Below are 57,671 nucleotides of genomic sequence, written 5' to 3'. Positions count from 1 at the left end.
CCGGACAAAAACTGGCACAATTGTACAATTTTTGCGCAAGATCGCGAATAAATTCATTCCGTGCTTGACTGTATCATCAAATTAATGTTTTCTGTCTGCAAACGCTGCTCCACATCACACATTTTAATGAATCTTGTAACATGTGATGGGAGTTTTGCTAAGGTAGTTCCTGAGCGTTTTACCCAATACCGCGCCTGCGCTTCGATACTCTTACTTTAAGAACAGCGTAGGCCTCAAGTTTCCCTGGTGTTGGCGCAGTATTCGCGCACCCCGGCCTCGGTCGGGGTCATTTTTTTTGGGCCTTTGCCACCCATTCCCGCAGTACCGCAACGTCGTTACGCCACTCGTGTTTCAGCTCGTCAATCCACTCCTGCACATTGTCCCACCACGCCGGCAGCTCAGGGCTTTGGATCTGTTTCGCCAGCTGCTGTAAATGAACCAGACCAACCGATCCCGCCGCGCCTTTGATCTTGTGCCCTTCTTCCGCAATGCCTTTTTGATCGCGCGCGGTCATGTTCAAATCCAATACTTCCAGATAACCTGGCATCATCTTTTCAAACATTTCCAGACTCTGCACAATCAGCTGTGGCCCAACCAGCTCGATATACTGCTCCAGCATGGTAATATCCAGCAGCACGGGTGCGTCAGAGTGAGAAGGTTCCGCCGGCTCGTTCTCCTGCTCCTGGTAGTCCCAGTATTTCTGGATAATGGCGGTCAGCGCCGGTACCGCCAGCGGTTTACTCAGCACGTCGTCCATGCCCGCATCCAGATACTCTTTTTTATCTTTAAGCACGTTAGCGGTCAGCGCCACCAGCGGCGGCAGCTGTTGATGGCCGTGGCGCCGATGGATTTCCCTCGCCACGTCAAGACCGGTCATATCCGGCAGCTGAATATCCAGCAGCACCAGGTCAAACTCTTCGGGATCGAACATCGTCAGCGCTTCTGCGCCCGTCATGGCCACTTCCACGCTGTTACCCAGCTTCTCCAGCACCGAACGCGCTACGACCACGTTCAGCTCAATATCCTCAACCAGCAGGACGTGCAGCGCCGGTAGCGGCATGTCGTCCGCTGGCTGCTCGGCCTCATGCTGCGTTACGACGCGCGGCGCATTAACCGTCAGCGTAAAGCAGGAGCCCTTACCGGGCGCGCTGCGCACGCTGATATCCCCGCCCATGCTCTGCGCCAGTCGACGCGAAACCGCCAGCCCAATGCCGGTGCCGGTCGCCGGTTTACCGCCATGCTGATCTTTCACCTGATAATACATGGCAAAGATTTTGTCCTGCTCGTCCTGCGGGATCCCCATGCCGGAATCTTCCACTTCAAAACGCAGACAGTCTTCGCCCTGATAGGCCACCCGCACGATAATGCTGCCCTGCTGGGTAAATTTCACCGCGTTGCCGATCAGGTTCCACAGGATCTGACGCAGCCGCGTGCCGTCGGTGATAATTTTATGCGGTAAAGGCGGATGGGCGTCGAGCACGAACTTCAGCCCTTTCGGCTGGGCCAGCAGGCCGGAGAGATTCTCCAAATCCGCCAGGAAGCCGGTAAAATCAACCGGCTGGTTATCCAGCTGCACCTTGCGGCGCTCGATCTTATCCATTTCGATAACGTCATTGAAAATATTGCCCAGCGTGATGGCCGAGACGTGGATGGTTTTCAGGTATTTCAACTGTTCCGGGTTAAGCTCGGTATCCAGCAGGATGCGGCTTAGCCCGACGATGCCGTTAAGCGGCGTACGAAGCTCGTGGCTGATCGTAGAGATAAAAGTGGTCTTTTCCCTGCTCGCGTTCTCTAAAGCGTCCTGGTAGCGTTTACGCTCGGTTATATCGCGTCCAAAGCCCATCAGCCCGCTGCGTTTGCCAACGCGGTCGTAATAAGGCACTTTACGGATCTCAAAGCAGGCCTTGCGTCCATCGGGATACTGCAGCCACTGCTCGTAGGTCAGCGAGACGTTATGGCGAAACACCTTCTCGTCCGTTTCCAGCACTTTGGTCGCGGCGTCACGATCGTAGACATCGTGCGGCGTCAGGCCGATAAGCTGCTTCTCGCTTTTGCCCGTCAGCAGCTCCATGGCCCGGTTGCAGCCGGAAAACTGCTGATCGATATTGCGGTAGAACACCAGATCGGGTGAGGCATCCAGAAACGAACGCAGGAAAGAAGACTGCTGCTCCAGCTCAATTTGCGCCTGCTCACGCCTGGTCATCTCCTCCGTCAGTTTGTCCATCACCTGCAGGCGCGCTTTTTCCGCCTTGATACGATCGGCGATCTCCTGATTGAGCTGGGTAATGTTCTCCTTCATCTGCTGGTTTAGCTCCAGATCGCGATGGCGCATCTCTTCCAGCTTATCCACCAGGCGCGCCAGGCGCTGCCGCGACTCCTCCAGCTGCTCGACCACTACCGACAGGAAATAGACGGCCCACGGCGTTATCAGCAACCCGAAAAAGACCGAGCGAACCATATCAATGCTTTCTACATGTCCGCGCAGCACCATCGTGACCGCCATCTGCACGATCATCGCCAGCACTACCAGCGCCGAAGCCAGCAGCAAAGAAAAGCGTACCAGCCCCAGCTTCACCATTAAATCGACGTAGTACTGGGCTAACAGACGAATTTGTTTCATAAAAGGTCCCTTCGAGAGCAGTACCGTCAATCATACCGCAAAAGCTTAAAAGACAAAGGTAACGGCTCCCTGCGCAGACTGCACCGCTTCGGTGCAGTCTGAAAGCAAAGCCACGATTGACGTCCCGCGCCTGTCAAAAAAACAGGTCATTATCGTCTTATGCCATCCGCCAGGCCTGCCGCCGTTTAACCCCGAAGAAGCATGGCCGTCTGGCGAACGCCGCCGCTGTTGGTTGAGGGTAAGCGTGACCGCGCCCCGCGCGGTCATTGACTTTCGTTGCCAACAGACTTTGTAACAGCGGTACAGGGTATACGCCGTTGAGCGCCATCGGTACGCGAAAAGTGATGTTTAACCTGTGCATAGCCCGTTTTGCCTTAAGTGCATCATCCGTTTTTGAAATTCATAGCGATAAGCGCCTGCCGCCGCGCTTTCGCCCGAAAAGCAATGAATAAAAATTCACATTAAACGTGAATGCAATCAAAACCAGCCTGATTAATTTTACTAATGATGCCTGGAGGTTTAATTCAAATAAGCATCCCTGTTAAAAACAGCCAGTTTCAATAATTAAGGCCACTTTCTTAGCATTTTCTGCTGGCAATACCCCCAGCACCAGCATGGTGCAGAGATTTGCGGCCTGCACTACAGTGAGACAGTTCACACTTCCCGGGGGATAAATGACAAAACTATACATAGAAAAAATAGCAATAAAACATTATAAAACAAAAACATGCTTAACATACACACCCACAAAGCCTCCCTAAGCGCGCTATTTGACCTGAGTACGCTTTCCCGATAAGTTGGAATTTCGCTGGAAGCGTTCCTGACGGGCCAGTGTCTCGGCATATCTATGCAGCAAGAAGACTCCCCAGGCTTTCTCCTCTCAGAGACCCGGAAAATGATGAGCAGCTCCCTTCAGCCTGGCCTGAAGAGAACATGCCCGGCGCACAGTCGCCCACTTAAAAGCAGTCAGGAAAAAACGATACAGAGCCAGGGGAGTCCTCTCCATTGCATTCTGTGCCTGAAATAACGTAGGTAATGTCAAAGAAGTCAGGAGGTCTGCCATGTCCAATCCAAAAGCGTTTCCCTATGGTCTGTATGACCCATCGAAAGAAAACGACAGCTGCGGCGTCGGTTTCATTACCCGTAAGGACGGCGAGCAGACCCATGAGATTCTTCAGATGGCGCACAGCGCGCTCTGCACCGTGCCGCATCGCGGCGGCATGTCTGCCGAGGGCGTAGGCGACGGCGCGGGTGTTAACGTTGATATTTCCCTGCACTTTTTCCGCAAAATTACCGGGATGCCGCTCAATTCCGGCCGCTTTGGCGTCGGCAACTTTTTCGTGCCGAAAGACGATGCGCTCCGCGCCAACGCCGAAGGGCTGGTAGAAGAGACGCTGGCCGCACACGGGCTGGAGGTGATCCTCAAGCGCGAGCTACCGCTGGATACCAGCGTATTGCGTCCCGCCGCCCTTCAGTTCCAGCTGCCTATCATACAGTGGATTTTTAACGCGCCTGCCGAGGTGGCAGACCAGAATGCCTTTGAAAAACGCATCTATCGCGCCCTGCTGGCTATCGAAGCGCGCGCCTTTACCGAAAGTGAATTCGGCGGGCTTTACCCACTTTCTCTTTCGTCGCGTACTCAGGTGTTCAAAGCGCGCCTGAACTCCAACGAAGTGATCCCCTATTTCAAGGATCTGACCGATCCGGATCACCAGGTGCGCGGCCTGTTTTTCCATACCCGTTTTTCGACCAATACCGATCCACATACCACAATGGCTCAGCCGTTCCGCCTGATGGCGCATAACGGCGAACTGAACACCGACCGTAAAAACCGCATCGCCGAAGCCGCGCTGGCGCTGGCTCGCGGCAAGAAGATCGTCCGCCCGAAGGGGCAGTCCGACAGTTCGCGTCTGGATCAAAGCATCCACAGCCGCCTGATGGAAGATAACCTCGATTTAATCAACGCCGTGGTTTCAATGATGCCGCCCGCGTGGGAAAACGACGATACGCTGTCGCCGGAAGTGCGCGCCATGCTGGAGTATTTCTCACTGTACGAAGAGAAAAACGACGGCCCGGCCGCGCTGATTTTCGGCAACGGTGACGTCATCGGCGCGCGTCTGGATCGCCTTGGCCTGCGCCCGCTGCGCTCGGTGGAAACCGCCGAGTATATCGGCGCAATGTCGGAAGCCGGTCAGATCGCCTTCCCACCAGAGAGCGTGCTGCGTCGTGGCCGTATCGAAGCGGGCGGGATGCTTTATTACGATCACAGCGAAAAACGCAGCTACACCACGCTGGAGGCGCTGGAAAAACTGGCGGCGGAAAAAGACTATCCGACGCTGCTGGCGCAGGCGCGCGTAACGCTGAAAGACCTGCCGGTGGTGCCTGCGGAAATTCAGGGATCGCCTTTACGCTACAGCGGCGACCTGAAAACCTATCAGCGCTTTGTGGCCTACTACTACAACCAGGAAAGTTTCAAGTTCATGATGGATCCGATGCTGGCGACCGGCGCGGAGAAAATCTCCGCCATGGGCTACGGCAACGCCATCAACGGGCTTTCCGATCATGAAGGCGGCATGGCGCACTACTTCTCGCAGCGTTTTGCGCAGGTAACCAACCCGCCGCTGGACTCCATCCGCGAAGTGGACGGCATGACGCTGCGCGTCGCGCTGGGCGCCAAGCCGCACCTGGGCCGCAGCAAAGGGCGGCAGATTATCGTGCCGACGCCGATCCTGACGCATCTGGATATGCTGCAGCTGCGCGAGCAGGACGTGGCGCCATACGCCCGTTTCGACATGCTTTATCGTCCGGTCGTGGGCAGCGATGCGCAAAGCCGCGCCGATAACGCCGCCGCGCTGGAACAGGCCATTGACGATCTGGCGCAGCAGGTGGTGGATTTCGCCCGCGAACAGGGCGGGATCGCGGTGCTGACCGACCGTCATATCTCAAGCGAGCGCGCCGCCATACCGATGCTGCTGGTCGTTTCCGCCATTAACCAGCGTCTGGTACAGGAAGGCCTGCGTCTGGACGTATCGCTGGTGGTCGAAAGCGGACAGAGCATCTCTTCGCACCATATCGCCGCCGCGCTGGGCTTTGGCGCATCTGCTATCTATCCACTTGGCGTACAAATGCGCGCCGAAGAGAAATATGGCGAAGGCGAAGAAGGCAATAAGGCCTTTAAGCGCTATGCCAAAGCGGCAGAAAAAGCGCTGATGAAAACCATGGGTAAGGTTGGCCTTTGTACGGTTGAAAGCTACAGCTGCGGTGAATTCTTCGAACCTAACTTCCTGGATACGGAAGATCGGGTGCTGAAGAAATATTTCCCGAATATCAAAACGCCGGTCGGCGGCGCGGGCTTCGCTACTATCGCGCAAATGGCCGTGGACTGGCACCAGAGCGCGCTGAGAATTCAGGGCGAATCAGAGGTGCCGCTGCTGGGCCTGTTTAAAGAGCGTGCCGAAGGCGCGGGTCACTCTTACGGCACTATCGCGGTGCGAACGTTTATCGATATGACGGAGCAGCCGCTGCGCTTTGTCGACAAGCCGCGTGAAGAAGATGAGTTTATTCGTCTGCTGACGCTGGCCCGTCTGGATAACGCTTTTAGCATCAAGCCGGAGTCCTTTGCCGACAGCAGCTTTAAGCGGATCCCGAATGCGACCATCGACAGCTTTACCATTACGCAGGACTACCGTGAATTCTCCAGCCAGATGCAGGAAGAGCGTAAACGCCGTCCGGCGGCGCTGCGCGATATCCTGACGTTCCCGGCGGATCTGACCCACGTGGACAGCGAAGCAGAATTTTCCCGCAAGCTGGGCCGCTATTCACTGATCAATAACGGGTTTGCCGTGCGCGGCCTGCTGTGCGAAGCCACCGACGGCAGCGAAGGTCGCTTCACGCTGCGGCTTTCCGACACCATCAAGGGGCTGAAAACCGAGGTGGAACGTCTTTCCGCCCTGCTGGGCGCGCTGAAAGGCCGTTTCGCCGACGAGATTGCCAGCGGCGAAGTCACGGCGAACGGACTGCATATTATTGCCAGCGGCAAAGCGGCGGACTATCTGTCGCGTATGTTTACCACGTCGCCTTCGCTGCCGTTAAGCGAAGTGCAGCCGGCAAGCGAAATCACCCGCACCTTCGCTTCCGGCGCCATGAGCCACGGCGCGCTGGTGGCCCCGGCCCATGAGGCGGTGGCGCACGGTACCAATATGGTCGGCGGCATGAGCAACTGCGGCGAAGGCGGCGAACACTATTCGCGTCACGGCACTATCCGCGCCTCGCGCATCAAGCAGCTGGCCTCCGGTCGTTTCGGCGTCTGGGCGGCCTATCTGGCGGATCCGATGCTGGAAGAGCTGGAAATCAAAATCGGCCAGGGCGCCAAGCCCGGCGAAGGCGGCCAGCTGCCTGCGGCCAAAGTCACCGTAGAGATCGCGGCGGCGCGCGGCGGCACGCCTGGCGTGGAGCTGGTTTCGCCGCCGCCGCACCATGACACCTATTCCATTGAGGATTTGGCGCAGCTGATCCACGACTGTAAAGCGGCGCGCGTGCGCGTCATCGTCAAGCTGGTGTCGTCTGAGGGCATCGGCACCATCGCCGTCGGCGTGGCGAAAGCGGGCGCGGACGTGATTAACGTGGCGGGCAATACCGGCGGCACCGGCGCGGCTTCGGTCACCAGCCTGAAATATACCGGCCGCGTGGCGGAAATCGGCATTGCGGAAGTGCATCAGGCGCTGTGTGCCAACGGCCTGCGTGACAAAGTGCTGCTGCGCAGCTCCGGCGCGCAGCAAACCGGCAGCGACGTGGTGAAATCCGCGCTGTTGGGCAGCGACAGCTTCGAATTCGGCACCACGGCGCTGATGATGCTGAAGTGCGTAATGGCGAAAAACTGCAACGTGAAGTGCCCGGCCGGTCTGACCACCAACGCCGAAGCCTTTGACGGCGATCCTCGCCAGCTGGCGCAGTATTTTATGAACGTGGCGCATGAAGTGCGTGAGATCCTGGCGCGTCTGGGCCTGCGCTCGCTGCGCGAAGCGCGCGGCCGTTCCGATCTGCTGCACCTGATGGATCACCCGCTTGAAGTCGGCAAGCTGGATCTGCGCGCCATGCTCACCGTGGTGCCGGAAATCAAAATCATGCAGCCGGTCTATCTGGAAAAAGATTATGAGCTGGACGATAACTGGATCGCGCAGGTCGAAAACGCGCTGGCAACGGCAAGCGTTATCGAACTGGGCAACGGCATCACATTGAACAACCGCAATAAGAGCGTCGGCGGCCAGCTGGCTATCGATATCGAACGCCTGCTGAACCACAAGCTGAGCAAAGCGGAACTGGCGGCGATGCCTGCCGCACTGGCCGACGATCGGGGTCGCCACTACCTGGCGCCGGAAACGGTGAAGATCGCCACGTCCGGCTCGGCCGGGCAGTCCTACGGCGTATTCTGCAACGACGGCATGCAGCTGCGCCATCGCGGTACCTGTAACGACGGCGTGGGCAAAGGCCAGTGCGGCGGCGAAATCGTGGTGATGTCGCCGGGCGGCGGCTCGCAGGACGCGGAAGGCAACGTATTAATCGGCAACTTCGCGCTGTTTGGCGCCACCGGCGGCCGACTGTTCGTCCAGGGCCAGGCGGGCGACCGTTTTGCCGTGCGTAACTCCGGCGCCACGGCAGTGGTCGAAGGCGTGGGTGATTTCTGCTGCGAATATATGACCAACGGCGCGGTGCTGAACCTGGGCACCTTCGGCACCGGCTTCGGCAACGGCATGAGCGGCGGCTTCGCTTATCAGTACGACCCGTACCGCAAGCTGGCGAGCCATGCGGCAGGCGACTCCGTGCTGTTCGGCTCTATCACGGATAACGATGAGATGGCCAGAACGCATAAAGATGCGGTGCTGACCATGCTGCGCTGGCATCTTGCGGCGACCGGTTCACCGCGTGCGGCCTGGCTGCTGGCGCACTGGGAAACCGAATGCCAGCACTTTGTCTACGTTATGCCGCGTTCGCTGCTGCTTTATCAGGACGGCAAGGAGATCCTCAAGGCAAAAGCACGTAAGGATCTGCTGGAAGAGCTGTCTACCGCGATGGCCGCCCACCAGGTAGCGAAGTTTAAAGCCGCCTGGCGCAACAAATCCGCTATCGCCAACGGCGCGGTGCCTGCTTACGGCGCGACCGATACGCCGGAGATGTTTGTCCTGCTGAACAACTATACCGTGCTCAGCTTTGCGCAGCAGCTCGCGCTTTCACGCCTGCCGAAAGGCACCTCGGTGAATAACGTCGCCGTGGAAAAAGCGGTACGCAACCTGCTGATGACGGAAGATTTCGCGCTGGTCAGCAAGCTACAGCGTCATGCGCGCTCGGCGATTGAAAATTACAGCGATGACGAGCTGGCGTGTCTGATCGCCGCCAAACGCATGGCGGATTACAAAGCGGCGCTGACGCAGCGCAACATCCGCTCGATGGATAGCCTGGCAACCTATGGCTGGATTATCTATCAGGATGCGCGCAACCGCGAAGTGCTGGGAGGACTGCCGGACTTTGAGGAGCTGTTCGCCCGCGCCGCGCTGCCGGAGATTGCTGCTGCCGTCGGGAAACTCTCCTGACGACCGGCTCCTGTTTATATGACGGATCGAGTAAAGAAAACAGATGAAAATTCCTTACATTCCTGAAGACGCGCCGTTTAACGGCGAGCAGAAATACTGGCTGGCGGGTTTCCTTGCCGGATTACATTCACGCCTGCTGGTACTGGAAGAGCGTCCGCAGGCCGACAGCGGCACCGGCGCGGCCACCACCACGCAGCTGCATATCCTGTTCGGCTCGCAAACCGGCAACGCGGAAGCGCTGGCGCAGAGCGCGGCGAAAGCCGCCCGCGACAGCGGGCTGGTGCCGGTGGTTCAGGCGCTGGGCGAGGTGGACATTGAGATTTTCGCCTCCATGCGGCACGTGCTGGTGATCACCTCGACCTATGGCGAAGGCGAAATGCCGGATAACGCCCAGCTGTTCTGGCAGGCGATCTCCGCCAGCACCGCGCCGCGTCTTGAGCAGATGAACTTCGCCGTGCTGGCTATTGGCGATACCGGTTATGACGGCTTCTGCCAGGCGGGTAAATTTATTGATATGCGCCTGGAGCAGCTGGGCGCGAAGCGTCTTTACGATCGTATTGACTGCGATATTGACTATGAAGAGCCTTCGCAGCAGTGGCTGACCGCCTCTATGCCCCAGTTTGCCGCCAGCGCGGGCAGCAGCGGCAAAGCGCTGGAAAACCGTCCCGAAGCGCCGGTTATTCCGGGCAGCAATAAACAGAATCCTTATGCGGCAGCACTGGTGACCAACCGACGCCTGTCGGGGCCGGATTCTGATAAAGATATCCGCCACTATGAGTTCGATCTCACCGATAGCGGCCTGAAATATGAAGCGGGCGATGCGCTGGGCGTTATCCCGGTTAACGACCCGACGCTGGTTAGCCTGCTGCTGGCGCAGCTGAAGGCGGACTACGATACACCGGTATCAGGCTATGACCGCAGCCTGGGCGATCTGCTGACCTATCAGTTTGAAATTTCCGAACCTTCACGCAAGCTGATTGAGTGGGTAGGCCAGAACACCACCAACCAGGAGCTGCGTCACGTGCTGCAGCATGATGATAAAGATGCAATGGGCGTCTGGCTGTGGGGCAAAGATTCGCTGGATCTGCTGCAGCTGGAGCTGGCGCGCACCATCGGCATTCCTGAGTTTGTGGCGCTGCTGCGTCCGTTGCAGCATCGCGCCTATTCCATCTCGTCCAGCTCGAAGGCGCATCCAAACCAGGTGCATCTGACTATCGCTTCCGTGCGCTATCACAGTGCGGGTCGCGCGCGCAGCGGCGTCTGTTCTACCTATCTGGCGGAACGCGTGGGTCGCGGCGAGAAACCGTCGATCTTTATTTCGCCTAACAAAGCTTTTCGCGTTCCCGCAGACGGCAATACGCCGCTGATTATGGTCGGCCCCGGCACCGGCATCGCGCCCTTCCGCGCTTTTTTGCAGGAGCGCGAGGCAACCGGCGCTAAAGGTAAAAACTGGCTGTTCTTCGGCGACCAGCGCCTTGAGCATGACTTTATCTATCGCGACGAGCTGCTGAACTGGCAGGAAAAAGGCGTGTTGAACCGTCTGGATTTGGCCTTTTCACGCGATCAGGCAAAAAAAATCTACGTACAGAACCGTATGATGGAACAGGGCGCGGAGCTGTACGCGTGGCTACAGGAAGGCGCCTGTTTTTACGTCTGCGGCGATGCGTCACGAATGGCTAAAGATGTGGATAAGGCGCTGTACGAGGTTGTTGCCCAGTTCGGCGGCCTGTCGGCAGAGCGCGCGGCGGACTATATCGATCAGCTGAAGAAAGAGAAACGCTACCTGCGCGACGTCTATTGATCTTCACTGCTGGCTGGGCAGCCGCTCAGCCAGCAGTTTCTTTCTGCTCTTCCGCAAGATATCTCACTACGGCAGCGGGATTACCTGCTGCTGCAGCGTATGGTTCTTAATACGCTCAATCGCCGCATATCGCCTCACCGTGACGCCCGGCCCAAAAGTCACCCGATCTTCGACCGTCACATTCTGCCAGGCAATAATGACGGTTCCCAGCAGCACGCGGCCGACACCGATAATAATTTTCCCCCGCCTCAAAGCCGTTACGCTTTATCGCCGTCAGCTTTACCTGCCCGCAGTGAAGGGCCGGCCGGTCCAGCGATTCCAGCCAGGCGCCCTTGCCCAGCGAAATGCAGCGGGACGAATCCGCCCGATCGATAGAGTCTTTGTGGTACGTTTTATCTTTTATCCGGGTGAGCGTAATCGCAGGCTCGCCGGAAAAACTCAGGCCGTTAGCCACTAAGCCCAGTGTTTAAAAGCGCACTGCCAGAGCTGGTCTTTTTGGTGGATTTTCTTAACGGCTATGTCTGAATCGTTTTTATGGTCGGCAATCTGTTTTTGATGCGGGCAATGTACCGAATATATTTCCCGGCCAACGCTGAACTGCTTATTTTGTATAAACAGCCGCACGCCTGGATCGACATCTTCACCGCCTCAGCCATTAAAATCATCATCGAACAGCCCGGCTTTTATCAGCGCCCGACGCGGCATCGCAACATGGTATGCCCAGAGAATATCAAAGGGTGCAGGCCAGGAAGAAATATTATAGCCCGGCTCCTTACGCTGCTGCCGAATATCTTCTGCGTTCATCTCGTTAAGAAATTCACCGAGGCGCCAACGTCCTCTGTCCGAATAAAAGCAGTCAGATCGGCCAGCATAGCGTCGGGTATTTCAAAGCCGTACACAAACTCCCGGCGTACGGCGTTTTCGAGCAATGCTGGGGGCTTTCCCAGCGCGTCCTGCCGCAACATCACCTGTAGCCTCTTATTCAGCAAAGCTTCTCGGTTACAGGTGGGTATAGCTACGCTTACGGCTATTGCCATTCGCTGTATTCCTTAGCGCGCCACAAATTACCCGCGACATATCAGACGAAAAAAGATGATAATTACTATCGCGCCTTAATTAAATATAACTAACGAAGGGTGCCTGGTTTTATTTTTTTATAATAGCTAACCACGTTAAATGCAGCTCAACGCAGAAATAAAAGAGAAAATTATTTGCAGAAATAATCGTATTTTACTAGCTGAATAAAGTTTTATCAGAGATAAGAAAATAAAACAATTACGGCGAGAGATCTTATTTACTGGCGGGCAGACATAAAAAAACCGGCCCTGTTCGGGGCCGGTTTCGCTGTTACGTCTACTTCACCACGCGCAGCGCCGGGCGTCCGCCGCGCGGCGGCGGCTCGTCATTGCCGTCATCGTCCTGACCACTGTCGTCAGGGCGATCGCCGTCAATAACCGACATCACCGTTTCCGGTGATCCATCCTGCTCCGTAGCCGGGTTATATTCACCCGCCTCTTCGTAGGCCGGTTCAGGCTCGAACATCGTGCCCGCGCCGTTTTCACGCGCGTAAATAGCCATCACGGCCGCCAGCGGCACCGAAACCTGACGCGGGACGCCGCCAAAGCGCGCGTTAAACGTCACCTCGTCGTTACCCAGCTCCAGATTGCCTACGGCACGAGGCGCAATGTTCAGCACGATTTGACCGTCGCGCGCATACTCCAGCGGCACCAGCACGCCGGGAAGGTTGATATCCACGACCAGATGAGGCGTCAGCTGATTGTCCAGCAGCCACTCGTAAAAGGCTCGCAGCAGATAGGGACGACGTGCGGTAAGTTGTGACATTTCCATATCAGCCCCGCGTATGCAGGCGCATTTCCCGTTCGGCTTCCGTCAGAGAGGCCAGGAAGGAATCACGTTCAAATACGCGCGTCATATAGCCTTTCAGCTCTTTCGAGCCGGCGCCGATCAGCTCGATACCCATCTGCGGCAGACGCCACAGCAGCGGCGCCAGGTAGCAGTCTACCAGGCTGAATTCTTCGCTCATAAAGAAAGGCGTACGAGAGAACAGCGGCGCTATCGCCAGCAGCTCTTCGCGCAGCTGTTTGCGCGCGGCTTCCGCTTCCTGCGCCGTGCCGTTTTCCACTTTACGCATCAGGCTGTACCAGTCCTGCTCGACGCGATGCATCATCAGACGGCTTTCGCCACGCGCAACCGGGTAGACAGGCATCAGCGGCGGATGCGGGAAACGCTCATCAAGGTATTCCATGATGATGCGGGATTCATACAGCGTCAGTTCACGATCGACTAACGTAGGAACGGTACGGTACGGATTGAGGTCAATCAGATCCTGGGGCAGGCTATCCATTTCTACCTGCTCGATCTCTACGCTGACACCCTTCTCCGCCAGCACAATACGCACCTGATGGCTAAAAATGTCAGTCGGACCAGAAAACAGCGTCATTACCGAACGTTTGTTGGCAGCGACAGCCATGTAAACCTCCAAGTTTATCCAGAAAATTACTGCGCAAGCCCGCCACACGGCGACCAGACGGCTAAATTGCCCCGGCTAACCCGGACGACGCTTCGTCTGTGCAGCCGCCCGGCTAATAGGCACAAAGTGTCACTCAGTTTACCAGATTTTAGCCAGCTTGTGGGGCAGGAATATGGATTTGACGGGAAAATGACAGAGCCCGTCGCGTTTTTACGAGCCAGGCCGAAAATCGGGCAAGAAAAAACCCGGTGCAGGCACCGGGTTTTTCGATAATCGATTCTGCAAGCGCAGAATAAATTAACGCTTGGAGAACTGTGGACGACGACGTGCTTTACGCAGACCGACTTTCTTACGTTCAACCTGACGGGCATCACGGGTAACGAAGCCTGCTTTACGCAGTTCGCCACGCAGTGACTCGTCATATTCCATCAGCGCGCGGGTGATACCGTGACGGATCGCACCAGCCTGACCAGAAATACCACCACCTTTAACGGTGACGTACAGATCGAATTTACCGACCAGGTCCAGCAGTTCCAGCGGCTGGCGAACTACCATGCGGGCAGTTTCGCGACCGAAGTACTGTTCCAGAGAACGCTGGTTGATTACGATGTTACCACTGCCCGGCTTGATAAATACGCGAGCGGTAGAGCTTTTGCGGCGACCAGTGCCGTAGTTTTGATTCTCAGCCATTGCCTGTAATCCCGATTAAATGTCAAGAACTTGCGGTTGCTGTGCCGCATGGTTGTGCTCGTTGCCCGCGTAAACTTTCAGTTTACGGTACATAGCACGACCCAGCGGGCCCTTTGGCAGCATGCCTTTAACCGCGATTTCAATCACACGCTCAGGACGGCGAGCAATCATCTCTTCGAAGGTCGCTTGCTTGATACCACCGATGTGGCCAGTGTGATGATAGTAAATCTTATCGGTACGCTTGTTGCCGGTTACAGCAACTTTGTCAGCGTTCAGAACGATAATGTAATCACCGGTATCTACGTGCGGAGTATATTCCGCTTTATGCTTACCGCGCAGACGACGAGCCAGCTCAGTCGCTAAACGACCTAAAGTTTTGCCCGTTGCGTCAACAACATACCAGTCACGTTGGACGGATTCTGGTTTAGCTGTAAAAGTTTTCATCTAAAAGCTTACCCAAATTAAGTTACACGTTGGTGAAATCCCAAACGCTTGAATAAACGGTTGAGGCTCACACGACCATCTCGACCAGCAAGCCCACCCCTTCGGATAGAGTTACTGGAACACAAAGAGTTTTGGGAAAAAAACCTTTGCTGTAACGTGGGGTCGCAAGATTATAGAGAAGTCGCCCGCAAAGCGCGACCCCTTTTTACAATTAAATGCGTCCCGACGCCGGGAAATTTAACGATTCATGGCAGGTGCGGCAGTCGGAGATACTCTTCGCTTTGCATCTCCTGCAGCCGTGAAACGCAGCGCTGATATTCAAACTTCAGCCGCGCGCCCTGATAGATTTCGTACAGCGTAGCCTCCGCCGAGACGACCAGCTTAACATGCCGTTCGTAAAACTCATCCACCAACGCTAAAAAACGTCGCGCCTGGTCTTCGGTTTTATAGATCATCACCGGCACGTTAAACAGCAGCACGCTGTGAAAACGGCGCGACAGTTCGATGTAGTCGTGCTGGCTGCGCCCTTCGCCGCACAGCGTCAGGAAATCCATCGCCACCACGCCTTCCGCCACGCCCAGCGTCGGCATCTTACGATGGTTGATCTCCAGTACGGGCTTATCGCTGCGATCGCTGCCGGCCAGCGCGACAAACATGCGGTCCATCTCTTTCGTGGTCGCCTCATTGAGCGGCATCATCCACAGATGGGCAGACGTCAGCGTACGCAGACGATAGTCGATGCCTGCATCCACATTCATCACGTCACAGTGCTGTTTTATCATCTCTATGGCAGGCAGAAAGCGTGCCCGCTGCAGGCCGTTGCGATACAGATCGTCCGGCGGAATGTTAGAGGTGGCGACCAGCGTAATCCCTCTGGCGAACAGCGCCTCCATCAGCGTGCCCAGCAGCATGGCGTCAGTGATATCGGAAACGAAGAACTCATCGAAACAGAGCAGATCCGTTTCGCTTTTAAAGCGGTCAGCCACGATCTGTAAAGGATCGCTCTGGCCCTGAAGGCCCGTCAGCTCTTCATGCACGCGCAGCATAAAGCGATGGAAGTGCAGCCGCTGCTTGCGTTCGCCAGGAATTGCCTGAAAAAACATGTCCATCAGCCAGGTTTTGCCCCGGCCGACGCCGCCCCACATATAGAGGCCGCGAACAGGCGTCTGCGGCTCGCTTTTGCCTTTTCCCATGAGCTTATTCAGCCGGCCAAACAGCCCTTTGGTGGGAGCGGCAGAGGCGGGTTCGCGCCGGCTCAGCGCCTGATAAATCCCATCCAGACGGGTAACGGCTTCACGTTGAATATCATCAGGTTGATACTCGCCGTTTTCCAGCGCCCGTTGGTAAAGCGCAAGAGGAGACTTCGTTTGCATAGATTCCCATTCCCTGAATTATTCGGTGCGTCAGGTGATTGATTGTCGAAAAAAAGGCCGTTCTACACTAAGCGATGCAGCCGCAGGATTCCACTTCCATGAGATTAGCGGTTATAGTGGCTGTTAACGGACTGGCATAAGGCCAGAGGTTTTTACGGAACGATGAAGACAACACGGGAGTTATTATGACCTGGGAATACGCGCTTATTGGCCTGGTAGCGGGAGTAATTATCGGTGCGCTGGCGATGCGTTTTGGTAACAAGAAACTGCGCGAGCAGCGCAGCCAGCAGTACGAACTGGAAAAAACCAAAGCCGAACTGGCTGATTATCGCGAAGAGCTGACCAGCCACTTCGCGCAGAGCGCCGAGCTGCTGGATAATATGGCGCGCGACTACCGCCAGCTTTATCAGCATATGGCGAAAGGTTCTAACGATCTGCTGCCGAACCTGCCGGGCGAAAAAAATCCGTTTGCTTATCAGCTGACCGAATCGGAAGCGGATAACGATCAGGTGCCGGTGCAGATGCCGCGTGATTACCCTGACAGCGCTACCGGCCTGCTGCGCGGCGAGCGTACGGCGCACGAGAAATAAAACGGGCGCGTCGTGTGGTAAAGGGGCGTTAATCGCCCCTTTTTACTATTCTGACCCTTGTGTCCAGGCTTCGTCCCGGATGCTCTCCCCCACTTTTTGCGAGTCTTAGCGATGAAAAAATCATTACTGTTGAGCGCATTAGCCCTGAGTATCAGCATGGGTTCAGCTCCGGCGGCGCAGGCCACGCTACCGGCACAAATTCAGGGGCAGTCGCTGCCCAGCCTGGCGCCAATGCTGGAAAAAGTGCTGCCTGCGGTGGTCAGCGTCCACGTGGCGGGCACGCAGCCGACGCAAACGCAGGAAATCCCCGAGCAGCTAAAACGCTTTTTCGGGCAGGAAGGCCAGGACGGCGGCGACAGCAGCCAGCCTTTTGAAGGTCTGGCATCCGGCGTGGTTATCAACGCGGAAAAGGGCTACATCCTTACCAATAATCATGTGGTTAACGGCGCGGATAAAATCAGCGTCCAGCTGAGCGACGGCCGGGAATTTGACGCTAAGCTTATCGGCCACGACGAGCAGACCGATATCGCCCTGATCCAGGTCAGCGGTGCCAAAGGCCTGACGCAGGTGAAAGTGGCCGATTCCGACCAGCTGAAGGTCGGCGACTTCGCGGTGGCGATCGGCAATCCGTTCGGCCTTGGCCAGACGGCCACATCCGGTATCGTGTCGGCACTGGGACGCAGCGGACTGAATCTGGAAGGGCTGGAAAACTTTATTCAGACCGATGCAGCGATCAATCGCGGCAATTCCGGCGGCGCGCTGGTAAATCTTAACGGCGAACTGATCGGCATCAACACCGCTATTCTCTCGTCTGCCGGCGGCAATATCGGTATCGGCTTCGCTATTCCGGGCAATATGGCGATGAATCTGGCGCAGCAGCTGATCGAGTTTGGCGAGGTGAAACGCGGCCAGTTGGGTATCAAGGGCACGGAGATGACGGCGGAAATGGCGAAAGCCTTTAACGTTGACGCCCAGCGCGGCGCTTTCGTCAATGAAGTGCTGCCGGGCTCGGCGGCGGGTAAAGCCGGCATCAAAGCGGGCGATATTATTACCTCGCTGGATGACAAGCCGGTGGAAAGCTTCGCCGCGCTGCGGGTAAAAATTGGCACCACCGCGCCGGGCAAAGAGGTGAAGGTAGGCCTGCTGCGCGACGGCAAGCCGCAGACGCTGACCGTGAAGCTGGACAACAGCACCCAGACCGCCAGCACCGAGCTGCTGAACCCTGCGCTACAGGGCGCGACCTTAAGCGACGGCGCGGCGAAAGACGGCACCAAAGGCGTCAGCGTGGACAGCGTCGATAAAGGCACGCCGGCCGCGCAGTTCGGCCTGCAAAAAGGCGATATTATCGTCGGGCTTAACCGCACCCGCGTTGAAAATCTTGCCGGCCTGCGCAAGCAGCTGACGGCAAAACCTTCGCTGATGGCGCTGAACGTTATCCGCAACGGCGAAAGTATCTATCTGCTTTTACGCTAAAACTTCGGGCGGACACCTGCGCGTCCGCCCGACTCATGTTATCCTGCCCATCGTCTATTCATTCATCAGTTAAAGCCATGTTTCCTAAACTTATGCGTTCAGTGCTTCTTGGCCTGGTTGTAGCGGGCCTGCTGCTGGTCGCGCTGCCCGCGCTGCGCATCGGCAATAATTTTTTTACGCTAAAAGATGACAGCGCCAGCCAGAAGCTCGTCAGCTATAACGACGCGGTGCGTCGCGCCGCGCCTGCGGTGGTGAACGTCTATAATCGCAGCGCCAACGCGTCGGCCCATAACCTGGAGATCCGCACGCTGGGCTCCGGCGTGATTATGGACGGGCGCGGCTATATCCTGACCAACAAGCATGTAATTAACGATGCCGATCAGATTATCGTCGCGCTACAGGATGGCCGAATTTTTGAAGCCATGCTGGTGGGCTCGGACAGCCTTACCGATCTGGCCGTGCTGAAGATCACCGCTTCCGGCCTGCCGGTTATTCCTGTGAATCCTAAGCGAGTGGCGCATATCGGCGATCTGGTGATGGCGATAGGCAATCCTTACAACATTGGCCAGACGGTTACGCAGGGCATCATCAGCGCGACCGGCCGCGTAGGCCTCAGCCCTTCCCGTTACCAGAATTTCCTGCAAACCGATGCTTCTATTAATAAGGGCAACTCCGGCGGCGCGCTGATTAACTCGCTGGGCGAACTGATGGGCATTAATACGCTGTCGTTCGATAAAAGCAACGATGGCGAAACGCCGGAAGGCATCGGTTTTGCCATCCCTACCGCGCTGGCGGCGAAAATTATGGACAAGCTGATCCGCGACGGCCGCGTTATCCGTGGGTTTATCGGCATCAGCGGGCGTGAAATACCGCAAATGCATGGCCAGAACGGCAGCATCGATCACGTCCAGGGCATCGTGGTAACCAACGTGGCGCAGGGTGGGCCGGCGGCGAAAGCAGGCCTGCAGGTGAACGACGTCATCGTCAGCGTGAACCATAAGCCTGCGGTTTCCGCCCTGGAAACCATGGATCAGGTAGCAGAAATCCGTCCGGGAACGGCGATTGACGTGGATATTTTGCGTAACGATCGCAAGATGACGCTGCAAATTACCGTACTGGAATATCCGGGCAGCTAAAAGGCCAGGGCCAGCGAAAGCTGGCCCTGAGTGGATTACTTCACGAACTCTTCGCCCTGAGCGATATCTTTCTTCAGCGTCTCCAGCATGTTCTGCAGCGCCTGCTCTTCAAACGTACTCAAAGCGCCGACAGGCTTACGCTCCACAACGCCGTTTTTCCCCAGCAGCAGCGGCTGAGCGAAAAAGCGAGCATGCGCGCCGTCGCCTTCAACGTAGGCGCATTCCACCACGTTGCTTTCACCCTGTAGCGCACGCACCAGCGACAGACCAAATTTCGCCGCGGCCTGGCCCATTGATAGCGTAGCAGACCCGCCGCCGGCTTTTGCCTCGACCACTTCTGTGCCCGCGTTCTGGATACGTTTAGTCAGGTCGGCTACTTCCTGCTCCGTAAAGCTTACGCCCGGCACCTGCGACAGCAGCGGCAGGATAGTGACGCCGGAATGGCCGCCAATCACCGGTACGTTCAGCTCCGCCGGATCTTTGCCTTTCAGCTCGGCAACAAAGGTATTGGAGCGGATAATATCCAGCGTGGTCACGCCGAACAGTTTGTTCTTGTCATAAACGCCGGCTTTTTTCAGCACTTCGGCAGCAATAGCCACGGTGGTATTAACAGGGTTAGTAATGATGCCGATCAGCGCTTTTGGACAGGTAGCGGCGACCTGCTCAATCAGATTGCGCACGATACCGGCGTTAACATTAAATAGGTCCGCGCGGTCCATACCAGGCTTACGCGCCACGCCTGCAGAGATCAGGACTACGTCAGCGCCCTGCAAGGCTGGCGTCGCGTCTTCACCGCTAAAGCCTTTGATTTTCACCGCGGTAGGGATGTGGCTCAGATCGACAGCCACGCCAGGCGTCACGGGAGCAATATCGTACAGTGAGAGATCTGAACCTGCCGGAAGCTGGGTTTTAAGCAGAAGAGCAAGGGCCTGGCCAATGCCGCCAGCCGCGCCGAGAACTGCAACTTTCATCCTAAACTCCTTATTATTTTGAGGGGGGAAGTGCCGTGGAATCATTTGCTTACGAGCATATCTGACCTGCGAGGCCTGAGCGACAGCATTTACCCTCATGCACGACGGCGCATCATACAGGATAAAGCGACAGAGACTGACCGCAATATGCCCGATAAGGCCATTCGAGGCTGCAGGCAACGCGGTCAACGTTACACTACACCGTTAATACTTAGCCAAACAACATCAATTTTATAACATTCTGTTCACTTATTGTGCGCGACGTCGCGGAATAAGGCGAATTTTTCACGGCCGTCATCTGGCAAAGATAGTTAACAGGGTGTAAAAAACAGGCTTAGTTTGCATAAAAATGCAAAAAAGTGCATAATAATAAGTTATCCCAGCCGGGAATTCTCTTGCGACCTTTAGCGAAAAACTATGCGTAATCCAGCAAAACAAGAAGATCTGATTAAGGCGTTTAAGGCCTTATTAAAAGAAGAAAAATTTAGCTCGCAGGGCGAGATTGTCACTGCGCTCCAGGAACAGGGCTTTGATAATATCAACCAGTCCAAGGTTTCGCGCATGCTGACCCGCTTTGGCGCCGTGCGCACGCGCAACGCCAAAATGGAAATGGTTTACTGTCTGCCTGCCGAGCTTGGCGTACCGACTACCAGCAGCCCGCTCAAGAATCTGGTGCTTGATATCGATTATAACGACGCGCTGATTGTGATCCATACCAGCCCCGGCGCCGCGCAGCTGATTGCCCGCATGCTGGACTCGCTGGGCAAACCCGAAGGGATCCTCGGCACCATCGCCGGTGACGACACGATTTTCATTACCCCAGCCCGCCACGTTACCATCAGACACCTGCGTGATTCCGTCCTGAAATTATTCGATCAGGAACTGTAAACCACCGGTTTTTATGCAGTTCCTTATCGTTTTCCCTCGCGTCGATCGCCGTCGGCGCGTTGCCTTTTCCCTCTCCACGCCGTTAAAAACAGCATAATCCACTAGCTTATTGCGCTGACATCGCCGTTAAATTTTATGGGTTCCCGTCTCGTAGTGTGATCTGCCACAAATAAGCGCACAAATAGTTAAATTGATCTATCTCAATGTTTTTACGCATATTTCATGTGGCCAGGGCAACTTATAAGCGTTTTTTATAACTGAACGTTATTAAAAAGTGGTTAACGGCTTAAATATCGCAACAAAACATTATTAGTCTGCTATTAATATTTTACGTTATCAGATCTATAATCCTTTTCGTGATGTGAATCACACTAACAACACGATAAAAATAATGACGAGGACAATTTCCATGAACGTAAAAACTACCGTGGCTGCCGCCAGCCTGCTCTCTCTGCTCTCTTTTGGTGCTTTTGCAGCTGAATCTGTTAACGCGGATCAGGCGCAAAACATGCAAGCGATCGGTACCGTTAGCGTGAGCGGCGTCAGCGCATCCCCTATGGATATCAATGCCCAGCTGAGCCAGAAAGCCGACGCTCAGGGCGCTAAAGCCTACCGTGTGGTAGAGGCCTATTTGAACGGCAACTATCACGCTACGGCTGAGCTGTACAAATAATCAATCTAACCCTGACGATAACCCCAAGAATAATAAAATTTTTCTAGCCCTTTCGGTTATCGCCCTACTTCTGGAGCATCTGTTATGAACACGAAATTTACTGTCGCCGCGCTAAGCCTGGCTTCCGTTCTCTCTTTCGGCGCCAGCGCTGCCAACCTGGTAACCGATCGGCAGGTTGCCAACGAAAATCTGCAGCCTATGGGTACCATCAGCGTTAGCGGCATCGACGGCGCGCCAACCACCATCCGTCAGCAGCTTTCACAAAAAGCTGACGAACAGGGTGCCAAATCGTATCGGGTGATTGAGGCCTACAACAACGGCAACTATCACGCGACCGCAGAACTGTATAAATAAGATGGGCGACGGGCAGGCGTAAAGCCTGCCGCTATATCGACGACCTGACAGGTTTCAGACGCGGGTTGTTGATGACAATGAGGAAGAAAATCATGAAAACAACTTTAGCCGTATTAAGCCTGCTCTCCGTACTTTCCTTCGGCGCCTCAGCTGCACAGCTGGTTAACGCAGAGCAATCGCGGGATCTACAATCCGCCGGCACCATTTCATTAAGCGGCGTGGCAGGTGCACCGATGGACATCCGTCAGCAGCTGTCGCAGAAAGCGGATGAACAAGGTGCCAGCGCCTATCGCGTTATCGAAGCGCGCAACGACAACACCTGGCACGTCACCGCCGAGCTGTATAAGTAATTCCTCGTCAGCGTACCCTAAGACGAACCCTTTGGCCCCGTTCGCCGGGGCCCTTTTTCGTTTCAGCGCACGTTAAATCGTAGATCGCCTTCCAGCTCCTCCTCCGCTTCGTCAAACAGCAGGATCAACGCGCCGTAGCGCCGTCTCTGGCCTGTGCCAAGATGCACAAATTCGATCTGCAGCGGCAACGGCAGCGATCTGTCGCTCACCACTTCCCACAGGCTATCCAAATCGGTAACAGGCCGATCGCCCAGTGAAAAACGATCGCTGAACTGTCGGAAGAAATGTGCCTGATCCACAATTTCATTAAAATCAAAAATTTCTGTTCTCATACTGCCGCTCCACAGGAAAACGGTCGGGCGACGCGTAGCCGCCCGCTGAGTTACAGTCCCCCAATATGCAGGGCTTTGACCTCTAAAAACTCTTCCAGTCCCAGCACCGATCCTTCCCGTCCCAGCCCGGACTCTTTCACGCCGCCAAAAGGCGCCAGCTCGGTAGATACCGCGCACTCATTGATGCCGATCATGCCGCTTTCCAGCGCCGCCGCTACGCGGAAGATGCGCTGGACATCACGGGTATAGAAGTAGGCTGCCAGACCAAATTCGGTATCGTTGGCGCGGCGGATTACCTCTTCTTCGCTGTCAAAGCGGAAACAGGCGGCAACCGGGCCGAACGTCTCTTCTTTTGCCAGCTTCATGTTTTCACTGGCTTCGGCAATCACCGTCGGCTGCCAGAAATTGCCGCCGAGCGCGTGCCGGTCGCCACCGACGACGATCTTACCGCCTTTCGCTTTGGCATCTTTAACATGCTCTTCCACCTTATCAATGGCGGAAGCTTCAATCAGCGGCCCGACAATCACGCCTTCTTCCATACCGTTACCCACCTTCAGCTTGCCCACCTCTTCCGCCAGCTGGCTGACAAAACGGTCGTAAACGCTGTTATGAATAAAGAAGCGGTTAACGCTGACGCAAACCTGGCCCGCGTTGCGGAACTTGTTGGCGATGGCGCCTTTAACGGCGGCGTCGATATCCGCATCCTCAAATACGATATAGGGCGCGTTGCCGCCCAGCTCCATCGACACTTTTTTCATCGTCTCAGCGGCGTTACGCATCAGCAGCTTGCCGACTTCCGTAGAGCCGGTGAAAGAGATTTTCCTGACCGTCGAACTGGCCATAACGGCATCGCTGATGGCTTTGGTATCGCCCGCCACCGCATTCAGCACGCCGTCCGGCACGCCCGCTTTTTTCGCCAGCGCCACCAGGGCAAAAGCCGACAGCGGCGTGTTATTAGCGGGTTTGATAATGCCGGTGCAGCCTGCGGCCAGCGCGGGGCCAAGCTTGCGCGTCAGCATTGCCATCGGGAAATTCCAGGGCGTAATAGCGGCGACCACGCCGATGGGTTCGCGCGTCGCCAGAATGCGCGAGCCCGCTTTGGCCGGCGGAATGATTTCACCGTTAGCGCGCTTTGCCTGCTCGGCAAACCATTGAATAAAGCTGGCGGCATACTCGACTTCGCCCTCGGCTTCTTTTACAGGCTTGCCCTGCTCCGCCGTCATCAGTTTGCCCAGCCAGGCTTTGTTGTCGATAATCAGCTGATACCAGCGGTAAAGAATTTCGCTACGCTCTTTGGCGGTTTTCGCCCGCCAGGCGGGAAAGGCTTTGGCGGCGGCGGCAATCGCCCGTTCGGTTTCATCTTTACCGGCGCGCGCGACCTGAGTAATGACTTCGCCGGTGGCCGGGTTCAGTACGTCAAAGGTTGCACCGCCCTGCAGCCACTGACCATCGATAAAAAAGCCGTTCTGAAATAAGTCGTTATCCTGAAGCGAGTTGCTCATACTGTTCTCCCATTGGATTGCCGTTGGGATAAGTATAGATGGCGGCCTGCATGACAGGCCGCAAGAAGGGTAAGAAGCGGAGATCTCTTAATCAGATTTGCAGCAGCGTGGTCTGGTATTTTCTCAACATGCTTGCCAGGCGTTGTACGGGCTCCGTGACGCTTAGCGGCGCCTCGTAATGCACCAGCTTTTCCTGATAGATAGCCAGTTCCGCCAGCAGCCGCTCGAAGTAGTGGCGTCGTTTGGCGTCGCTGCCTGCCGAAATAACCCGATCCGCCGTATGCCGCAGCTGCTTGTGGAAAGCAGAAAGATCGCTGTTAACCGGGATATCGGCATCGCGCAGGCGCTGATGTCCGATAATCAGCGTCAGCGCGATACGAAACTTGTTGATATCGCCCGGAAAAAGATTCAGCAGCATAAACAGCTGCTGGTACAGCGCTGGCAGATGGTTCTCGCGACGGCGGGCCTGATTGGTGGTCATGGCCGCCACGGCAGAATACATAAAGCGGTTCAGCAGCGTACGTCCGGTACGCGCTTTTGAGGTGTCGCGAATAAGTAGAATGACCAGCAGCGCCAGGAAGCAGCCGATCGCCTGACCGAGCGCGTTATCCAGGAAGGCGCTGACGTTAAAGGTCATGGGATTGTCCAGCGTCAGGATATTGATGGTGCCAACCAGCGCGCCCAGCGTGCCGATCTGACGACGCTGAATAAGGATGCCGCCGATAAAGGCCATCACGCCCAGGCAGAGACAGAGCAGCAGCATACTTTGCTGCGTGGCGGGCATCAGCACCATGTAATAGAGCGCCCCCAGGGGGATCGCCGCCATCATGCCGTACAGAAAATCCTTCGCCATCATCAGCGGGTTCGGCATCCTCATCGCCAGCGCGGTAATAACTGCGAGCATCACCATCGCGCCGCTGCCCGATGTCCAACCGCTCCACAGCCAGAACAGCGAACCCACCGCCGTGGCGACAAACGTGCGCACGCCGTTGATCAGCGCGTGGCGCGTTTCCGCCGAGCGCATTTTTACCACCGGCTCGCCATCCAGCACTTCTTCTTCCATGCCGCTGATGCTGCCGTTGGTTTTTATGCCTTTCAGCAGCAGCAAATAGCGTGAAGCCGCGCCGACCCAGTTGCTGACGGTGACCGGCGTGTTTTTGCTGCCGCTGGCGGTGATCACGCGGCGCATAATTTTCATGCGCTTATGGATATCGGCGACGTTCCCGACCGGCTTTTCAAAGAAAAGATGAAACTGCGGCGGCACATATTCCTGACGGGTATTCTGGATCAGAAAGGTTTCGCAGGCCTGGGTAATCAACGTCAGCGACAGCGTATTTAACGCGCGTAGTCGCCTTTCCGCCCGCTGCCAGTGGCCTGATTCCATCATCAGATGGGTACGCATCCCGTTCAGCGCGGTGGTGCGACGTACCAGATCGGTCCAGGCTTTATCGACCTCTTCTTTGTCGCCGTGTGCCACGCAAAGCTGCATCAGCTTGTACTGATCGACCAGCAGCCCGTCAATAACCCGATCGATATCCTGTTTGATCGAGCGCGGCGAAAACAGCATGTCGGCCAGAATGGCGCAGACGATACCGATAATGATTTCGCTACAGCGTTCCACGGCAAACTGCGGCGCCAGCAGCACCGAGCCGTTGGCGTCCAGGCTGACCACAATGATCAGCGCCGTATAGCCAGCCAGACCCAGCGCATAGGAGTTTTCGACTTTGATTAAAGAGGAAAGCCAGACGCAGAAACCGGCCCACAGGCAGCAGAGCAGCAGCATCACCACCGGCGCGCGAATAGTGGCGATCATAATCGTCAACGCGGCCAGGCAGCCGATAAAAGTGCCAATAATGCGCAGCATGCCGCGATGGCGCAGCGCGCCGGAGAAAGGATCGCCGCCTGCGGCAAAGGCCGTGCCGCCCGCGACGATACAGGCGGTCATCACCGCCCAGCGCGGCGTTTCCAGATTAAAGTGAAAGCCGATCAGCAACGCCAGCAAAATGGCGAAGGTCAGCTTGATCGGAAACCGCAGTTGATACCACATGGCGCTTAGCCGAACTCACGCAGGCGGTGCATCAGCTTCATCGCCGGCGACATCTCGTGCGGCTGACGATCCTGAACCCCCGTCACAATCACGGTTGCCGTCGTGCCGGCCGGATAGAGATTGCCTTGCTGCTGGTCAAGATGAATACGTACCGGCACGCGCTGCGCCAGGCGCACCCATTCCAGGTTGGAATCAATGGTCGCCATACCTTTGCTGTCAACGGTGCTGCTGCTGTTGGTTACGCCAGCGGCCACGCTGTCAACGGTGCCCTGCAGCACACGGTTGCTGCCCAGCGGCGTGATCTCAACGCGATAGCCGGGACGCACGCCTTCCAGCTTGGTTTCTTCCATATAGGCCAGCACGTAGAAGGTGTGCTGCTGCACCAGCGCCACGGCGGTGGAACCGCGCGTGATAAATTCGCCGCGATAGACGTTCAGGTTAGTGATCCAGCCGTCCGCCGGCGCTTTGACTACGGTACGCTCCAGATCCAGCTTCGCGGTATCGCGCGTGGCGACGGCTTTCGCCAGCTGGTGTTCCGTGGTTTGGTAATCGCTGTTGGCCTGCTCGATAGCCTCACGCGACATAGCGGAGACGCCAAGCTGATTGCGGCGGCCTGCCTCACGGCGTTTTTCACTGACCAGCGCCTGGTAATAGGCCACGTCCGCTTCCGCCTGGTTCAGCGCCTGCTGATAGCGCGGCTGATCGACCACGAACAGCACCTGATCCTTTTTCACCAGCTGGTTATCCCGCACGCGCACGTCGGTGATCAGGCCGCTGACGTCTGGGGCGATAGCGACCACATCCGCCGTGAATTTTGCGTCACGCGTCCACGGCGATTCTGTGTAGTAGACCCAGACATGGAAAATACCAACAACGGCAATCACCACCAGGATAAGGGTGATGGCGAACCGGGAAATTTTTCTTGTTAACGCTTTCACTGTGACCTCAGACAAACAATCGGGAAACCAGGTAGAACAGGCAGCAGTAGAGTGCTGTATTAAATAACGCAGGATGCCAGACCAGGTCATAGATCCCGGTGGGCGTAAGCAAACGACGCACCAGCCAGAACAGCATCAATGACACGATAATCTCAAAAAATATGGGCGGGAAAGAGAGCCCAAATATCACAATAACCGGAAGCACGCTCATCTCTTATCCTTGTCGGGTTTACCGGGCGCTCCGCCACAAAAAAACGGCCGCCCTGGACAGGGTGGCTGCTGCTCTACGGATGATGATGTCAGATTAACCGCAGACGGTCTTATCAAAAACCGGCGCTGTATGAATAATAGCGTATTCAGGCGTCAGCATTTCGGCGAGTTGAGTTACGGAATGGTAACCCGGCGATGCTATAGTAACGCGGCTGACTATCTGTTTTCTACCAAATGTGATCTAAATCACTTTTAAGCCAGAGTTAATAATGGAAAGAATGAAGGGCATGTCCGTGTTTGCGCGAGTGGTGGAGCTGGGCTCTTTTACCGCTGCCGCCAACCATCTGCAAATGAGCGTTTCCGCCGTCAGCCAGATCGTGGCAAAGCTGGAGGATGAGCTACAGGTCAAGCTGCTGAACCGCAGCACCCGTAGCCTGGGCCTGACCGAAGCCGGAAAAATCTATTTTCAGGGCTGCCGCAGGATGATGTCGGAAGCGCAGCAGGTGCACGAGCAGCTATATGCCTTCAACAATACGCCCATCGGCACGCTGCGCATCGGCAGCTCTTCGACCATGGCGCAGAACGTGCTGGCGAATATGACCGCCGAGATGCTGAAAGAATACCCGGGCCTGACGGTGAATCTGGTGACCGGCATTCCCGCGCCTGACCTGATCGCCGACGGGCTGGATCTGGTGATCCGCGTTGGCGCGCTGCGCGATTCCAGCCTGTTCTCTCGCCGCCTCGGCTCTATGCCGATGGTGGTCTGCGCCGCCAAAAGCTATCTGGCGCAGCACGGCACGCCGGAAAAGCCTTCGGATATCGGCAACTTTTCCTGGCTGGAGTACAGCGTGCGGCCCGACAACGATTTTGAGCTGACGTCGCCGGAAGGTCTGGCCATTCGCCTTTCGCCGCAGGGGCGCTTCGCCACCAACGATTCGCAAACGCTGATCCGCTGGCTGGTGGCCGGAACGGGCATCGCCTACGTGCCGTTAATGTGGATCATCGATGAGATCAACGCCGGTAAAATCGAAATTCTGTTTGCGCATTATCAGTCCGATCCCCGGCCGGTTTATGCGGTTTATACGCAGAAGGATAAGCTACCGCTGAAGGTACAGGTGTGTATCAACTACCTGACGGATTACTTTCATAAGGTGGCGGACGTGTATCAGGAGTACCGCCAGAAATAAAAAAGGCGAGCCGCTATGGCTCGCCTTTTCGTGGTCGCTATCCGTCAGGCGGTGCCGCCCACGGTCAGCTTATCCAGCTTCAGGGTCGGCTGTCCGACGCCGACCGGCAGGCTTTGCCCCTCTTTGCCGCAGACGCCCACGCCCTTATCCAGCGCAAGATCGTTGCCTACCATCGAGATTTGCTGCATCGCCTCAATACCGGAACCGATCAGCGTGGCGCCTTTCACCGGCTTAGTCACTTTGCCGTTCTCAATCAGATAGGCTTCCGAGGTGGAGAAAACAAATTTCCCGGAGGTGATATCCACCTGGCCGCCGCCGAAGTTTGGCGCATAGAGACCATACTCCACGCTGGCGATGATATCTTCCGGGGTCGACTTACCCGCCAGCATATAGGTGTTGGTCATGCGTGGCATCGGCAGATGCGCATAGGATTCGCGGCGGCCGTTGCCGGTAGGCTTCACGCCCATCAGGCGGGCGTTCAGCTTGTCCTGCATATAGCCTTTCAGCACGCCGTTTTCGATCAGTACGTTATACTGGCCCGGTACGCCTTCGTCATCCACTGCCAGCGAACCGCGCAGGCCTTCGATAGTGCCGTCATCGACCACCGTACAGAGATCCGACGCTACTTTCTGGCCGATCTGACCGCTGAACACCGAGGTGCCGCGGCGGTTAAAGTCGCCTTCCAGACCGTGGCCAACCGCCTCGTGCAGCAGCACGCCAGGCCAGCCTGCGCCCAGCACCACCGGAATACTGCCCGCCGGCGCCGCGACGGCGCTCAGGTTGACCAGCGCCATCCGCACCGCTTCCCGCGCCCAGGCTTCCGCCCGGGTTTCGCCGGACTCGTCGGCCAGGAAAAATTCATAGCCGAAACGGCCGCCGCCGCCGCTGGAGCCACGCTCGCGCTTGCCATTGTCCTCAACCTGCACGCTTATCGACAGGCGAACCAGCGGGCGCACGTCGGCCGCCAGCGTGCCGTCGGTAGCCGCAACCAGCACCATTTCGTAAACGCCGCTCAGGCTGGCGCTGACTTCCTGTACGCGCTTGTCCGCCGCACGCGCCGCAGAATCCACACGATGCAGCAGCGCGATTTTTTCTTCACGGGTCAGGCTTTGCAGCGGATCGGCCGTTGGGTAAAGCGGGCGGTTCATTACCGCGCCCAGCGTATGCGATTTGCCGTTGCCCTGTTCGCGCACGATACTGCGTGCGGCCGTGGCGCTTTGCGTCAGCGCATTCAGCGTGATCTGATCGGCATAGGCGAAGCCCGTTTTTTCACCGCTGATGGCGCGCACGCCGACGCCCTGATCGATGTTCCAGGAGCCGTCTTTGATAATCCTGTCTTCCAGCACCCAGGATTCGTGGTAGCCGGACTGAAAATAGAGATCGGCGTAGTCCAGCTTGCGTTCCGAGAGCTGACCGAGAAGGGAAAAGAGATCCTGTTGGTTAATATTATTAGCAGTTAGTAACTGTTCACTTACCAGATTCAGACTCATGTATTCTCGCTCTGTTTGGGAGCCAGTCGCCGCTGGCGTCGTAATCTCTATAGCCTGAGGCAATTCCCCGGTCACGTCAAATTCACTTCGCGCTCTTTTCTCGCGGCTTGCGCAGCACTTCGTCAATTTGCGGCTTATCGAGCGGCCCGGAAAGATGGTAGCGCAGCACCGAGATTTTATTCCATAGCGGCGCCAGCGCCTTGCTGGCGGCAAAGACCGCTGCGCCGACCACCGGATTAACGGCGAACGCGGCGGCGACGCCGACGGTCGCGGAAATTTCCGGCGCGACTACCGCTTCCATATCGATTTGCCGTTTCACCAGGTCGATTTTGCCCTGCATGGCGATATCGGCTTCCAGGCCATCCACCAGCAGGTTATCGGTACGCAGCACGCCCTTTTCAATCCAGGCGGTGCCGTTAATGGAATCAAAATAGAAGCCCTGACTGAAAGTATCGGTGAAGTCGAGGCGCAGCTTGCGCAGCAGCGCATCAAAACTGACCAGCCGCAGCAGCTGACCGGCGCGGCCGGTATTCACGTCGGCAATCTGTCCGGCGCCCATGTGCGATTTCAGCACGCCGCTCAGCGTTGCCACCGACGGCTGCCACGGCGCGGCCTGCCAGTGAAGATCGTAATCAATGTTAAACGGCGCGTCCCGCAGCGGCGAATTCATGCCGAACCAGCTGGTGGCATCGTCAACTTTTTTACCGCTGAGTGTGCCTTTCAGCGCCGTGCGCTGCGCGCCCGGCTGGTTGACCCATTCGCCCGCCACCTTCAGTTTCGCGCCGCCGATATCGATCAGGCCGTTTTGCAGCTTTAAGGTATCGCGGGTATGGCTGAGATCCGCCGCCATCCGGCCGAAGCGCTGGCCGCGCAGCCAGCATTCGTTGCAGCTCAGGTTTACGGCGGGCCAGCTGCTGAAATCAATTCCGCTGGCCTGCTCGCCGGAAAACGGCGTGGAGCCGCTGGCGGCAGCCCACTGCGGATTGTAATAGAGGTAGCTGAGCTGGCCCAGCCACGGCGCGTGCTGTCTCATTACCAGCTTGCCGTCAATCTCGCGACCTTTAGCCTGCACTACATTTTCACCCGCTACCGTCTGGCTCAGCGTTGCCTCCAGATCGTGCCAGCGCTGCCCGCCCAGCGTCAGCGCCGGCGTGCGCAGCGTGATATCGCCCGGCAGCCTGGCCTGTCCGCCGCCTGCGCCTGCGCCGCCCGCCAGCAAACCCAGCCAGGCTTCACCATCCAGCGGCGGCAGATTCAGCGTCATGCCTGACGTTTCCGGCAGCGGCGGCGTTTGCGTGGCGTCGTTTTCCCAGATGCCGCGATCGACGCGTAGCTGTTTCCCCAATAGCCAGCGGCTGTTGAAACGGTGCTTTTCACCTACCGCGCCATGCAGCGTAAACGCCGACAGATCGCCCTGCGCCTGGACGCGGATCGGCATCGCCACATTCCGCTCTTTATCCAGCGGCGAAGGTAAGTTACTGCTTACATTTTTCAAATCGCCGGTCAGCGAAACCTTATAGTTTGCGCCTCCGCCGTGCGGCAGCGTAATGGCGACCACGCTTTGCCAGCTGGCGTTGCCGTTCAGTTTTTCGCGCAGCGCCTTCGGCACCGCGTCGATTTTGCCCGGCTGCCAGTCGCCTTTAAGATCGACGCCGATAGCGTAATGCTTTTCGCCTTCCTGCGTATTGAAAGTCACGCTCATCGGCTGTCCGAACCAGCTGGCGGTCAGCGGCTCGCTTTGCAGATTGCCGTTGTCGTAAGTGAAGCGGCCGCTAAGCCGTTTGATGGTGCTGCCCAGCGGTTTAATAAACAGCGAATTATTACGCAGAGCCACATCGCCGCTGGCTTTAACTTCCTGCCCGTCCAGCGGGATATTTAAATGTAAGCGACCGCTTACATCGCCGCCGATTTGTAGCTCATCCAGCGCCGCGCCCAGCGTTGGCTTCAGCGGCGTCTGGTTAAAGTAGCGGCCGATTTCCGTGCCCGCCCCGCTGATATCGCTGTCGATAATCAGCTTTTCTTTCATATAGTCAGGAATAACGGCGGCGACGTTTTTGCCCTGTACGTTGCCCAGCATGGCCCGATCCGCCTTCATAAACAGACCGTCGTTGATAAAGTTCAGGTTGATATCCAGCTTTTCCAGATCCGGCCAGCCGGGCTGGAAGCGATAGGTTGCCTGGCGCAGCGGCACCCAAACCTGGAACATGCCGTCGTTGTGTTTGAAGGGAAAAAGCTGGGGATTGCCTGCAAACAGCAGCGTGGCGTTATGCACCTGTCCGCCTTTGATGGCGCCGCTGAGATAGTCGACCAGTTTGGTGCCCATCAGCGGTTCCGGGAAATAGCGCCAGGCATCTGCCGCATCGGTCAGGTTAATGCCGGCCAGAATATCCAGCCGCGGCGCCTGCTCTTTGGCCTGTGCCCAGGTGAAGTCGCCCTTCGCCCACAGCGAGCGCGCCTGCACATCCAGATCCCGTCCGGCCAGCGTGACGCCCTGCTCGTCGCTTCGCCAGCTGAAGGCGCCGCTGGCCTGCGCGATTTGCAGCGGCGCGCGGAACATGGTGCCGTCGGGCAGCAGGGCATTTTTCAGCCTGAAATCCAGCCTGCCGTCCGTGACGCTGCCGGTAAGCGAGCCGCTGAAGTGCTGCATTCCCGGCAGCAGCTCCCAGTGCTGCCAGCTCAGATTTTGCCAGCGGGCCTGGAAACGGGTTTTTTCCGGCTGCCGTAACGGAATATCGGCGGCCAGCGCCTGAACTTCGCCGTGCGGCTGCAGCGTGCGCCAGTTGGTCAGCAGCGTCGGCGTCACTTTGGAAAACAGCGGCAGCAGCGCATCAATACGCTCAAGCGCCAGATGGGTGGCGCGTAGGCGCAGCTCCTCCGGGCTGGACGAGCGTTGCGGTAGCCAGAGCAGCGATACCCGCCCTTTTGGCCAGGCTATGCCGTCGGTATGCAGGCTGGTTTGCGGCATTTCGACACGCCAGCCCTGCTCCACGCGGCTGATATGGGCGGCGAGGTTATCCACGGTGAAATGGTGCGCCTCGCTTTCGCCCTGCCATTCCGCGCCGCCTTTCTTTAACACGACATCGCCGCTGTGGATTTCGCCGTTTTCAAGGCTCATCCAGCCAGCCAGCGAGAAGCGCGCGCTTTTCAGCGTGGTATTATCCTGCATCCACTGGCCCAGCCAGGGTTTGACATCCACATCGTCCGCCTGCATCCAGGCACGCCCGGTATCAAGATAGCCATTGGTGTCCCTTAGATCGAGACGCACCTGCACCACGCCATGCTGGCCGGTGAAGCTGGACAGGCTGACCAGCCCTTCCGCACGATGACGGTTTTTTTCGTTCAGCCAGGTAAGCTGCGGCATATCCAGCCTGGCACGCTGTCCGGAAAGCGTCAGAAAGCTGATCTGGCTTTGTTGCAAATCGAAGTGGTCAAACTGACGCAGGAAGAGATCGCTGAACTGGCCTGGCTTGAGCTCTACTTTGCCGCTGTCGCCGGCGGTGAGCGGCGTATTGGTGACGAGATCCAGCCGCCAGAAGACGAGATTGCGAAACTGCGGGCGCAGATGCAGCAGAGATTGCCAGACGTCAAAGGCCAGCGAAACGCGATCGACCTTCAGCGAGCCGCCGTCCTTCAGGCCGATATTCAGGGCTTTGATTTCCAGCACGGGGCCGAAGTTTTCCCAGCGGCCGTTAAGGGAAGCGGCTTCTACCGGCATGTCGATAGCGCTGGAAAGGCGCTGCAGCAGCGGCGCGCGCCAGCTGTTGATATGCGGCATCACCAGACGCAGGCCGCTGACTATCAGCGCAATAATAACGACGATTATTGCGCCGGTCAGTAGCAAGATCCTCGGCAATTGCCTCACACACCTCTCCTTGATGCCCGTCACTGCGGGCAATAACTGTATTTAACCCCGGTAGGGCGCGCTGGCTTTGTTTTGAGCGGGATAGCCGATGGCTTACATCATCACCACGTCAAACTGCTCCTGAGTATAGAGCGGTTCAATCTGTACTTTCACCTGCTTGCCAACGAATATCTCCACTTCCGCCAGCGCATGGGACTCGTCGGTTTTTAGCGCCTCGCCAACCGCAGGCGAAACGTAAACTAAAAAACGGTCTGAGTCGTAGGCGTGATGAACGCGGACTATTTCGCGCATGATCTCATAGCAGACGGTTTCCACGGTTTTCAGCGTGCCGCGCCCTTTGCAGACCGGGCAGTCATGACACAGCACGTGCTCAATGCTTTCCCGCGTGCGTTTACGGGTCATCTCTACCAGCCCAAGCTGCGAGAAACCATTGATGCCGGTTTTAACCCGATCCTTACTCAGCGCCTGCTCCAGCGAGTGCAGCACGCGACGGCGGTGATCTTCGTTATTCATATCGATAAAGTCGATGATGATAATGCCGCCGAGGTTGCGCAGACGCAGCTGGCGGGCGATCGCCTGAGTTGCCTCGACGTTGGTGTTAAAGATGGTTTCATCCAGATTGCGATGGCCGACAAAGGCGCCGGTATTGATATCGATGGTGGTCATCGCCTCGGTTTGATCGATAATCAAATAGCCGCCGGATTTCAGCTCCACCTTGCGATCCAGCGAGCGCTGGATTTCGTTTTCCACATCGAACAGATCGAAAATTGGCTGCTTGCCGGTGTACAGCTCCAGCTTTGCCGTCATTTCAGGAATGTATTCGCTGGTGAACTCCACCAGATGTTCCCAGGTCTGACGCGAATCGATGCGGATACGATCCAGGGCGGCCCCGGCGAAATCGCGCAGGATGCGCTGTGAGAGCGCGACTTCACCATAAAGACGACAGCGGGTTTTATTGCGCTTTTTGCGCTCGATGACTTTAGTCCACAGGCGTTTGAGAAACGCGGCGTCGGAAGCCAGCTCCTGTTCGCCCACGCCTTCGGCGGCGGTGCGGATAATATAGCCGCCCAGCTCATCGCAGTAGGCTGCCACAACGGACTTAAGACGCTCGCGCTCCGCTTCGCTTTCTATGCGTTGCGAAACGCCAACGTGCGACGCGCCCGGCATAAAGACCAGATAGCGTGAAGGCAGCGTGATATCGGTGGTGAGACGCGCGCCTTTGGTGCCCAGCGGATCTTTCACCACCTGCACCATCAGATCCTGTCCCTGACGAACCAGTTCGGAAATGTCGCGTACGGAAAAGTTTTTACGCTCGTCGCCCGCTACGCACTCGGTATGCGGCATGATGTCGGAAGCGTGCAGAAAGGCAGCTTTTTCCAGACCGATATCAACAAAGGCAGCCTGCATGCCCGGCAGAACCCGGCTGACGCGGCCTTTATAGATATTGCCGACAATGCCCCGGCGCGCTTCGCGTTCAATATGAATTTCCTGCAGAATGCCGCCGTCAATATAGGCGACTCGCGTTTCTGAAGGGGTAATATTTACCAGAAGTTCAGCCGTCATCTTGTTCCCTTACCTCACGCAACGCGTGAAACTGGCTCAGCAGCTCAGCCGTTTCCACCAGGGGCAGCCCCACTACTGCGTGATAGCTTCCATTGATTTTTCTGACAAAATTCCCGCCCAGTCCCTGAATGCCATAGGCGCCGGCTTTATCCATCGGCTCGCCGCTGGCGATATAGGCCGTAATGTCTTCCTCGCTCAGCAGGCGGAAAGTGACTTCTGTTACCACCATGCACGCCAGCTGCCGTTGCCGATCGGCCAGCGCGACGGCGGTCATCACCTGATGCGTCTGGCCGGAAAGTTTAGCCAGCATCGCGGCCGCGGCGGCCTCGTCTGCCGGTTTCTCCAGCACTTCGTTGTTCAGCACCACGATGGTATCGGCACCCAGCACCGGCAGATCCTGCTCCGCTACCGCCACGCCAGCCTGCGCTTTTTCCAGCGCCAGACGCCGGACGTAGGCTTCCGCCATTTCGCCGGGCTGCTGCCGCTCTTCGACCTGCGTGCTTAAACGCGCAAAACGCAGACCAAGCTGCGTAAGTAATTCACGACGACGGGGAGAACCGGAGGCCAGGTAAAGGGATATCATACTCTTCCTTATTGTACGGCAAACTGGCGACGTATTTTTCTCATCAGCAAGAACAGCCAGGGCCAAAGAATACCGTCTATTACGCTGCTCCAGAAGATTTCCGGACGAAACGAGACGTTAATAACTAAAAATTCCGCCCAGAAGACAATGACATCCATCGCCAGCGACAGCACCATCACCATCAGCGCCTGTTGCCAGAGCGCCAGATTGCGGAATAGCTGGAATTTAAACGCCACCAGGTAAGCAAGGATGCTGAAGGCCAGCGCACGCACGCCCAGCGTCGAGCCTGAAATCAGATCCATTATAGATCCCATCACAAAACCCGTGCCGACATTCACGCGATGCGGCAGCGCCAGCACCCAGTAGATCAGAATTAGCAGCAGCCAGGAAGGCCGGAACATATAGAGCTGATCGGGCCACGGCATAATTTGCAGCACCAGCGCCACCAGAAACGAGCACCAGATGACCCAGCGACCATGGCTGCGATAGTTGCTCAAGGCTGGCCTCTGCGCGAGGCGGGGGTGGTCTGAGCCGCAGGCGTCGTCTGCCCGGTGGTCGAGGCGTTTTCCGGCGCAGGCGGCCCCATCATTTCGCTGGCGGCCGGCAGCACCTGCGGCATCATCTGCATCAGGCGCTCGTTGGCGACGCGATGCACTTCATCCGGCGCCATCGGCATCGTGCCGTTGCGATCCGCGCCCCACAGCAGCAGCAGATAGCGTAAACGTTGCAGGCCCGCCGTCGGACGCGCCTGGATCACGGTATAGGCGCGCTGCGTATCCAGTTTCACGGAGGAAACCACGCCTACCGGATAGCCTTCCGGGAAACGACCGCCGAGGCCGGAAGTGACCAGCACGTCACCCACGCGGATATCGGTGTTGCCCGGCAGGTGCTCAAGCTGAAGATCCTCCGTACAGCCGTTGCCCGCCGCAATCACGCGAATATCGTTGCGCAATACCTGAATCGGCAGCGCGTGAGAGGAATCGCAAATCAGCATCACGCGGCTGGTGATTTTGCCGACGGCGACGACCTGGCCGACCACGCCTTTATCGCTGATAATCGGCTGGCCTTCGTAAACGCCGTTTACGCTGCCTTTATCGATTACCACCTGATCGGTATAGGGATCCGTGCCGGTAGAGATGACCTGGGTGACCATCTTGTGCTCGTCCTGACGCAGCGGCGAACCAAGCAGCTCGCGCAGACGCGCGTTTTCCTGCTTAAATTGCCCCAGCATCAGCAGCTCGCTGTTTTTCAGCATCAGCTCACGGTGCAGGGCTTTGTTTTCCAGCTCAAGCTGCTGGCGAGAGGCCAGCGTGTCGGAAACGCTGTCCAGAATCTGACGTGGCCCGTTGGCCAGAAAATAGAATGGGCTGACCGCCGTATCCATGTAGGTGCGTATCTGGCTGAAAGCGCCCATACGGCTGTCGGCGATAATCACGCCTATCGCTACCACAACTGCCAGAAACAAGCGTAACTGCAGGGATGGACCCCTGCTGAAGATCGGCTTCATAAACTCGGCGTATTCCTCGACATCATTAACAAGACGCGCGGGGCCCGCGCGCCTTCATGGCAAATTATTCTTCGCTGAACAAATCGCCGCCGTGCATGTCGATCATTTCCAACGCCTTACCGCCGCCGCGTGCGACGCAGGTCAGCGGATCTTCAGCCACTACCACCGGAATACCGGTTTCTTCCATCAGCAGACGATCGAGGTTGCGCAGAAGCGCGCCGCCGCCGGTCAGCACCATGCCGCGCTCGGAGATGTCAGAGGCCAGCTCTGGCGGACACTGTTCCAGCGCAACCATCACCGCGCTAACGATGCCGGTCAGCGGCTCCTGGAGTGCCTCCAGAATTTCGTTGGAGTTCAGCGTAAAGCCGCGAGGCACGCCTTCCGCCAGGTTACGACCGCGCACTTCGATCTCACGCACTTCGTCGCCCGGATAAGCGGAGCCGATCTCATGTTTGATACGTTCGGCCGTGGCTTCGCCAATCAGCGAGCCGTAGTTACGGCGCACGTAATTAATGATGGCTTCGTCAAAGCGATCGCCGCCGATGCGCACGGAAGAGGAGTAAACCACGCCGTTCAGGGAGATCACCGCGACTTCCGTGGTGCCGCCGCCGATATCGACCACCATCGAACCGGTCGCTTCCGAAACCGGCAGGCCAGCACCGATAGCGGCGGCCATTGGTTCTTCAATCAGGAAAACTTCACGCGCGCCTGCGCCCTGTGCGGATTCACGGATCGCACGGCGTTCAACCTGGGTCGCGCCGACAGGCACACACACCAGCACGCGCGGGCTTGGGCGCATAAAGCTGTTGCTGTGAACCTGTTTGATAAAGTGTTGCAGCATCTTTTCGGTCACAAAGAAATCGGCAATCACGCCGTCTTTCATTGGACGGATAGCAGCGATATTGCCGGGGGTACGACCCAGCATCTGCTTGGCGTCATGACCTACTGCCGCGACGCTCTTTGGGGAACCGGCACGATCCTGACGAATAGCAACGACGGAAGGCTCATTCAGAACGATGCCCTGTCCTTTCACATAAATCAGGGTATTGGCGGTACCCAGGTCGATGGACAAGTCGTTGGAAAACATGCCACGGAATTTTTTAAACATACTGAAGGATAATCCTGCTAGCTGGGGGCGGATAATAAAATCCGCTTACTTTACCAACCACACGAAGCAGCGACAAGGCGCAAAAACGCTCTACTTCGGTGAAAAATCACGCTATCTCTCGCCTGAGTCACAACCCAAAAAACTAAGCGAGCAGAATGCCTGAGTTCAGGCGCATCGCCCCTGTTTTAAGGCCGTTTTACGGACATAACGTACATGAATTTTTACATATTTAGGCACTGTTTTACCGCCCGTCAAACGTAGCCGGCACCACAGCTGCGCGGCTATTCTACGTGAAATCCGGCTTAACGGCAGACTAAACTCGATATCTTTGCGAATATTTTTTCATATCGCCTGTCAGCAGCTGCGAAGGGGCAAAAAAATCGCCCTGGCCGCCGTTTATCCCTGACTCCGTTAAGGTTTGCCATTCACTTCGGGTTTTTACGCCTGCGGCGAAAATCTGCGTTGACGTTCCCTTGCAGCTTTCGAGCAAACTCTGCACAAACAGCTGATTCTCCTTGCGGCGGTCGATATTGCGCACCAGACCGGGATGCAGTTTGATCAGTTCCGGCGACACCACCTTGATGTAGGCCGTGCTGACCAGCGTTAACCCAGCCTGAATAATGGCAATACGGCAGCCAAAACCTTTCAGTAAATGAAAGGCGCCTTGCAAGCGGCAGAGATGTTGACCTACATCCGCTTCCGCAAGTTCAAATAAAATACGGTTTCTTTGTGATTTAGTGTATTGCAGCAGCATGTCGCGCAGCCAAATCTGGAAAGGACGCTGCAGGAGCGCATCGATCGTCAGCGGTATCGCCAGCGTTTCCTCCGGCCAGGCATGGATAAAGCTCAGGATGCGGCTTATTAAAACCCGGTCATAACCTTCGGCCATGCCCAGCTGCTGCACCAGCGGCAGATATTCAGCCGCCGCCAGCTCGGTTTTGCCGTCAAAGATCCTCGGCATGATTTCGCGATGGTGTAACCGCCCTTCCCGCGTTACCGCCGGTTTCTGATACAAGCGCGGCCCGCCGCGACTAAGGGTATTCTCCAGCAGCGTGCGCCACTTGACGCTGCCCCGGCTCAGCTCCGGCGCCGGTTTTTCACTGACCGACCAGTTATTGCCGCCCAGCAGCGCCGCGTGCCGCGTGGCCAGCTCGACGTTTTCCATGACCTGCTGCGTGGTTTGCCCGCTTTGCCAGGCGCTGATGCCGATATGGATCATATCTTCCCGATCCAACATGCGCGTGGGCGGTAGCGCGTCCACGGCTTTGATCAGCTGGGAGGCGATGCTGTCGGCATCCTTCAGGCTGCGGTGCGGCAGCAGAACGGCGAAATCACTGCGGAAATAGCGTGCCAGCAGCGCGCCGGCATAGCGCATCACGAAGGTAGACAGCAGGTTCACCAGGCCAAAAAGGTAATCCTGTACCGGCGCATGACCCCAGTTATCACGCAGCGTGTCGAGGTCCGGCAGGCGGATCATCATTACCATGCCGTGTGCGCCCGCGGTTTCGCTATCTTCCAGCAGCGTGGCAAGCTGATTGTCGAAGAAAAGGCGGTTATGCAGGCCGGTCATGCGATCCTGCGCGGCGAAAGCCCGAATTAGCGTATCCACGCGATTGCGGCGTTCGGAGGCTTCCTGCAAATCCCCGAGCAGCAGATCCAGCGCGCTGCTGGCCTTGGGCGGCCACTCCAGCACGGATCCCTGACGCACGGTTTCTCTTTCCCCCCTCAGCACTTTTGCCGCGCGACTTTCCAGCCGCTCCATGCCTTCAAGCTGTCGGTACAGCCAGCGATGAGAGAAAAACAGGATTAGCAGCAGGATGCCTGTCGCCAGCACCAGCAGGCTTAAGATAGACGCGCCAATAAAGGACGTCAGCCAGGTTTTGGCACTGTCTATCCAGACGATATGCAGCACGTACCGGGAATGTTTGCTCAGAGGAATAACGCTGTCGCGATAGCGGTTAGGCTCATCTTCCATCAGCGCATCCTGATGGCGGGAAAGGGTTTTAACAGGCTGATTATTTACCATAAAAGTGACGCGAACAACCTGTAACGGCCCCATCACCTGCACCAGCCCCGGGGCTATCTGGTCAGGGGATTGATGGTCGAGCGCCCGATCGATGTCGTCCGCCATCGCCTGCAGACGATGCTCAGCGCGCAAATCGCTAAGGTAATAAAAGCTCATTACGCCGCCCACCAGCATGACAAGCATGACCAGCGCGCTGACAAAGGTAATCATTGCGGAGAGTTTGGTGGTTAATCGCATCCTTGTGCTCTTTGGCTACCGTGGAAGAGACGCCGTAGCAAAAAGCAGTGACGGCGAATGGCTTTGCAGAGACCTTCCTCATGCTTTTATGCATCTTAAACAAAATTTTACTGATTGCCGGGAGTATAGTGAGGTCAGACTTTTATTATACCCTTCCGTTCCATTTTCAGGAGATTCTCATGCACGCACTGCTTCTCGAACAGTCCGAAGGCAAAACCCTGGCCGCAGTGAAACAGCTTAGCCCGGACGCCCTGCCGCCGGGCGAGGTGACGGTGGATGTCAGCTGGTCAGGCCTGAACTACAAAGATGCGCTGGCGATTACCGGCAAAGGGAAAATTGTCCGGCAGTTTCCGATGGTGCCCGGCATCGATTTTGCAGGCCAGGTTCGCCACAGCGAAGATCCGCGCTTTCATGCCGGACAACAGGTGCTGCTGACCGGCTGGGGCGTGGGGGAAAATCACTGGGGCGGCCTGGCGGAACAGGCCAGGGTAAAAGGCGACTGGCTGACGCCGATGCCGGAAGGTCTTGATGGCCGTCGGGCGATGATTATCGGCACGGCCGGCCTGACCGCTATGCTTTGCGTCATGGCGCTGGAGGAAGGCGGCGTGCGGCCTGACAGCGGCGAGGTGATAGTGACCGGTGCCAGCGGCGGCGTGGGCAGCACGGCGGTTTCCCTGCTCAGCTCGCTTGGCTATCGGGTGACAGCCGTAAGCGGCAGGCCATCCACCCATGACTATCTTCACCAGCTGGGCGCCAGCGAAATCCTGCCGCGCGAGGCTTTCAGCGCCGACAGCCGACCGCTGGAAAAACAGCGCTGGGCCGGTGCGGTAGATACCGCTGGTGATAAGGTGCTGGCAAGCGTGCTGGCGCAGATGAACTACGGTAGCGTAGTGGCGGCCTGCGGCCTGGCGGCCGGTTTCACGCTTCCGACCACCGTGATGCCTTTTATTCTGCGCAACGTGCGCCTTCAGGGGGTCGATTCCGTTACGGCACCCGCAGAGCGTCGCCTTGTGGCCTGGAAAAGACTGGTTAAAACGCTGCCCGATGCGTTTTATCAACAGGCGACAACGGAAATTGCGCTGGCCGACGCTGCTGCCAGCGCGGCCAAACTGCTTAATAACGAGATTACCGGCCGGACGCTGGTAAAAATTCGCTAGCGCGTTATATCACCTGGCGCGCCGATCCCGCCAGGTGGCTTTTATCGCGCGCCGCTTGCCGCCCGGCGTAGCGAACCCGCCTTATATTTACCTTTCTTCAACATTCACATAACTGATTACACTTCCTGCTCTCTCAACGGTTTTACGGAGCTGATATTCTGCGCGCCAGCCGCTTTTTTATTCGCTGAATTCGCTTTTTTTGGTCATGCTAAAAAGTGACCGTCTCTGGAGATACAGCCATGAAGCCCGTTGATAAACTCACTGAAAAAGATGTGACCCCGGAAAGCATTTTCAACGCCCGGCGTCGCCAGGTAATGAAAGCGCTGGGGATTAGTGCCGCCGCGCTGTCGGTGCCGACGGCCCGCGCCGACGTACTTTCCTGGCTACAGGGAAAAGGCAAAGAGAGCCAGAAAGCGCCGGCCGGTAAACCGCTCGACTTCAGCAAGCCCGCGCAGTATCAGGCTGACTTAGCGCTGACGCCGGAAGATAAGGTAACGGGCTACAACAACTTTTATGAGTTCGGCCTGGATAAAGCGGATCCGGCGGCCAACGCCGGCTCATTGAAAACCGCCGACTGGAAAATAGAAATCGGCGGCGAAGTAATGAAGCCGATGACGCTGGATATGGACGATATCTTTAAGCGATTTCCGTTAGAGCAGCGTATTTATCGGATGCGCTGCGTGGAGGCCTGGTCGATGGTGGTGCCCTGGATTGGGTTCGAGCTGGGCAAGCTGTTAAAAGCCGCAGAGCCAACCAGCAACGCGCGCTATGTCGCCTTTCAAACGATTTACGCGCCGGAAGAGATGCCGGGCCAGCGCGATCGCTTTGTCGGCGGCGGCATCGATTATCCCTATGTGGAAGGGCTGCGGCTGGATGAAGCCATGCATCCGCTGACCATGTTGACCACCGGCGTTTACGGCAAAGCGCTGCCGCCGCAAAACGGCGCGCCGATCCGCCTGACCGTGCCGTGGAAATACGGGTTTAAGGGCATCAAGTCCATCGTGAAAATTACCCTGGTCAAGGAGCAGCCGCCGACTACCTGGAACCTGCTGGCCTCGAACGAGTATGGCTTCTACGGCAATGTGAATCCGCATGTCGATCATCCGCGCTGGTCGCAGGCTACGGAACGTTTTATCGGTTCCGGCGGCATTCTGGACGTCAAGCGTCAGCCCACGCTGCTGTTTAACGGCTATGCCGATCGGGTGGCTTCCCTCTATAAGGGATTAGATCTGCGGGAGAACTTCTAGTGCGTCTGACGGGCAAGCAGATTACCGGCCTGAAATTACTGCTGCATCTGGCCGGTTTTTTACCTTTTCTCTGGCTGATCCTGTCCATTAACCAGGGCTGGCTGAGCGCCGATCCGGCAAAGGATATCCAGCATTTTACCGGCCGGATGGCTCTGAAGTTCCTGCTCGGCACGCTGCTGGTCACGCCGCTGGCGCGCTACGGCAGGCAGCCGCTGCTTATCCGCGTCCGTCGCCTGCTGGGACTGTGGTGTTTCGCCTGGGCCACGCTGCATCTGGTCAGCTATTCGCTGCTGGAGCTGGGTATCGCTAACCTCAGCCTGCTGGGTTCGGAGCTGATCTCGCGTCCTTATCTGACGCTGGGGATCATCAGCTGGTTTATCCTGCTGCTGCTGTCGCTGACCTCTTTTCAGAAGGCGCAGCGAAAATTAGGCAAAAACTGGCAAAAGCTGCACAACGCCATCTATCTTGTCCTGATCCTCGCCCCCATCCACTATCTGTGGTCGGTTAAAACGTTCTCGCCCCAGCCCTGGATCTACGCTTCTCTGGCTTTGATCCTGCTGCTGTGGCGCTATAAGAAATTCCGCCTGTGGCTGCGATAAAACGTGCGCCGCCGCGCATAACCGGATGCTTTCCTACGCGTCCGGTGGATTATCTTCGCTGATACGACCAGTATTTAGCTGCTAATTGCGTTGAAATCGTTATAATGCCCGGTTTTAAACCCGTGCAGGGGCCAAATTTCACCGTGAAAGGTGACAAATGGCTTTTCGCATTGTATTTTGTGCGATGCCTCAATTATCGCAGGAGATAGCAGCAAGATGGCTGAGAAGTTTCACATACTGCTTTTGAATGGTCCCAACCTGAACCTCCTTGGCACTCGCGAGCCGGAGAAGTATGGCAGCACGACCCTTCCCGATCTCGTCAGCGGGCTAACTGCGCAGGCTGACGCGCTCAATGTGAAGCTGAGTCATCTGCAGTCTAACGCGGAACACGCGTTAATTGACCGCATTCATGAGGCGAGAGGCAATGTCGATTATATCGTCATTAACCCGGCGGCCTATACGCATACCAGCGTGGCGCTTCGTGATGCCCTGCTTGCAGTCAGCATCCCGTTTATTGAAGTGCACCTGTCCAATGTGCATGCCCGCGAGCCTTTCCGCCATCATTCTTATCTTTCTGATATTGCTGCTGGCGTAATTTGTGGACTTGGCGTCGACGGTTATTCCTGGGCTTTACAGACGGCGGTTAAACGCCTGTCACAATCTAATTAAACAGAGTACGGAACCACACTAATGGATATTCGTAAGATTAAAAAACTGATCGAACTGGTTGAAGAATCAGGCATTGCTGAACTGGAAATTTCTGAAGGTGAAGAGTCCGTTCGCATCAGTCGTTCCCCGGCCAATTCAGGCTACCCAATGATGCAGCAGGCCTGGGCCGCGCCAATGCAGCCGCAGCCAGCGCTGGCAACTGCCGTGGCACCAGCGACCACGCCAGCGATGGAAGCGCCTGCCGCTGCCGAGATCAGTGGCCACATCGTACGTTCACCAATGGTCGGTACTTTCTACCGCACGCCAAGCCCGGACGCGAAAGCCTTTGTCGAAGTCGGCCAGAAAGTTAACGCTGGCGACACCCTGTGCATCGTTGAAGCGATGAAAATGATGAACCAGATCGAAGCCGATAAGTCCGGCGTGGTAAAAGCGATCCTGGTCGAAAGCGGTCAGCCAGTAGAATTTGACGAGCCGCTGGTAGTCATCGAATAACGAGGCGAACCATGCTGGAAAAAATTGTAATTGCTAACCGTGGTGAAATCGCGCTGCGTATTCTGCGCGCCTGTAAAGAACTGGGTATCAAGACCGTGGCCGTGCATTCAAGCGCCGACCGCGATCTGAAACACGTGCTGCTGGCCGATGAGACCGTTTGTATCGGGCCTGCGCCATCCGTTAAAAGCTATCTGAACATCCCGGCGCTAATCTCTGCCGCAGAGATCACCGGTGCGGTGGCTATCCACCCGGGCTACGGCTTCCTCTCTGAGAACGCCGATTTTGCCGAGCAGGTGGAGCGCTCCGGCTTTATCTTTATCGGCCCCAAAGCCGATACCATCCGTCTGATGGGCGATAAAGTTTCCGCCATCACCGCGATGAAAAAAACCGGCGTGCCAACCGTACCAGGTTCGGACGGCTCGCTGGGCGACGATATGGAAAAAAACCGCGCCATCGCTCAACGTATCGGTTATCCGGTTATCGTTAAGGCTTCCGGCGGCGGCGGCGGTCGTGGAATGCGCGTTGTGCGCCACGACAAGGATCTTGAGCAATCCATCAACATGACGAAAGCGGAAGCCAAAGCGGCTTTCAACAACGACATGGTTTACATGGAGAAATTCCTCGAGAACCCGCGCCATATCGAAATTCAGGTTTTAGCTGACGGCCAGGGCCACGCCATCTATCTGGCCGAGCGCGACTGCTCCATGCAGCGTCGCCACCAGAAAGTGGTGGAAGAGGCGCCAGCGCCGGGCATCACTGAAGAACAGCGTCGCTTTATCGGCGAGCGCTGTGCGAAAGCCTGTATCGATATCGGCTACCGCGGCGCGGGCACCTTTGAGTTCCTGTTCGAGAACGGCGAGTTCTACTTCATTGAGATGAACACCCGTATCCAGGTTGAGCATCCGGTTACCGAGATGATCACCGGCGTCGATCTGATCAAAGAGCAGCTGCGCATCGCTGCCGGTCAGCCGCTGTCGATCAAACAGGAAGACGTAGTGGTTCGCGGCCATGCGGTCGAGTGCCGTATCAACGCGGAAGATCCGAACACCTTCCTGCCAAGCCCGGGTAAAATCACGCGCTTCCATGCGCCTGGCGGCTTCGGTGTGCGCTGGGAGTCTCATATCTACGCGGGCTATACCGTGCCGCCGTACTATGATTCCATGATCGGCAAGCTGATCACCTATGGTGAGACGCGTGACGTGGCTATCGCCCGTATGAAAAACGCACTGGCGGAACTGATCATTGACGGCATCAAGACTAACGTCGAGCTGCAGATGAAGATCATGAGCGACGAAAACTTCCAGATTGGTGGCACCAACATCCACTATCTGGAGAAAAAACTCGGCATTCAGGAAACCTGATCCGCCAGAGGTAATAAAGGAAGGCCGGTCTGACCGGCCTTTTTCTTTGCCTGTTACGGGAGGAAAAATGGAAAAACGCTTTGTGCAGGCCCATCGTGAGGCGCGCTGGTCGTTCTGGCTGGCGGTCGCCTACGTGGCCGCGTGGTCGCTGACGGCTGCTTTTGGCGGCAATCAGCCGGGCATCACCGGCCTGCCCCACTGGTTTGAAATGGCCTGTCTGCTGGTGCCGCTGCTGTTTATCTTTTTCTGCTGGCTGATGATCAAACGGATCTTTCGTGATATTTCGCTGGAGGATACGCCGTGAAGGCCGGGATCGTTCTGCCCCTTATCGCCTATCTGCTGCTGGTGGCGGCGCTTTCCGTCTACGCGATGCGTAAACGGCGCGAAGGCAACTTTCTTACCGAATATTTTCTCGGCAGCCGCTCGATGGGCGGGTTTGTGCTGGCGATGACGCTGACCACCACCTATATCAGCGCGAGTTCCTTTATCGGCGGGCCTGGCGCCGCCTATAAATATGGGCTGGGCTGGGTGCTGCTGTCGATGGTGCAGGTACCCGCCGTCTGGCTGTCGCTGGGCGTTTTAGGCAAGAAGTTCGCTATTCTGGCCCGGCGCTATAACGCGCTGACGCTTAACGATATGCTTTACGCCCGCTATCGCAGCCCGCTGCTGGTCTGGTTTGCCAGCCTCAGCCTGCTAATAGCCTTTATTGGCGCGATGACCGTGCAGTTTATCGGCGGCGCGCGGCTGCTGGAAACCGCCGCGGGCATTCCTTACAGCAGCGGCCTGCTGATTTTCGGCGGCGCTATTGCGCTCTATACCGCTTTCGGCGGCTTCCGCGCCAGCGTGCTGAACGATGCCTTACAGGGTATGGTTATGCTGCTTGGCACCTTTATCCTGCTGTTTGCGGTGATCCACAGCGCAGGTGGGATGCACAGCGCGGTACAGAAGCTCCAGCAGATCGATCCGCAGCTGATTTCGCCAGGCGGCGTGGATAATATCCTCAGCCCGACCTTTCTGGCCTCTTTCTCGGTGCTGGTCTGTTTTGGCGTGATCGGCCTGCCGCATACCGCCGTACGCTGTATCTCTTATAAAGACAGCAAGGCCGTGCATCGCGGCATCCTGCTGGGCACCGTGGTCGTGACCGTGCTGATGTTCGGCATGCATCTGGCCGGCGCGCTGGGTCGCGCCGTGATGCCGGGCCTGACCGTGCCGGATCTGGTGATCCCGACCTTGATGATCCACGTTTTGCCACCGCTGGCCGCCGGGATCTTCCTGGCCGCGCCGATGGCCGCCATTATGTCGACGATCAACGCGCAGCTGTTGCAGTCTTCCGCCACGATCGTCAAGGATCTCTTTTTGCGCGTGCGCCCGCAGCAGTTGGATAACGAGCCGCTGCTCAGAAAGATCTCCGCGACGGTCACGCTGGTGCTGGGCCTGCTGCTGCTGGTGGCGGCCTGGAATCCGCCCGATATGCTGATCTGGCTTAACCTGCTGGCTTTCGGCGGTCTGGAAGCGGTATTTCTGTGGCCGCTGGTGCTGGGGTTATACTGGGAGAAAGCCAATGCTGCCGGCGCACTCAGCAGCATGATCGGCGGCGCGGGCTGCTATACCCTGCTGGCCAGCTTTTCACTGCAGCCGTGGGGGTTTCACCCGATTGTGCCTTCGCTGCTGCTGAGCCTGATTGCCTTCGTAATCGGCAACCGTTTTGGCCGCCCTGTCCGGCCTTAGCCTTTATTTGTTTGACTAAAGAGAATCGCAATGCCCTGGATACAAATGAAAATCAACACCACCGGCGACCAGGCTGAAGAGCTGGGCGACGCGCTGATCGAGAACGGGGCTGTCTCGGTCACGTTTCAGGATACGCACGACAATCCGGTGTTTGAACCGCTGCCTGGCGAAACGCGCCTGTGGGGCGATACCGATGCGATCGGCCTGTTTGATGCCGAAACCGACATGCAGGACGTGATTGCCAGTCTGGAACAGCATCCGCTGCTGGGCGCCGGCTTCCACCACAAAATCGAGCAGATCGAAGACAAGGACTGGGAGCGGGAATGGATGGAAAACTTCCATCCGATGCGTTTTGGTCAGCGCCTGTGGATTTGCCCAAGCTGGCGCGACGTGCCGGATCCGAACGCGGTCAACGTGATGCTGGATCCCGGCCTGGCGTTTGGCACCGGCACCCATCCCACGACGGCGATGTGCCTGAGCTGGCTGGACGGCCTGGATCTGGCCGGTAAAACCGTGATCGATTTTGGCTGCGGCTCCGGCATTCTCGCTATCGCGGCGCTGAAGCTGGGTGCGGCACAGGCTATTGGTATCGATATCGATCCGCAGGCGATCCAGGCCAGCCGTGACAATGCCGAGCGCAACGGCGTGTCGGAACGTCTGTCGCTTTACCTGCCTCACGAGCAGCCGGAGAACCTCAGCGCAGACGTCGTGGTCGCTAATATCCTTGCCGGCCCGCTGCGTGAGCTGGCGCCGCTTATCAGCGTGCTGCCGGTTTCCGGCGGTCATCTTGGTCTCTCCGGCGTGCTGGCGAGCCAGGCAGACGGCGTGTGCGAAGCCTATGCGGATAAGTTTGCGCTCGATCCGGTGGCGGAAAAAGAAGAGTGGTGCCGCATTACCGGCGTGCGTCGCTAAAAGATCGGTTTCCAGGGACGGATTCAGATAGATTTCCTCTACCATAGGCTTATTATCAGCAGGGTTATTTAATCGCGCCGGCCTGTGCCGGTCACTTCAAGGGATAATGAAGATGAGAAGATATGCCCTGCTGTTCTCCTGCCTTGCCGCTTTGCCCGTCATGGCTAAACCAGCTATTCACTGGTCTTATGAAGGCCAGGGCTCGCCTGAACACTGGGCCGAGCTGGGCGATGCGTTTCAAACCTGTAAAACCGGCCAGTATCAGTCCCCTGTCGATATTACCCAGGTCATTGACGGTAAGCTGCCGCCGCTGGGCATGAACTTTCATACCGATACCAAAACCATCGTTAACAATGGCCATACTATCCAGGTTACGGTGAAGGACAGCGACGATTTTCAGCTTGATAATGACGCATTCGTGCTTAAACAGTTCCATTTTCACGCGCCCAGCGAAAATCACCTTTTCGGCAAAAGCTTCCCGCTTGAAGCGCATTTTGTTCATGCCAACCAGCAAGGCGAGCTGGCGGTGCTGGCCGTTATGTTTGAAACCGGCGCTGAAAACAGCGCGCTTAAGCCGCTGCTCGCTTCCCTGCCCGCACAGCAAAACCAGGTCGACACCATGAAGCAAAGTATGGATCTCGCCACGCTTTTTCCCGTCGAGAAGCACTACTACCGCTTTAGCGGTTCGCTGACTACTCCGCCCTGTACGGAAGGCGTGCGCTGGTTAATTCTGAAGCAGCCCGTGACGCTTTCTCCGGCCCAGCTGGCGGTTTTTGAGCACGCGCTTGAACATGCCAATAACCGCCCCTTGCAGCCTTTGCACGGCCGGATAATTGTCGAATAGCAGTACGCTGTTTCGTCTTTTTTTGCAGGCTTACGGCGGCGCTTGTTGCGCTTAGTGCCTGAAGCGCCGCAATTTATAGTGTTAACTGCCTCACAAAAAAAGAAAAATATTTGTTCATAATTTAATCGTTAAAATTCAATCTATTGTTAAATAAGGATATTTATCCGCCTCACCGTCTCCGCAGGCCGACAATGCCGGTTTGCAGGGGGAATTGTTCAAAGTTTGGCCTTTCATCTTCTTAAAAAAATGCGTAATATACGCCGCCTTGCGAACACACTATGGTCACTTTTTTTTCATGCGCATAGGAAACCACCAGCTTCGCAATCGCCTGATTGCAGCACCAATGGCCGGAATTACCGACAGGCCTTTCCGGACGCTTTGCTACGCAATGGGCGCTGGTATGACCGTATCGGAGATGCTGTCGTCAAACCCGGAAGTCTGGGCCAGCGACAAATCCCGACTGCGTATGGTACACAGTGATGAGCCCGGTATTCGTACCGTGCAGATTGCCGGTTGTGATCCTGATGAGATGGCTGAAGCCGCGCGCATTAACGCTTTATCGGGCGCGCAGGTTATCGATATCAACATGGGCTGTCCGGCTAAAAAGGTGAATCGGAAAATGGCGGGCTCTGCCCTGCTGCAGCATCCAGAGCTGGTAAGGTCTATCCTTTCGGCGGTGGTCAATGCGGTGGATGTGCCCGTTACGCTAAAGATTCGCACCGGCTGGGACGTGGACAACCGCAATTGTGTTGAGATTGCCCAATTGGCTGAACGTTGTGGCATTCAGGCCCTGACCATTCACGGACGCACACGCGCGTGTTTGTTCAACGGCGAAGCTGAATATGACAGCATTCGGACAGTTAAGCAGAGTGTCTCTATCCCCGTAATCGCGAACGGAGACATTACTGACCCGCATAAAGCCAGAGCCGTGCTTGACTATACGGGGGCAGATGCCCTGATGATAGGACGCGCGGCTCAGGGAAGACCGTGGATCTTCCGGGAAATCCAGCATTATCTGGACACTGGGGAGCTGCTGGCACCAATGCCACTGGCTGAAGTAAAGCGCTTGCTTATTGGGCATTTACGGGAACTGCACGACTTTTATGGTCATCGCAAAGGATATCGTATTGCCCGGAAGCACGTCTCCTGGTATCTCCAGGAGCACGCCCCAAACGACCAGTTTCGGCGCACATTCAACGCCATTGAGGATGCCAGCGAACAGCTGGAGGCGTTGGAGGCATACTTCGAAAAACTTGCATAATAGAAATAAAGAGCTGACAGAACTATGTTCGAACAACGCGTAAATTCTGACGTACTGACCGTTTCAACCGTTAACTCCCAGGATCAGGTGACTCAAAAGCCTCTGCGTGACTCGGTCAAACAGGCACTGAAGAACTATTTTGCTCAACTGAATGGTCAGGATGTTAATGACCTGTATGAGCTGGTTTTGGCTGAAGTGGAACAGCCACTGTTGGACATGGTGATGCAATATACCCGTGGCAACCAGACCCGTGCAGCCCTGATGATGGGTATCAACCGCGGTACGCTGCGTAAGAAACTGAAAAAATACGGCATGAACTAAGTTTCGGTTCATTGTGACGGAGGCGCTACGTACTGTTAGCGCCTTTTTTAATGGGCGCCGTTCAGACAAAATTGTCTTGATTGTGTAAATAACAGACATTTACCTCAACTTCCTGCCAATCTGGTTGTCCTACATCCTGTACCGCTACGGATTAACGTCTTTATGCGCTACTACTTCCATGCAAGCATAAAGAGAGATATATGAAGGTATCCCCCCGCTTTACCCGCAGGCTGATGCACCCTCGTTACTGGATCACCTGGGCTGGTCTGGGACTGCTGTTTTTACTGGTCCAGCTGCCGTTTCCGCTTCTGCAAAAGCTGGGCACCTGGATGGGCCGTACTTCGATGCGGTTTTTAAAGCGCCGTATCCGCATTACCCGTCGTAACCTTGAGCTCTGCTTCCCGGATATGCCGGAAGCGCAAATCGAGCAGAGTATCGTACGCAATTTCGAATCATTGGGTATGGGCCTGCTGGAAACCGGTATGGCCTGGTTCTGGTCCGATCGCCGGGTGAAGCGCTGGTTTACCGTTAACGGCCTGCACAATTTACAGGCAGCTCAGAAAGAAGGCCGCGGCGCGCTCATTATCGGCGTGCACTTTATGTCGCTGGAGCTGGGCGGCAGGGCCATGGGCCTGTGCCAGCCGATGATGGCGATGTATCGGCCGCATAATAACAAGCTGATGGAATGGGTGCAGACCAAAGGACGTATGCGTTCCAATAAGGCGATGATTAACCGCCGCGATCTGCGTGGCATGGTACAGGCGTTGAAACAGGGTGAAGCCGTCTGGTTTGCGCCCGATCAGGACTATGGCCCGAAAGGCAGCGTGTTCGCGCCGCTGTTTGCCGTACCGCAGGCTGCTACCACCAGCGGCACCTGGATGCTGGCCCGCATGGCTAAACCAGCCTTGATCACCGTTGTGCTGATCCGTAACGATGACGGCAGCGGTTATGAACTGGTGATCCAACCTGAGCTGAAAGATTACCCCATTGCCGATGAGCAACAGGCTGCTGCCTATATGAACAGGGTCATTGAGACGGAAATCATGCGTGCGCCCGAGCAGTATATGTGGCTGCACCGCCGCTTTAAAACGCGTCCTGATGGCGCAAAGCCGCTTTACTGAGGCGTCTTACGTTTATGAACCAGCCCATAGCGGCTGGTTTTTTTCGCCTGTTTTCTGCTTGCTTCTTCTGCCTGCTGTCTTCTTCTGCCCTCCACTTCTGTCTCCCGTTTCTGTTTCCGCGCCTCTCCCGCTACCCACTCGCTGCTTCCTGCCTCTTGCTTGCCGCTTGCCGCTTGCCGCTTGCCGCAACAATAATCGCGCTTTTGCTCACACCGCTTAAATTTTAAGAAACATTTCGCACCATTTGTGACCAGCCGCGCGGCTTTTGCCTCTGTTTGGTGCGCAATATTAGGCCAACTTTCTGTACGCTTCCGATTATTAACAAACCTTTCCATGAAATTCAGGATGCTGCAAATCTGGCATTCCCTTTGCAGTGTCGTGGATGGCTCTTGCCACAGACAGGAAAAGTGCACCGCAGCGTGCACTAAAACATAACAAAACGCTTACGCCACACAGGATGCTTTATGAAAAAAATGATGCTTTCCACTTTGGTGGCCGCTGCAGCGCTGTTTGCAGTCGCTAATCAGGCCCATGCCGGTGCTACGCTGGATGCGATTAAAAAGAAAGGGTTTGTGCAGTGTGGGATCAGTGACGGCCTGCCCGGCTTCTCGTTTGCGGATGCCAGCGGCAAATTTAGCGGCATCGATGTGGATGTTTGCCGTGCCGCAGCGGCGGCCGTGTTTGGCGATGCGACAAAAGTAAAATATACCCCGTTAACGGCTAAAGAACGCTTTACCGCTCTGCAATCCGGCGAAGTCGATATCCTTTCCCGCAACACTACCTGGACCTCGTCGCGCGATGGCGGTATGGGCTTTATTTTTGCCGGCGTAAATTACTATGACGGTATTGGCTTTTTGACTCACCAGAAAGCGGGCCTTAAAAGCGCCAAAGAGCTGGATGGCGCCACGGTTTGCATCCAGGCGGGAACGGACACCGAACTCAACGTCGCCGACTATTTCAAAGCCAACAAAATGCAGTACACGCCTGTGACCTTCGATCGCTCTGACGAATCGGCAAAAGCACTGGATACCGGCCGCTGCGATACGCTGGCCTCCGATCAGTCGCAGCTGTATGCCCTGCGCATCAAGTTAGGCAAGCCGGACGAATTTATCGTGCTGCCGGAAGTGATCTCAAAAGAGCCTTTAGGGCCGGTGGTTCGCCGTGGCGATGATGACTGGTACACCATCGTTAAGTGGTCGCTGTTTGCGATGCTGAACGCGGAAGAGATGGGCATCACCTCAACGAACGTTGACCAGATGGCCGCTAAGCCTTCCACGCCGGATATGGCGCACCTGCTGGGTTCAGAAGGCGATTTCGGCAAGGATCTGAAGCTGAATAACAAATGGGCCTTCAATATCATTAAACAGGTAGGCAACTATCAGGAAGTATTCGATCGTAACGTCGGTAAAGACAGCCAGCTGAAAATCGCACGTGGGCAGAATGCCCTTTGGAACAAAGGCGGCATTCAGTACGCGCCACCGGTACGTTAATTCCCGCTGAAACAGGGCGCCGATCGGCGCCTTCGTCAGAATTTTCGTGACTGAGGTTTCAACATGTCTCAACGCCCGTCCGTAAAAAGGGATATCTCCTTTAGCAATCCTGCGGTGCGCGCCTGGCTGTACCAGATTATCGCCGTGGTGCTGGTGCTGGCCGTAGCTGGCTATCTTATCCACAATACGGTGATTAACCTCGCCAACCGCGGCATCACCTCCGGCTTTGGCTTCCTGGAGCGCAGCGCGGGCTTCGGTATCGTTCAGCATCTTATCGATTACAGCGAAGCCGATACCTATGCCCGCGTCTTTTTGGTCGGCCTGACCAATACGCTGCTGGTCTCCGCGCTCTGTATTGTATTCGCCTCTTTGCTGGGCTTTTTCATTGGCCTTGCCCGCCTGTCGGATAACTGGCTGCTGCGCAAGCTTTCAACCATCTATATCGAAATCTTCCGCAATATTCCGCCGCTGCTGCAAATCTTCTTCTGGTACTTTGCCGTGCTGCGCAATCTGCCGGGCCCACGCCAGGCGATGAACGCTTTCGATCTGGCTTTCATCAGCAATCGCGGCCTTTACATTCCCTGGCCGGCATACGCCTCTGGCACATGGCCTTTTCTTCTCTCCCTGCTGCTTGCTGCGGCATGCAGCATTGCGCTGTTCCGCTATAACCGTAGCTATCAGTTAAAGACGGGCCAGCTGAGACGGAGCTGGCCTGCCATCCTGGCCATGTTTATTATTTTTCCTTTACTCGCTCATCTGGCTTTTGGCGTGCCGATGCACTGGGATGTACCGATGCTGCGCGGCTTCAATTTCCGCGGCGGTTTTGTATTGATCCCGGAGCTGGCGGCGCTGACGCTGGCACTTTCAATCTACACCTCTTCTTTTATTGCTGAGGTGATCCGCGCCGGGATCCAGTCCGTACCGCACGGGCAAAATGAAGCAGCTCGCTCGCTTGGTCTGCCGAATCCAGTCACGCTGCGTCAGGTGATTATTCCTCAGGCGATGCGCGTCATTATCCCGCCGTTGACCAGCCAGTATCTGAACATTGTTAAGAACTCCTCGCTGGCGGCGGCAATCGGCTATCCCGATATGGTGTCGCTGTTTGCCGGCACGGTGCTGAACCAGACGGGGCAGGCTATTGAAACCATCGCGATCACTATGGGCGTTTACCTGATTATCAGCCTGTTGATTTCGCTGTTGATGAATATCTATAACCGCAAAATACGGCTGATTGAGCGTTAAGAGAACGGAATAACTATGACTTTAGCCACGCATGATACGCAGCCTGTGCCGGTAAGTTCTTTTATGCGAGCCGTGAAATGGGCCAGAAAAAACCTGTTCTCAAGCTGGGGCAATTCGCTGCTGACGTTGTTCTGCCTGTGGGCGATCTGGAGTGTAATACCGCCAGCGCTGAACTGGCTGATATTTCAGGCTAACTGGATCGGCACTACCCGTGCGGACTGTACCAAAGAAGGCGCCTGCTGGGTGTTTATCCACGCCCGTTTTGGCCAGTTTATGTATGGTCTTTATCCTCATGAGCTGCGCTGGCGCATTAATGTGGCGCTGGTAATCGGCCTGCTCAGCATCATCCCGATGTTTATCAAGTCACTACCGCGGCGGGGAAGCTATATCGCCGTATGGGCAATTGTTTATCCCGTGGCGGTATGGGTTCTGCTTTATGGTGGTTTCTTTGGGCTTGAACGCGTTGAAACGCGCCAATGGGGCGGCCTTACGCTGACGCTGATTATCGCCTCCGTGGGTATCGCTGGCGCCCTGCCGCTCGGTATCCTGCTTGCGCTGGGACGCCGCTCCACGATGCCCGTGGTGCGTACTCTGTCAATTATCTTTATCGAGTTCTGGCGCGGCGTTCCCTTGATCACGGTGCTGTTTATGTCCTCGGTAATGCTGCCGCTGTTTATGGCGGAAGGCAGCAGCATCGATAAACTAATCCGGGCGTTGGTAGGGGTGATCCTTTTCCAGTCGGCTTATGTAGCAGAAGTGGTACGCGGCGGCTTACAGGCGCTGCCGAAAGGACAGTATGAAGCCGCCGAGTCGCTGGCGCTGGGCTACTGGAAAACGCAGGGCCTGGTGATCCTGCCCCAGGCGTTAAAGATGGTGATCCCCGGCCTCGTCAATACGATTATCGCGCTTTTTAAAGATACCAGCCTGGTCATTATTATCGGGCTTTTCGATCTCTTCAGCAGCGTCCAGCAGGCTACGGTCGATCCCGCCTGGCTTGGTATGTCCACCGAAGGGTACGTTTTTGCCGCGCTGGTTTACTGGATCTTCTGTTTCAGCATGTCGCGCTACAGCCAGTATCTGGAAAGGCGTTTTCACACCGGGCGCACGCCGCACTGAGGCTTACAATGACTAATTCTTTGATTCAATCGGATGAAGCGATGATGATTACGCTGGAAAACGTTAATAAATGGTATGGGCAGTTTCACGTACTGAAAGACATTAATTTGCAGGTAAAAGCACGCGAGCGCATCGTACTTTGCGGCCCTTCCGGCTCCGGGAAATCCACCACTATTCGCTGTATCAATCATCTGGAAGAGCATCAGCAGGGGCGTATTGTTGTCGATGGTATCCACCTGAACGATGATTTACGCAATATTGAGCGCGTGCGAACGGAAGTTGGCATGGTGTTTCAACATTTTAACCTTTTTCCGCACCTGAGCGTGCTGCAAAACTGTACGCTGGCGCCGATTTGGGTGCGCAAAACGCCAAAGAAAGAAGCCGAAGCGCTGGCCATGCACTACCTGGAACGCGTACGCATTGCAGAACATGCGCATAAGTTTCCCGGCCAGCTTTCTGGTGGTCAGCAGCAGCGTGTGGCTATTGCCCGTTCGCTTTGCATGAAGCCCAAAATCATGCTGTTTGATGAGCCAACTTCCGCGCTGGATCCTGAAATGGTAAAAGAGGTGCTGGATACCATGATTGGTCTGGCGGAAGACGGCATGACCATGCTCTGCGTGACGCATGAGATGGGCTTTGCCCGCACCGTGGCCGATCGAGTGATCTTTATGGATCGTGGAGAAATCGTTGAGCAGGCGCCGCCGCAGGAGTTCTTCTCCGCACCAAAATCGGAGCGAACCCGAGCTTTTCTTTCGCAGGTTATTCATTAAAAGCGATGCTGCAACGTCCGGTCTCGCCGTGCAAATCTGATGCGAAGACCTGAGCCCCGTTACTTGACCGGGGCTTTTTACTGTTCAGTTTGGCTCTGAGCTGGAACTGAAAATACGTGGGAACGGGCACGCAGAGGGCGTTTCCGGCGCACAAACGCAAAAAACCCCGACCGTGAGGTCGGGGTTATCGCAATCTGATGCCTGGCAGTTCCCTACTCTCGCATGGGGAGGCCCCACACTACCATCGGCGCTACGGCGTTTCACTTCTGAGTTCGGCATGGGGTCAGGTGGGACCACCGCGCTAAAGC

Annotated in this window: 50 protein-coding genes and 1 rRNA gene; 27 read left to right on the top strand and 24 right to left on the bottom strand. The window is 56.5% G+C overall.

Features of this window, described 5'->3' with window-relative positions:
• Positions 1–286: 286 nt before the first annotated feature.
• The gene (gene arcB / locus EGK14_RS00250; RefSeq protein ID WP_125287080.1) at positions 287–2,620 is read right to left on the bottom strand and encodes an aerobic respiration two-component sensor histidine kinase ArcB; all 2,334 of its coding nucleotides are present in this window, start codon (positions 2,618–2,620) and stop codon (positions 287–289) included.
• A 1,061-nt stretch (positions 2,621–3,681) separates the two neighbouring features.
• Between arcB and EGK14_RS00245 the strand changes: the two genes are divergently transcribed.
• Together EGK14_RS00245 and EGK14_RS00240 are read left to right on the top strand one after the other, a co-directional pair.
• Positions 3,682–9,207, top strand: a complete 5,526-nt coding sequence (locus EGK14_RS00245; RefSeq protein WP_125287079.1) for a glutamate synthase-related protein — start codon at positions 3,682–3,684, stop codon at positions 9,205–9,207.
• Positions 9,208–9,250: 43 nt separating this feature from the next.
• Positions 9,251–11,008: a sulfite reductase subunit alpha gene (locus EGK14_RS00240; protein WP_125287078.1), complete on the top strand. Its 1,758-nt coding sequence runs from the start codon at positions 9,251–9,253 to the stop codon at positions 11,006–11,008.
• A gap of 66 nt (positions 11,009–11,074) precedes the next feature.
• On the opposite strand, the gene EGK14_RS00235 is transcribed toward EGK14_RS00240, so the two are convergent.
• From EGK14_RS00235 to zapE, 7 genes are all read right to left on the bottom strand, one after another.
• Positions 11,075–11,260, bottom strand: coding sequence for a hypothetical protein (locus EGK14_RS00235; RefSeq protein WP_125287077.1), 186 nt, complete (start codon positions 11,258–11,260; stop codon positions 11,075–11,077).
• 396 nt (positions 11,261–11,656) lie between these two features.
• On the bottom strand, positions 11,657–11,812 hold the full coding sequence (locus tag EGK14_RS21180; RefSeq protein ID WP_158616014.1) for a hypothetical protein: 156 nt from the start codon (positions 11,810–11,812) through the stop codon (positions 11,657–11,659).
• 549 nt (positions 11,813–12,361) lie between these two features.
• Complete coding sequence (sspB, locus tag EGK14_RS00230) at positions 12,362–12,856, bottom strand: ClpXP protease specificity-enhancing factor (RefSeq protein WP_125287076.1); 495 nt, start codon at positions 12,854–12,856, stop codon at positions 12,362–12,364.
• Position 12,857: 1 nt separating this feature from the next.
• Positions 12,858–13,499 (bottom strand): stringent starvation protein SspA, encoded by a 642-nt coding sequence (gene sspA, locus EGK14_RS00225; RefSeq protein WP_125287075.1) that lies wholly within the window; start codon positions 13,497–13,499, stop codon positions 12,858–12,860.
• Between the two features lie 297 nt (positions 13,500–13,796).
• Positions 13,797–14,189, bottom strand: coding sequence for a 30S ribosomal protein S9 (gene rpsI / locus EGK14_RS00220; protein ID WP_125287074.1), 393 nt, complete (start codon positions 14,187–14,189; stop codon positions 13,797–13,799).
• Between the two features lie 15 nt (positions 14,190–14,204).
• Positions 14,205–14,633 carry a 50S ribosomal protein L13 gene (gene rplM / locus EGK14_RS00215; RefSeq protein WP_125287073.1) on the bottom strand — a complete coding sequence of 143 codons (429 nt, stop codon included), beginning with the start codon at positions 14,631–14,633 and terminating at the stop codon, positions 14,205–14,207.
• Between the two features lie 245 nt (positions 14,634–14,878).
• The gene (gene zapE / locus EGK14_RS00210; protein ID WP_125287072.1) at positions 14,879–16,006 is read right to left on the bottom strand and encodes a cell division protein ZapE; all 1,128 of its coding nucleotides are present in this window, start codon (positions 16,004–16,006) and stop codon (positions 14,879–14,881) included.
• Positions 16,007–16,191: 185 nt separating this feature from the next.
• Here zapE and zapG point away from each other — a divergent pair, with 185 nt between their 5' ends.
• The 3 genes from zapG to degS all read left to right on the top strand — a co-directional run bounded on the left by zapG (position 16,192) and on the right by degS (position 19,205).
• Positions 16,192–16,596 carry a Z-ring associated protein ZapG gene (zapG, locus tag EGK14_RS00205; protein ID WP_125287071.1) on the top strand — a complete coding sequence of 135 codons (405 nt, stop codon included), beginning with the start codon at positions 16,192–16,194 and terminating at the stop codon, positions 16,594–16,596.
• Positions 16,597–16,707: 111 nt separating this feature from the next.
• Positions 16,708–18,069 carry a serine endoprotease DegQ gene (gene degQ / locus EGK14_RS00200; protein WP_125287070.1) on the top strand — a complete coding sequence of 454 codons (1,362 nt, stop codon included), beginning with the start codon at positions 16,708–16,710 and terminating at the stop codon, positions 18,067–18,069.
• 77 nt (positions 18,070–18,146) lie between these two features.
• Positions 18,147–19,205, top strand: a complete 1,059-nt coding sequence (degS, locus tag EGK14_RS00195; RefSeq protein WP_125287069.1) for an outer membrane-stress sensor serine endopeptidase DegS — start codon at positions 18,147–18,149, stop codon at positions 19,203–19,205.
• Between the two features lie 35 nt (positions 19,206–19,240).
• Here degS and mdh read toward each other — a convergent pair whose 3' ends face one another.
• The gene (gene mdh, locus EGK14_RS00190) at positions 19,241–20,176 is read right to left on the bottom strand and encodes a malate dehydrogenase (protein ID WP_125287068.1); all 936 of its coding nucleotides are present in this window, start codon (positions 20,174–20,176) and stop codon (positions 19,241–19,243) included.
• Positions 20,177–20,593: 417 nt separating this feature from the next.
• Between mdh and argR the strand changes: the two genes are divergently transcribed.
• The 4 genes from argR to yhcN (EGK14_RS00170) all read left to right on the top strand — a co-directional run bounded on the left by argR (position 20,594) and on the right by yhcN (EGK14_RS00170) (position 22,441).
• Positions 20,594–21,064 (top strand): transcriptional regulator ArgR, encoded by a 471-nt coding sequence (gene argR / locus EGK14_RS00185; protein ID WP_125287067.1) that lies wholly within the window; start codon positions 20,594–20,596, stop codon positions 21,062–21,064.
• 409 nt (positions 21,065–21,473) lie between these two features.
• Entirely contained in the window at positions 21,474–21,737 is a 264-nt protein-coding gene (yhcN, locus tag EGK14_RS00180; RefSeq protein WP_125287066.1) for a peroxide/acid stress response protein YhcN, read from the top strand.
• Between the two features lie 84 nt (positions 21,738–21,821).
• Positions 21,822–22,091, top strand: a complete 270-nt coding sequence (gene yhcN, locus EGK14_RS00175) for a peroxide/acid stress response protein YhcN (protein WP_125287065.1) — start codon at positions 21,822–21,824, stop codon at positions 22,089–22,091.
• A gap of 92 nt (positions 22,092–22,183) precedes the next feature.
• Entirely contained in the window at positions 22,184–22,441 is a 258-nt protein-coding gene (yhcN, locus tag EGK14_RS00170; RefSeq protein ID WP_125287064.1) for a peroxide/acid stress response protein YhcN, read from the top strand.
• 62 nt (positions 22,442–22,503) lie between these two features.
• On the opposite strand, the gene EGK14_RS00165 is transcribed toward yhcN (EGK14_RS00170), so the two are convergent.
• The 5 genes from EGK14_RS00165 to aaeX form a co-directional block, all read right to left on the bottom strand.
• Complete coding sequence (locus EGK14_RS00165; RefSeq protein WP_125287063.1) at positions 22,504–22,773, bottom strand: hypothetical protein; 270 nt, start codon at positions 22,771–22,773, stop codon at positions 22,504–22,506.
• Positions 22,774–22,823: 50 nt separating this feature from the next.
• Positions 22,824–24,275 carry an NAD-dependent succinate-semialdehyde dehydrogenase gene (locus EGK14_RS00160; protein ID WP_125287062.1) on the bottom strand — a complete coding sequence of 484 codons (1,452 nt, stop codon included), beginning with the start codon at positions 24,273–24,275 and terminating at the stop codon, positions 22,824–22,826.
• 91 nt (positions 24,276–24,366) lie between these two features.
• Positions 24,367–26,322 (bottom strand): p-hydroxybenzoic acid efflux pump subunit AaeB, encoded by a 1,956-nt coding sequence (gene aaeB, locus EGK14_RS00155; RefSeq protein WP_125287061.1) that lies wholly within the window; start codon positions 26,320–26,322, stop codon positions 24,367–24,369.
• Between the two features lie 5 nt (positions 26,323–26,327).
• Positions 26,328–27,260 (bottom strand): p-hydroxybenzoic acid efflux pump subunit AaeA, encoded by a 933-nt coding sequence (aaeA, locus tag EGK14_RS00150; protein ID WP_125287060.1) that lies wholly within the window; start codon positions 27,258–27,260, stop codon positions 26,328–26,330.
• Between the two features lie 7 nt (positions 27,261–27,267).
• The gene (gene aaeX / locus EGK14_RS00145; protein ID WP_034890367.1) at positions 27,268–27,471 is read right to left on the bottom strand and encodes a p-hydroxybenzoic acid efflux pump operon protein AaeX; all 204 of its coding nucleotides are present in this window, start codon (positions 27,469–27,471) and stop codon (positions 27,268–27,270) included.
• Between the two features lie 268 nt (positions 27,472–27,739).
• On the opposite strand from aaeX, the gene aaeR reads away from it, so the two are divergent.
• Positions 27,740–28,657, top strand: coding sequence for an HTH-type transcriptional activator AaeR (gene aaeR, locus EGK14_RS00140; protein ID WP_125287059.1), 918 nt, complete (start codon positions 27,740–27,742; stop codon positions 28,655–28,657).
• A 44-nt stretch (positions 28,658–28,701) separates the two neighbouring features.
• On the opposite strand, the gene tldD is transcribed toward aaeR, so the two are convergent.
• The 8 genes from tldD to csrD form a co-directional block, all read right to left on the bottom strand.
• Positions 28,702–30,147 carry a metalloprotease TldD gene (gene tldD, locus EGK14_RS00135; RefSeq protein WP_125287058.1) on the bottom strand — a complete coding sequence of 482 codons (1,446 nt, stop codon included), beginning with the start codon at positions 30,145–30,147 and terminating at the stop codon, positions 28,702–28,704.
• A gap of 82 nt (positions 30,148–30,229) precedes the next feature.
• Positions 30,230–34,009 (bottom strand): AsmA2 domain-containing protein YhdP, encoded by a 3,780-nt coding sequence (gene yhdP / locus EGK14_RS00130; protein WP_125287057.1) that lies wholly within the window; start codon positions 34,007–34,009, stop codon positions 30,230–30,232.
• A 93-nt stretch (positions 34,010–34,102) separates the two neighbouring features.
• Positions 34,103–35,572, bottom strand: coding sequence for a ribonuclease G (rng, locus tag EGK14_RS00125; protein WP_125287056.1), 1,470 nt, complete (start codon positions 35,570–35,572; stop codon positions 34,103–34,105).
• Entirely contained in the window at positions 35,562–36,155 is a 594-nt protein-coding gene (locus EGK14_RS00120) for a nucleoside triphosphate pyrophosphatase (RefSeq protein WP_125287055.1), read from the bottom strand. The genes rng and EGK14_RS00120 overlap by 11 nt, the downstream gene beginning before the upstream one ends.
• Positions 36,156–36,163: 8 nt before the next feature.
• Positions 36,164–36,652 (bottom strand): rod shape-determining protein MreD, encoded by a 489-nt coding sequence (mreD, locus tag EGK14_RS00115; RefSeq protein ID WP_125287054.1) that lies wholly within the window; start codon positions 36,650–36,652, stop codon positions 36,164–36,166.
• Positions 36,649–37,662 carry a rod shape-determining protein MreC gene (gene mreC, locus EGK14_RS00110; protein ID WP_125287053.1) on the bottom strand — a complete coding sequence of 338 codons (1,014 nt, stop codon included), beginning with the start codon at positions 37,660–37,662 and terminating at the stop codon, positions 36,649–36,651. Before mreC ends, mreD begins: the two co-directional genes overlap by 4 nt.
• 64 nt (positions 37,663–37,726) lie before the next feature.
• On the bottom strand, positions 37,727–38,770 hold the full coding sequence (mreB, locus tag EGK14_RS00105) for a rod shape-determining protein MreB (protein ID WP_003855260.1): 1,044 nt from the start codon (positions 38,768–38,770) through the stop codon (positions 37,727–37,729).
• 313 nt (positions 38,771–39,083) lie between these two features.
• Positions 39,084–41,033: an RNase E specificity factor CsrD gene (gene csrD / locus EGK14_RS00100; protein ID WP_125287052.1), complete on the bottom strand. Its 1,950-nt coding sequence runs from the start codon at positions 41,031–41,033 to the stop codon at positions 39,084–39,086.
• A gap of 179 nt (positions 41,034–41,212) precedes the next feature.
• On the opposite strand from csrD, the gene EGK14_RS00095 reads away from it, so the two are divergent.
• From EGK14_RS00095 to lpxP, 13 genes are all read left to right on the top strand, one after another.
• A complete protein-coding gene (locus EGK14_RS00095; RefSeq protein ID WP_125287051.1) occupies positions 41,213–42,190 on the top strand; it encodes an MDR family oxidoreductase in 978 nt (325 codons plus the stop codon).
• 239 nt (positions 42,191–42,429) lie between these two features.
• The gene (msrP, locus tag EGK14_RS00090; protein ID WP_125287050.1) at positions 42,430–43,437 is read left to right on the top strand and encodes a protein-methionine-sulfoxide reductase catalytic subunit MsrP; all 1,008 of its coding nucleotides are present in this window, start codon (positions 42,430–42,432) and stop codon (positions 43,435–43,437) included.
• The gene (msrQ, locus tag EGK14_RS00085; RefSeq protein WP_125287049.1) at positions 43,437–44,036 is read left to right on the top strand and encodes a protein-methionine-sulfoxide reductase heme-binding subunit MsrQ; all 600 of its coding nucleotides are present in this window, start codon (positions 43,437–43,439) and stop codon (positions 44,034–44,036) included. Before msrP ends, msrQ begins: the two co-directional genes overlap by 1 nt.
• A 216-nt stretch (positions 44,037–44,252) precedes the next feature.
• Positions 44,253–44,705 carry a type II 3-dehydroquinate dehydratase gene (aroQ, locus tag EGK14_RS00080; protein WP_199746318.1) on the top strand — a complete coding sequence of 151 codons (453 nt, stop codon included), beginning with the start codon at positions 44,253–44,255 and terminating at the stop codon, positions 44,703–44,705.
• Positions 44,706–44,726: 21 nt separating this feature from the next.
• Complete coding sequence (accB, locus tag EGK14_RS00075; RefSeq protein WP_125287048.1) at positions 44,727–45,197, top strand: acetyl-CoA carboxylase biotin carboxyl carrier protein; 471 nt, start codon at positions 44,727–44,729, stop codon at positions 45,195–45,197.
• Positions 45,198–45,208: 11 nt separating this feature from the next.
• Entirely contained in the window at positions 45,209–46,558 is a 1,350-nt protein-coding gene (gene accC, locus EGK14_RS00070) for an acetyl-CoA carboxylase biotin carboxylase subunit (RefSeq protein WP_125287047.1), read from the top strand.
• Positions 46,559–46,625: 67 nt separating this feature from the next.
• Positions 46,626–46,862 carry a YhdT family protein gene (locus EGK14_RS00065; RefSeq protein WP_125287046.1) on the top strand — a complete coding sequence of 79 codons (237 nt, stop codon included), beginning with the start codon at positions 46,626–46,628 and terminating at the stop codon, positions 46,860–46,862.
• Complete coding sequence (gene panF / locus EGK14_RS00060) at positions 46,859–48,286, top strand: sodium/pantothenate symporter (RefSeq protein WP_125287045.1); 1,428 nt, start codon at positions 46,859–46,861, stop codon at positions 48,284–48,286. Before EGK14_RS00065 ends, panF begins: the two co-directional genes overlap by 4 nt.
• 30 nt (positions 48,287–48,316) lie before the next feature.
• Positions 48,317–49,198 carry a 50S ribosomal protein L11 methyltransferase gene (gene prmA, locus EGK14_RS00055; RefSeq protein ID WP_125287044.1) on the top strand — a complete coding sequence of 294 codons (882 nt, stop codon included), beginning with the start codon at positions 48,317–48,319 and terminating at the stop codon, positions 49,196–49,198.
• 112 nt (positions 49,199–49,310) lie between these two features.
• A complete protein-coding gene (locus EGK14_RS00050) occupies positions 49,311–50,042 on the top strand; it encodes a carbonic anhydrase (RefSeq protein ID WP_370255880.1) in 732 nt (243 codons plus the stop codon).
• Between the two features lie 295 nt (positions 50,043–50,337).
• On the top strand, positions 50,338–51,303 hold the full coding sequence (gene dusB, locus EGK14_RS00045; RefSeq protein WP_125287483.1) for a tRNA dihydrouridine synthase DusB: 966 nt from the start codon (positions 50,338–50,340) through the stop codon (positions 51,301–51,303).
• A gap of 24 nt (positions 51,304–51,327) precedes the next feature.
• Complete coding sequence (gene fis, locus EGK14_RS00040; protein WP_000462905.1) at positions 51,328–51,624, top strand: DNA-binding transcriptional regulator Fis; 297 nt, start codon at positions 51,328–51,330, stop codon at positions 51,622–51,624.
• A 200-nt stretch (positions 51,625–51,824) separates the two neighbouring features.
• The gene (gene lpxP / locus EGK14_RS00035; RefSeq protein ID WP_125287042.1) at positions 51,825–52,745 is read left to right on the top strand and encodes a kdo(2)-lipid IV(A) palmitoleoyltransferase; all 921 of its coding nucleotides are present in this window, start codon (positions 51,825–51,827) and stop codon (positions 52,743–52,745) included.
• Here lpxP and EGK14_RS00030 read toward each other — a convergent pair.
• A complete protein-coding gene (locus tag EGK14_RS00030; RefSeq protein WP_125287041.1) occupies positions 52,739–53,080 on the bottom strand; it encodes a hypothetical protein in 342 nt (113 codons plus the stop codon). The genes lpxP and EGK14_RS00030 overlap by 7 nt on opposite strands.
• A gap of 129 nt (positions 53,081–53,209) precedes the next feature.
• Here EGK14_RS00030 and EGK14_RS00025 point away from each other — a divergent pair, with 129 nt between their 5' ends.
• From EGK14_RS00025 to EGK14_RS00010, 4 genes are all read left to right on the top strand, one after another.
• Positions 53,210–54,235: an amino acid ABC transporter substrate-binding protein gene (locus EGK14_RS00025; RefSeq protein ID WP_125287040.1), complete on the top strand. Its 1,026-nt coding sequence runs from the start codon at positions 53,210–53,212 to the stop codon at positions 54,233–54,235.
• Between the two features lie 63 nt (positions 54,236–54,298).
• Entirely contained in the window at positions 54,299–55,477 is a 1,179-nt protein-coding gene (locus EGK14_RS00020; protein WP_125287039.1) for an amino acid ABC transporter permease, read from the top strand.
• A gap of 15 nt (positions 55,478–55,492) precedes the next feature.
• Entirely contained in the window at positions 55,493–56,593 is a 1,101-nt protein-coding gene (locus tag EGK14_RS00015) for an amino acid ABC transporter permease (RefSeq protein ID WP_125287038.1), read from the top strand.
• Between the two features lie 8 nt (positions 56,594–56,601).
• Positions 56,602–57,363 (top strand): amino acid ABC transporter ATP-binding protein, encoded by a 762-nt coding sequence (locus tag EGK14_RS00010; protein WP_125287037.1) that lies wholly within the window; start codon positions 56,602–56,604, stop codon positions 57,361–57,363.
• 199 nt (positions 57,364–57,562) lie between these two features.
• On the opposite strand, the gene rrf is transcribed toward EGK14_RS00010, so the two are convergent.
• Positions 57,563–57,671 (bottom strand): 5S ribosomal RNA (gene rrf / locus EGK14_RS00005); the annotation flags it as partial.

The sequence above is a fragment of the Erwinia sp. 198 genome, from assembly GCF_003937915.1.
GTDB classification, from domain to species: Bacteria; Pseudomonadota; Gammaproteobacteria; order Enterobacterales; family Enterobacteriaceae; genus Erwinia; species Erwinia aeris.
This window is presented reverse-complemented; position numbering and strand designations above follow the sequence as displayed.

Excerpts from the sequence above, each read along its gene's own strand:
- msrP (WP_125287050.1), top strand. The coding sequence starts at position 42,430 with ATGAAGCCCGTTGATAAACTCACTGAAAAAGATGTGACCCCGGAAAGC.
- EGK14_RS00095 (WP_125287051.1), top strand. The coding sequence starts at position 41,213 with ATGCACGCACTGCTTCTCGAACAGTCCGAAGGCAAAACCCTGGCCGCA.
- mreB (WP_003855260.1), bottom strand. The coding sequence starts at position 38,770 with ATGTTTAAAAAATTCCGTGGCATGTTTTCCAACGACTTGTCCATCGAC.
- aroQ (WP_199746318.1), top strand. The coding sequence starts at position 44,253 with ATGGCTGAGAAGTTTCACATACTGCTTTTGAATGGTCCCAACCTGAAC.
- EGK14_RS00160 (WP_125287062.1), bottom strand. The coding sequence starts at position 24,275 with ATGAGCAACTCGCTTCAGGATAACGACTTATTTCAGAACGGCTTTTTT.
- aaeB (WP_125287061.1), bottom strand. The coding sequence starts at position 26,322 with ATGTGGTATCAACTGCGGTTTCCGATCAAGCTGACCTTCGCCATTTTG.
- rplM (WP_125287073.1), bottom strand. The coding sequence starts at position 14,633 with ATGAAAACTTTTACAGCTAAACCAGAATCCGTCCAACGTGACTGGTAT.
- sspB (WP_125287076.1), bottom strand. The coding sequence starts at position 12,856 with ATGGAAATGTCACAACTTACCGCACGTCGTCCCTATCTGCTGCGAGCC.
- EGK14_RS00065 (WP_125287046.1), top strand. The coding sequence starts at position 46,626 with ATGGAAAAACGCTTTGTGCAGGCCCATCGTGAGGCGCGCTGGTCGTTC.
- rpsI (WP_125287074.1), bottom strand. The coding sequence starts at position 14,189 with ATGGCTGAGAATCAAAACTACGGCACTGGTCGCCGCAAAAGCTCTACC.
- mreC (WP_125287053.1), bottom strand. The coding sequence starts at position 37,662 with ATGAAGCCGATCTTCAGCAGGGGTCCATCCCTGCAGTTACGCTTGTTT.
- sspA (WP_125287075.1), bottom strand. The coding sequence starts at position 13,499 with ATGGCTGTCGCTGCCAACAAACGTTCGGTAATGACGCTGTTTTCTGGT.
- EGK14_RS21180 (WP_158616014.1), bottom strand. The coding sequence starts at position 11,812 with ATGAACGCAGAAGATATTCGGCAGCAGCGTAAGGAGCCGGGCTATAAT.
- EGK14_RS00120 (WP_125287055.1), bottom strand. The coding sequence starts at position 36,155 with ATGATATCCCTTTACCTGGCCTCCGGTTCTCCCCGTCGTCGTGAATTA.
- yhcN (WP_125287066.1), top strand. The coding sequence starts at position 21,474 with ATGAACGTAAAAACTACCGTGGCTGCCGCCAGCCTGCTCTCTCTGCTC.
- EGK14_RS00030 (WP_125287041.1), bottom strand. The coding sequence starts at position 53,080 with ATGGAAAGGTTTGTTAATAATCGGAAGCGTACAGAAAGTTGGCCTAAT.
- mdh (WP_125287068.1), bottom strand. The coding sequence starts at position 20,176 with ATGAAAGTTGCAGTTCTCGGCGCGGCTGGCGGCATTGGCCAGGCCCTT.
- csrD (WP_125287052.1), bottom strand. The coding sequence starts at position 41,033 with ATGCGATTAACCACCAAACTCTCCGCAATGATTACCTTTGTCAGCGCG.
- degS (WP_125287069.1), top strand. The coding sequence starts at position 18,147 with ATGTTTCCTAAACTTATGCGTTCAGTGCTTCTTGGCCTGGTTGTAGCG.
- aaeR (WP_125287059.1), top strand. The coding sequence starts at position 27,740 with ATGGAAAGAATGAAGGGCATGTCCGTGTTTGCGCGAGTGGTGGAGCTG.
- EGK14_RS00010 (WP_125287037.1), top strand. The coding sequence starts at position 56,602 with ATGACTAATTCTTTGATTCAATCGGATGAAGCGATGATGATTACGCTG.
- EGK14_RS00020 (WP_125287039.1), top strand. The coding sequence starts at position 54,299 with ATGTCTCAACGCCCGTCCGTAAAAAGGGATATCTCCTTTAGCAATCCT.
- arcB (WP_125287080.1), bottom strand. The coding sequence starts at position 2,620 with ATGAAACAAATTCGTCTGTTAGCCCAGTACTACGTCGATTTAATGGTG.
- EGK14_RS00050 (WP_370255880.1), top strand. The coding sequence starts at position 49,311 with ATGAGAAGATATGCCCTGCTGTTCTCCTGCCTTGCCGCTTTGCCCGTC.
- EGK14_RS00015 (WP_125287038.1), top strand. The coding sequence starts at position 55,493 with ATGACTTTAGCCACGCATGATACGCAGCCTGTGCCGGTAAGTTCTTTT.
- aaeX (WP_034890367.1), bottom strand. The coding sequence starts at position 27,471 with ATGAGCGTGCTTCCGGTTATTGTGATATTTGGGCTCTCTTTCCCGCCC.
- dusB (WP_125287483.1), top strand. The coding sequence starts at position 50,338 with ATGCGCATAGGAAACCACCAGCTTCGCAATCGCCTGATTGCAGCACCA.
- EGK14_RS00025 (WP_125287040.1), top strand. The coding sequence starts at position 53,210 with ATGAAAAAAATGATGCTTTCCACTTTGGTGGCCGCTGCAGCGCTGTTT.
- zapE (WP_125287072.1), bottom strand. The coding sequence starts at position 16,006 with ATGCAAACGAAGTCTCCTCTTGCGCTTTACCAACGGGCGCTGGAAAAC.
- lpxP (WP_125287042.1), top strand. The coding sequence starts at position 51,825 with ATGAAGGTATCCCCCCGCTTTACCCGCAGGCTGATGCACCCTCGTTAC.
- EGK14_RS00165 (WP_125287063.1), bottom strand. The coding sequence starts at position 22,773 with ATGAGAACAGAAATTTTTGATTTTAATGAAATTGTGGATCAGGCACAT.
- yhcN (WP_125287064.1), top strand. The coding sequence starts at position 22,184 with ATGAAAACAACTTTAGCCGTATTAAGCCTGCTCTCCGTACTTTCCTTC.
- prmA (WP_125287044.1), top strand. The coding sequence starts at position 48,317 with ATGCCCTGGATACAAATGAAAATCAACACCACCGGCGACCAGGCTGAA.
- EGK14_RS00240 (WP_125287078.1), top strand. The coding sequence starts at position 9,251 with ATGAAAATTCCTTACATTCCTGAAGACGCGCCGTTTAACGGCGAGCAG.
- rng (WP_125287056.1), bottom strand. The coding sequence starts at position 35,572 with ATGACGGCTGAACTTCTGGTAAATATTACCCCTTCAGAAACGCGAGTC.
- accB (WP_125287048.1), top strand. The coding sequence starts at position 44,727 with ATGGATATTCGTAAGATTAAAAAACTGATCGAACTGGTTGAAGAATCA.
- fis (WP_000462905.1), top strand. The coding sequence starts at position 51,328 with ATGTTCGAACAACGCGTAAATTCTGACGTACTGACCGTTTCAACCGTT.
- degQ (WP_125287070.1), top strand. The coding sequence starts at position 16,708 with ATGAAAAAATCATTACTGTTGAGCGCATTAGCCCTGAGTATCAGCATG.
- zapG (WP_125287071.1), top strand. The coding sequence starts at position 16,192 with ATGACCTGGGAATACGCGCTTATTGGCCTGGTAGCGGGAGTAATTATC.
- tldD (WP_125287058.1), bottom strand. The coding sequence starts at position 30,147 with ATGAGTCTGAATCTGGTAAGTGAACAGTTACTAACTGCTAATAATATT.
- accC (WP_125287047.1), top strand. The coding sequence starts at position 45,209 with ATGCTGGAAAAAATTGTAATTGCTAACCGTGGTGAAATCGCGCTGCGT.
- yhcN (WP_125287065.1), top strand. The coding sequence starts at position 21,822 with ATGAACACGAAATTTACTGTCGCCGCGCTAAGCCTGGCTTCCGTTCTC.
- argR (WP_125287067.1), top strand. The coding sequence starts at position 20,594 with ATGCGTAATCCAGCAAAACAAGAAGATCTGATTAAGGCGTTTAAGGCC.
- EGK14_RS00245 (WP_125287079.1), top strand. The coding sequence starts at position 3,682 with ATGTCCAATCCAAAAGCGTTTCCCTATGGTCTGTATGACCCATCGAAA.